41 protein-coding genes (1 of these 41 only partly in view) are annotated in these 50,746 nt (G+C 67.4%); 26 read left to right on the forward strand and 15 right to left on the reverse strand.

Annotation, left to right across the window (positions count from 1 at the left end):
* From IEW15_RS05540 to IEW15_RS05550, 3 genes are all read left to right on the forward strand, one after another.
* A protein-coding gene (locus IEW15_RS05540) for an HpcH/HpaI aldolase/citrate lyase family protein (RefSeq protein ID WP_188575764.1) crosses the window boundary here: on the forward strand, nt 1-652 show its 3' portion. 332 nt of this gene lie to the left of the window's left edge; 652 of the gene's 984 nt are visible here — the last part of the coding sequence; the start codon falls outside the window, past its left edge; the stop codon is at nt 650-652.
* Between the two features lie 195 nt (nt 653-847).
* Entirely contained in the window at nt 848-1,804 is a 957-nt protein-coding gene (locus IEW15_RS05545) for an acetyl-CoA carboxylase carboxyltransferase subunit alpha (protein WP_188575767.1), read from the forward strand.
* Nucleotides 1,801-2,619 carry a ChaN family lipoprotein gene (locus IEW15_RS05550; RefSeq protein WP_188575769.1) on the forward strand — a complete coding sequence of 273 codons (819 nt, stop codon included), beginning with the start codon at nt 1,801-1,803 and terminating at the stop codon, nt 2,617-2,619. The genes IEW15_RS05545 and IEW15_RS05550 overlap by 4 nt, the downstream gene beginning before the upstream one ends.
* A gap of 347 nt (nt 2,620-2,966) precedes the next feature.
* Here IEW15_RS05550 and secA read toward each other — a convergent pair whose 3' ends face one another.
* Nucleotides 2,967-5,645: a preprotein translocase subunit SecA gene (gene secA / locus IEW15_RS05555; protein WP_188575771.1), complete on the reverse strand. Its 2,679-nt coding sequence runs from the start codon at nt 5,643-5,645 to the stop codon at nt 2,967-2,969.
* Between the two features lie 410 nt (nt 5,646-6,055).
* On the opposite strand from secA, the gene IEW15_RS05560 reads away from it, so the two are divergent.
* The 3 genes from IEW15_RS05560 (at nt 6,056) to mutT (ending at nt 8,779) form a co-directional block, all read left to right on the forward strand.
* Nucleotides 6,056-6,946, forward strand: a complete 891-nt coding sequence (locus IEW15_RS05560) for a peptidylprolyl isomerase (protein WP_188575773.1) — start codon at nt 6,056-6,058, stop codon at nt 6,944-6,946.
* 128 nt (nt 6,947-7,074) lie between these two features.
* Nucleotides 7,075-8,313 carry a bifunctional glutamate N-acetyltransferase/amino-acid acetyltransferase ArgJ gene (gene argJ, locus IEW15_RS05565; protein WP_188575775.1) on the forward strand — a complete coding sequence of 413 codons (1,239 nt, stop codon included), beginning with the start codon at nt 7,075-7,077 and terminating at the stop codon, nt 8,311-8,313.
* Between the two features lie 7 nt (nt 8,314-8,320).
* The gene (mutT, locus tag IEW15_RS05570; RefSeq protein ID WP_229707849.1) at nt 8,321-8,779 is read left to right on the forward strand and encodes an 8-oxo-dGTP diphosphatase MutT; all 459 of its coding nucleotides are present in this window, start codon (nt 8,321-8,323) and stop codon (nt 8,777-8,779) included.
* Nucleotides 8,780-8,950: 171 nt separating this feature from the next.
* On the opposite strand, the gene IEW15_RS05575 is transcribed toward mutT, so the two are convergent.
* Both IEW15_RS05575 and IEW15_RS05580 read right to left on the reverse strand, forming a co-directional pair.
* Entirely contained in the window at nt 8,951-9,943 is a 993-nt protein-coding gene (locus tag IEW15_RS05575; RefSeq protein ID WP_188575777.1) for an aspartate-semialdehyde dehydrogenase, read from the reverse strand.
* 221 nt (nt 9,944-10,164) lie between these two features.
* Nucleotides 10,165-11,763 (reverse strand): gamma-glutamyltransferase family protein, encoded by a 1,599-nt coding sequence (locus IEW15_RS05580; protein WP_188575780.1) that lies wholly within the window; start codon nt 11,761-11,763, stop codon nt 10,165-10,167.
* A 201-nt stretch (nt 11,764-11,964) separates the two neighbouring features.
* Here IEW15_RS05580 and zapE point away from each other — a divergent pair, with 201 nt between their 5' ends.
* The 8 genes from zapE (at nt 11,965) to IEW15_RS05620 (ending at nt 24,282) form a co-directional block, all read left to right on the forward strand.
* Nucleotides 11,965-13,137 carry a cell division protein ZapE gene (gene zapE / locus IEW15_RS05585; protein WP_229707850.1) on the forward strand — a complete coding sequence of 391 codons (1,173 nt, stop codon included), beginning with the start codon at nt 11,965-11,967 and terminating at the stop codon, nt 13,135-13,137.
* Nucleotides 13,138-13,606: 469 nt separating this feature from the next.
* Complete coding sequence (mdh, locus tag IEW15_RS05590) at nt 13,607-14,551, forward strand: malate dehydrogenase (protein WP_188575782.1); 945 nt, start codon at nt 13,607-13,609, stop codon at nt 14,549-14,551.
* A 181-nt stretch (nt 14,552-14,732) separates the two neighbouring features.
* Nucleotides 14,733-15,902, forward strand: coding sequence for an ADP-forming succinate--CoA ligase subunit beta (sucC, locus tag IEW15_RS05595; protein ID WP_188575784.1), 1,170 nt, complete (start codon nt 14,733-14,735; stop codon nt 15,900-15,902).
* Between the two features lie 2 nt (nt 15,903-15,904).
* Nucleotides 15,905-16,780, forward strand: coding sequence for a succinate--CoA ligase subunit alpha (gene sucD, locus IEW15_RS05600; RefSeq protein ID WP_188575786.1), 876 nt, complete (start codon nt 15,905-15,907; stop codon nt 16,778-16,780).
* 68 nt (nt 16,781-16,848) lie between these two features.
* Nucleotides 16,849-19,746, forward strand: coding sequence for a 2-oxoglutarate dehydrogenase E1 component (locus tag IEW15_RS05605; RefSeq protein WP_188575788.1), 2,898 nt, complete (start codon nt 16,849-16,851; stop codon nt 19,744-19,746).
* Nucleotides 19,747-19,890: 144 nt separating this feature from the next.
* Complete coding sequence (gene odhB / locus IEW15_RS05610; protein WP_188575850.1) at nt 19,891-21,141, forward strand: 2-oxoglutarate dehydrogenase complex dihydrolipoyllysine-residue succinyltransferase; 1,251 nt, start codon at nt 19,891-19,893, stop codon at nt 21,139-21,141.
* Between the two features lie 41 nt (nt 21,142-21,182).
* Nucleotides 21,183-22,595, forward strand: coding sequence for a dihydrolipoyl dehydrogenase (gene lpdA, locus IEW15_RS05615; protein WP_188575790.1), 1,413 nt, complete (start codon nt 21,183-21,185; stop codon nt 22,593-22,595).
* Nucleotides 22,596-22,833: 238 nt separating this feature from the next.
* A complete protein-coding gene (locus IEW15_RS05620; RefSeq protein ID WP_188575792.1) occupies nt 22,834-24,282 on the forward strand; it encodes a hypothetical protein in 1,449 nt (482 codons plus the stop codon).
* 24 nt (nt 24,283-24,306) lie between these two features.
* Here IEW15_RS05620 and IEW15_RS05625 read toward each other — a convergent pair whose 3' ends face one another.
* Complete coding sequence (locus IEW15_RS05625; protein WP_188575852.1) at nt 24,307-24,933, reverse strand: TetR/AcrR family transcriptional regulator; 627 nt, start codon at nt 24,931-24,933, stop codon at nt 24,307-24,309.
* Nucleotides 24,934-25,018: 85 nt separating this feature from the next.
* On the opposite strand from IEW15_RS05625, the gene IEW15_RS05630 reads away from it, so the two are divergent.
* From IEW15_RS05630 to IEW15_RS05640, 3 genes are all read left to right on the forward strand, one after another.
* Complete coding sequence (locus IEW15_RS05630; protein WP_188575794.1) at nt 25,019-25,885, forward strand: aldo/keto reductase family oxidoreductase; 867 nt, start codon at nt 25,019-25,021, stop codon at nt 25,883-25,885.
* Nucleotides 25,886-26,157: 272 nt separating this feature from the next.
* The gene (locus IEW15_RS05635; protein WP_188575796.1) at nt 26,158-26,883 is read left to right on the forward strand and encodes a Crp/Fnr family transcriptional regulator; all 726 of its coding nucleotides are present in this window, start codon (nt 26,158-26,160) and stop codon (nt 26,881-26,883) included.
* Between the two features lie 133 nt (nt 26,884-27,016).
* Nucleotides 27,017-28,345, forward strand: coding sequence for a lipase family protein (locus IEW15_RS05640; protein ID WP_188575798.1), 1,329 nt, complete (start codon nt 27,017-27,019; stop codon nt 28,343-28,345).
* A 21-nt stretch (nt 28,346-28,366) separates the two neighbouring features.
* Here IEW15_RS05640 and IEW15_RS05645 read toward each other — a convergent pair whose 3' ends face one another.
* The 3 genes from IEW15_RS05645 to fsa form a co-directional block, all read right to left on the reverse strand.
* A complete protein-coding gene (locus tag IEW15_RS05645; protein WP_188575800.1) occupies nt 28,367-29,482 on the reverse strand; it encodes a tyrosine recombinase XerC in 1,116 nt (371 codons plus the stop codon).
* Complete coding sequence (locus IEW15_RS05650; protein WP_188575802.1) at nt 29,449-30,159, reverse strand: DUF484 family protein; 711 nt, start codon at nt 30,157-30,159, stop codon at nt 29,449-29,451. The genes IEW15_RS05645 and IEW15_RS05650 overlap by 34 nt, the downstream gene beginning before the upstream one ends.
* Before the next feature lie 146 nt (nt 30,160-30,305).
* Nucleotides 30,306-30,962 carry a fructose-6-phosphate aldolase gene (gene fsa / locus IEW15_RS05655; protein ID WP_188575804.1) on the reverse strand — a complete coding sequence of 219 codons (657 nt, stop codon included), beginning with the start codon at nt 30,960-30,962 and terminating at the stop codon, nt 30,306-30,308.
* Between the two features lie 282 nt (nt 30,963-31,244).
* On the opposite strand from fsa, the gene IEW15_RS05660 reads away from it, so the two are divergent.
* The 8 genes from IEW15_RS05660 to IEW15_RS05695 all read left to right on the forward strand — a co-directional run bounded on the left by IEW15_RS05660 (nt 31,245) and on the right by IEW15_RS05695 (nt 40,547).
* Nucleotides 31,245-33,536 carry a primosomal protein N' gene (locus tag IEW15_RS05660; protein ID WP_229707852.1) on the forward strand — a complete coding sequence of 764 codons (2,292 nt, stop codon included), beginning with the start codon at nt 31,245-31,247 and terminating at the stop codon, nt 33,534-33,536.
* A gap of 348 nt (nt 33,537-33,884) precedes the next feature.
* Nucleotides 33,885-34,445 (forward strand): F0F1 ATP synthase subunit delta, encoded by a 561-nt coding sequence (locus IEW15_RS05665; RefSeq protein ID WP_188575806.1) that lies wholly within the window; start codon nt 33,885-33,887, stop codon nt 34,443-34,445.
* Nucleotides 34,445-35,977 carry a F0F1 ATP synthase subunit alpha gene (gene atpA / locus IEW15_RS05670; protein ID WP_188575856.1) on the forward strand — a complete coding sequence of 511 codons (1,533 nt, stop codon included), beginning with the start codon at nt 34,445-34,447 and terminating at the stop codon, nt 35,975-35,977. The genes IEW15_RS05665 and atpA overlap by 1 nt, the downstream gene beginning before the upstream one ends.
* A 110-nt stretch (nt 35,978-36,087) precedes the next feature.
* A complete protein-coding gene (locus tag IEW15_RS05675; RefSeq protein WP_188575808.1) occupies nt 36,088-36,978 on the forward strand; it encodes a F0F1 ATP synthase subunit gamma in 891 nt (296 codons plus the stop codon).
* An 82-nt stretch (nt 36,979-37,060) separates the two neighbouring features.
* The gene (gene atpD, locus IEW15_RS05680) at nt 37,061-38,485 is read left to right on the forward strand and encodes a F0F1 ATP synthase subunit beta (RefSeq protein WP_188575810.1); all 1,425 of its coding nucleotides are present in this window, start codon (nt 37,061-37,063) and stop codon (nt 38,483-38,485) included.
* Nucleotides 38,486-38,561: 76 nt separating this feature from the next.
* Nucleotides 38,562-38,963 (forward strand): ATP synthase F1 subunit epsilon, encoded by a 402-nt coding sequence (atpC, locus tag IEW15_RS05685; RefSeq protein WP_188575812.1) that lies wholly within the window; start codon nt 38,562-38,564, stop codon nt 38,961-38,963.
* Between the two features lie 331 nt (nt 38,964-39,294).
* Nucleotides 39,295-40,110 (forward strand): ferritin-like domain-containing protein, encoded by an 816-nt coding sequence (locus IEW15_RS05690; protein WP_188575814.1) that lies wholly within the window; start codon nt 39,295-39,297, stop codon nt 40,108-40,110.
* 23 nt (nt 40,111-40,133) lie between these two features.
* On the forward strand, nt 40,134-40,547 hold the full coding sequence (locus IEW15_RS05695; protein ID WP_229707853.1) for a winged helix-turn-helix domain-containing protein: 414 nt from the start codon (nt 40,134-40,136) through the stop codon (nt 40,545-40,547).
* On the opposite strand, the gene modC is transcribed toward IEW15_RS05695, so the two are convergent.
* The 8 genes from modC to gpmI all read right to left on the reverse strand — a co-directional run bounded on the left by modC (nt 40,519) and on the right by gpmI (nt 49,791).
* Complete coding sequence (gene modC, locus IEW15_RS05700; protein WP_188575817.1) at nt 40,519-41,658, reverse strand: molybdenum ABC transporter ATP-binding protein; 1,140 nt, start codon at nt 41,656-41,658, stop codon at nt 40,519-40,521. The genes IEW15_RS05695 and modC overlap by 29 nt on opposite strands.
* Complete coding sequence (gene modB, locus IEW15_RS05705) at nt 41,655-42,407, reverse strand: molybdate ABC transporter permease subunit (protein WP_268237139.1); 753 nt, start codon at nt 42,405-42,407, stop codon at nt 41,655-41,657. Before modB ends, modC begins: the two co-directional genes overlap by 4 nt.
* Nucleotides 42,408-42,462: 55 nt before the next feature.
* Nucleotides 42,463-43,269, reverse strand: a complete 807-nt coding sequence (gene modA, locus IEW15_RS05710; RefSeq protein ID WP_188575819.1) for a molybdate ABC transporter substrate-binding protein — start codon at nt 43,267-43,269, stop codon at nt 42,463-42,465.
* 87 nt (nt 43,270-43,356) lie between these two features.
* Nucleotides 43,357-43,833 carry an RNA pyrophosphohydrolase gene (locus tag IEW15_RS05715; protein ID WP_188575821.1) on the reverse strand — a complete coding sequence of 159 codons (477 nt, stop codon included), beginning with the start codon at nt 43,831-43,833 and terminating at the stop codon, nt 43,357-43,359.
* 9 nt (nt 43,834-43,842) lie between these two features.
* Nucleotides 43,843-45,162: a divergent polysaccharide deacetylase family protein gene (locus IEW15_RS05720; protein ID WP_188575822.1), complete on the reverse strand. Its 1,320-nt coding sequence runs from the start codon at nt 45,160-45,162 to the stop codon at nt 43,843-43,845.
* Between the two features lie 24 nt (nt 45,163-45,186).
* Nucleotides 45,187-46,617, reverse strand: coding sequence for a S41 family peptidase (locus tag IEW15_RS05725; protein WP_188575824.1), 1,431 nt, complete (start codon nt 46,615-46,617; stop codon nt 45,187-45,189).
* Between the two features lie 170 nt (nt 46,618-46,787).
* The gene (locus IEW15_RS05730) at nt 46,788-48,206 is read right to left on the reverse strand and encodes a murein hydrolase activator EnvC family protein (RefSeq protein WP_188575826.1); all 1,419 of its coding nucleotides are present in this window, start codon (nt 48,204-48,206) and stop codon (nt 46,788-46,790) included.
* A 4-nt stretch (nt 48,207-48,210) separates the two neighbouring features.
* Nucleotides 48,211-49,791 carry a 2,3-bisphosphoglycerate-independent phosphoglycerate mutase gene (gene gpmI / locus IEW15_RS05735; protein ID WP_188575828.1) on the reverse strand — a complete coding sequence of 527 codons (1,581 nt, stop codon included), beginning with the start codon at nt 49,789-49,791 and terminating at the stop codon, nt 48,211-48,213.
* A gap of 287 nt (nt 49,792-50,078) precedes the next feature.
* On the opposite strand from gpmI, the gene IEW15_RS05740 reads away from it, so the two are divergent.
* Nucleotides 50,079-50,729, forward strand: coding sequence for a hypothetical protein (locus tag IEW15_RS05740; protein ID WP_188575830.1), 651 nt, complete (start codon nt 50,079-50,081; stop codon nt 50,727-50,729).
* The last annotated feature ends 17 nt before the right edge of the window (nt 50,730-50,746 follow it).

Genomic DNA, 50,746 nt, shown 5'->3' on the forward strand with positions numbered 1-50,746 from the left:
CACGCCCGGCGATGTCTATGCGCTGGACATGCTGGTGACCCAGATCGAGCAGGCCAAGGGCATCAAGCACCGCATCGGCTTCGAACTGATCATCGAGACCGCGCTTGGCATGGCGAATATCAACGAGATCGCCAAGGCCAGCCCGCGGCTGGAATCGCTGCATTTCGGCGTGGCCGATTATTCCGCCTCGACCCGCGCCCGCACCACCAATATCGGCGGCGCCAACGCCAATTACGGCGTGCTGACCGAGGCCAACGCCGATGGCGCGCGCGATTATCACTGGGGCGACCAGTGGCATTACGCCCTGTCGCGGATGGTGGTCGCGGCCCGTGCCAACGGCCTGCGCCCGATCGACGGCCCGTTCGGCGACTTCTCGGATGGCGACGGCTTCCGCGCCCAGGCGCACCGCTCGGCGGCGCTGGGCTGCGAGGGCAAATGGGCGATCCATCCCTCGCAGGTTGCCCTGGCCAACGAGGTCATGTCGCCGTCGGATGCCGATGTGAGCAAGGCCCGTCGGATCCTTGAGGCGATGGAACAGGCCCAGAAGGAAGGCAAGGGTGCCGTGACCATGGATGGCAAGCTGATCGACATCGCCTCGATCCGCCAGGCCGAGGGCATCGTCGCCAAGGCCGACCAGATCAGCCGCCGCTGATCGCGACCGGCGCGGTTTCGCGCGGATTGCGGCTTGAAGAATGGCGGTGCCGATGTGGCACCGCCGTTTTTTTTCGGCTAAGGTGCCGCCCAAGATCGGGAATATCCCTGTCTTTCGCAGGCGCGCCCTTGCCGTGTTCAACCGGAAGGGGCATGTCTGACGGCGGATGTCCCTGCCACCAGCCGAGAGCCCTCCATGAACCATTTCCTGGATTTCGAGAAGCCGATCGCTGAACTCGAAGGGAAGATCAAGGAACTTCGCCACCTGTCCGGCGAGACCGGGGTCAATATCGTCGAGGAAGTCGGCAAGCTTGAGACCAAGGTCGACCGGCTGCTGCGCCAGATCTATGCCAAGCTGACCGCCTGGCAGAAGACCCAGGTCGCCCGCCATCCCGAGCGCCCGCATCTGTCGCATTACCTGAGCCGGCTGGTGACCGATTTCACCCCGCTTGCCGGTGACCGCTGCTTTGGCGAGGACGAGGCGGTGATCGGTGGTCTGGGCCGGATCGGCGATCGCGCGGTGATGGTGATCGGCCAGGAAAAGGGCCATGACGTCGAAAGCCGGGTGCGGCACAATTTCGGCATGGCGCGGCCTGAAGGCTATCGCAAGGCCCAGCGGCTGATGCGCATGGCCGACCGTTTCGGCCTGCCGGTGGTGACCTTCGTCGATACCGCTGGTGCCTATCCGGGCGTGGGGGCCGAGGAACGCGGCCAGGCCGAGGCCATCGCCCGCTCGATCGAGGTCTGCCTCGACATCCGCGTGCCGCTGGTGACGGTGGTGATCGGCGAGGGCGGCAGCGGTGGCGCCATCGCGCTCGCCGCCGCCAACAAGGTGTTGATGCTTGAGCATTCGATCTATTCGGTGATCAGCCCTGAAGGCTGCGCCTCGATCCTGTGGCGGTCGGGCGAGAATGCCAAGGATGCCGCCGAGGCGCTGAAGCTGACCGCGCAGGACATGCTGAAGGTGCGGCTGATCGACCAGATCATCGAGGAACCGCTGGGCGGCGCCCATCGCTCTCCCGACGAGGCGGTGGCCAGTGTCGGCCGCGCGATCGAGGCGATGCTGAGCGAGCTTGAACCCAGGACCGGCGACGAGTTGCGCAATCTGCGCCGCGACAAGTTCATCGCCATGGGCCGCGATCTCGACGCGTGACAGCCTGCCCGGCCGGCACCTGGATCGATCCCGACGACAACATGGTCATCACCGAGGCGGCGCTGGTCGCGCGGCTTGGCGACGTGCGCGTGGTGCTGGCCGGTGAACGCCATGACGTGATGGCGATCCATCTGTGGCAGGCACATCTGGCGCGCCTGCTGCTGGCCGCCCGCGGCCGGATCGCGATCGGCTTCGAGATGTTTCCCCGTGACGTGCAGCCGGTGCTCGACGACTGGTGCGCCGGGCGCATCGTCGACGAAGCGGCGTTTCTCGACGCGGTCGGCTGGTCGCAGATCTGGGGCTTCGACCCGGCGCTGTATCTGCCGCTGATCCGGCTGGGCCGGCTGGATGGCGTCAGCCTGCTGGGGCTGAACTGCCGGCGCGATCTGGTGCGGCGGGTCGGCCGCGAGGGTTTCGATGCCGCAGCCGCCATGGCAGCCGAAGACGGCGTGTCGCGCCCGGCGCCAGCCAGTGCCGCCTATCGCCGCCAGCTCGCCGCGATGACCGGGCGGGCCATGGCCGATCCGGCGGTGGACCCCGAAAGTGCCCGACGCTTCGACCGCTTCGTCGCCGCCCAGCAGGTCTGGGACCGGGCCTTCGCCTGCAACATCGCCGGCGCGCTCGGCGCTCCGGGTGCGCCCCCTGTCGTGCTGGGCATCATCGGCCGCGGCCATATGTCGTTCGGCAACGGTACCCCGCACCAACTGGCTGACCTTGGCATCCATGACACGGCCGTGCTGCTGACCGCGTCTCTCGAAGATCGCGGAGCGCTAACATCCGGATCGGCCATGGCTGTCTGGCGATTCGATCACTGATCTGGTACCAGTTGGCCCGCCCCGGAATGTGGCGGGCAAATGACGCCATTTTGGATGAAGATATCGCAGATTTTTTAGGGAGAGCATCTCTGATGCGGTCGAACGAGGCGACACTGACTGGACATCTGGAAACCACGGCGACACGTGTTCCCGCGGCGAAAAATCTGTGGACGACGCCAGCCCTGGTGCTCGATGTCGCGCGGCACGTTACTGAATCCACCGTTGAGGGTTCGGGTCCAGATTACGGTACTTATTCCTGATCTCAGTCAAGCTTTGGTCTGATCTGACATGAAGGCGCCCGCGATACGACAAGTATTGCGGGCGCCTTCATGTCAGAGGCCTTACGGTCAGACCAGCCGGCCGTGGCAGTGCTTGAATTTCCTGCCCGATCCGCAGGGGCAGTTGCTGTTGCGGGGTGTGCGTTCCCAGCCTTCGGGCAGGGCCGATGGCGGCGCGTCCTCGCCCGGGGCATCGGTCATCGCGGCGGCGCCGGGCAGACTCTCGGTGGTGGGCTGCATCGGCCGTTCGGCCTCGGCAGGCTGCTGGGCGCTGGCGGCGCGGATTTCCAGATGCGACAACACCTGGGTCACCGTCTCGCGCATCCGGTCGAGCATGCCTTCGAACAGCGAGAAGGCCTCGCGCTTGTACTCGTTCAGCGGATCCTTCTGCGCATAGGCGCGCAGCACGATGCCCTGCCGGAGATAGTCGAGCTGAAGCAGATGCTCTTTCCAGTGATGGTCGATGATCTGCAGCAGCAGGCTCTTTTCCACCCGGTGCATGGTCTCGAGGCCATAGGACTCGACCTTGGTCGCCATCACGGCATCGGAGGCCTGGGTGATCCGCTCGCGCAGCGCCTCGGGGTCGATGCCTTCCTCGGCCGCCCAGTCCTTGATCGGCAGGTCGCAGGCCAGCACCTTCTGGCAGCGCTCGGTGAGTTCGGCCACCTTCCACTGCTCAGGATAGGACTTCTCGGGGGCTGCCTCGGCGACGATCTCGGCGATGACCTCGTGGCGCATCGACAGCACCGTGTCGTCGACGCGCTCGGCATTCATCATCTCGCGGCGCTGTTCATAGACGACCTTGCGCTGGTCGTTCATGACGTCGTCATAGCGCAGCAGATTCTTGCGGATGTCGAAGTTGCGCGCCTCGACCTTCTGCTGTGCCTTTTCGAGCGCCTTGTTGATCCAGGGATGGGTGATCGCCTCCCCCTCTTCCAGACCCAGACGCCGCAGCATGCCGTCGATGCGCTCGGACCCGAAGATCCGCATCAGGTCGTCTTCCAGCGACACGAAGAATTTCGACGCGCCGGGATCGCCCTGGCGGCCCGCACGGCCGCGCAGCTGATTGTCGATGCGCCGGCTTTCATGACGTTCCGAGCCGATGACGTAGAGGCCGCCGGCCGCCATCACCTGCGCGCGCGCCGCCTCGACCTCGGTTTCGATCTCCGCCGTCCGGCGGGCGCGCTCGGCCTCGTCGGTGATGTCGCCAAGCTCGGCCTCGACCCGCATCTGGACGTTGCCGCCCAGCTGGATATCGGTGCCGCGACCGGCCATGTTGGTGGCGATGGTCACGGCACCAGGCCGGCCGGCCTGGGCGATGATCTGGGCTTCCTGCTCGTGATAGCGGGCGTTCAGCACCTGATGCGGGACGCCACCCTCGGTGAACATCCGCGACAGAAGTTCCGATTTCTCGATCGAGACGGTGCCGATCAGGATCGGCTGGCCTTTGGCCGCCGCCTGCTTCACTTCGGTCACGATCGCCTGGATCTTCTCGCGCTCGGAGCGGTAGACCTCGTCATCGGCATCCTTGCGCTGCACGTCGCGATTGGTCGGGATCGCCACGACTTCCAGCTTGTAGATCTCGGCGAATTCGCCGGCCTCGGTCAAGGCGGTGCCGGTCATGCCCGACAGCTTGGGATAGAGGCGGAAATAGTTCTGGAAGGTGATCGAGGCCAGCGTCTGGTTCTCGTTCTGGATCGTCACCTCTTCCTTGGCTTCCAGCGCCTGGTGCAGCCCTTCGGAATAGCGGCGGCCTTCCATCATCCGGCCGGTGAACTCGTCGATGATGATGACCTTGTCATCCTTGACGATATAGTCCACGTCGCGGGTGAACAGCTTGTGGGCGCGCAGCGCCTGGTTCACGTGATGGACGATCGCGACATTCTCGATGTCATAGAGCCCGCCGGTGATCAGCCCGGCCTCGCCCAGCGCCGCCTCGATCCGTTCCTGGCCGACATCGGTCAGGATCACCGACCGCTGCTTCTCGTCCTTCTCGAAATCATCCGCCCCCAGATCGGGGATGAAGCGGTTGATCAGCCGGTACAGTTCGGAATTGTCTTCCGTGGGACCGGAAATGATCAGCGGCGTGCGGGCTTCATCGATCAGGATGCTGTCGACCTCGTCGACGATCGCGAAGTTGAATGGCCGCTGAACCATCTGGTCCAGCCCGTACTTCATGTTGTCGCGCAGATAGTCGAAGCCAAACTCGTTGTTGGTGCCATAGGTGATGTCGGCGCCATAAGCCAGCCTGCGGCTGTAATCGTCCATGCCGGGCAGGATGGCACCGACGGTCAGGCCCAGGAAACGGTGCACCCGCCCCATCCACTCCGAGTCGCGTCGCGCCAGATAGTCGTTGACGGTGACGACGTGGACGCCCTTGCCTTCCAGCGCGTTCAGATAGGCGGCCAGCGTCGAGACCAGGGTCTTGCCTTCACCGGTCTTCATCTCGGCGATGCGGCCCTGATGCAGCACCATGCCGCCGACCAGCTGGACATCGAAATGTCGCTGCCCCAGAACACGGCGCGCGGCCTCGCGCACGGTGGCGAAGGCATCGACCAGAAGGTCGTCGAGTGGCTCGCCCTTGGCAAGACGCCCGCGAAATTCGTCGGTGCGGGCACGGAGTCCGGCATCGTCGAGAGCCTGAACCTCGGGCTCCTTGGCGTTGATCGCCTGAACCGCCCGCTGGAGCGACTTCACCGTCCGATCGTTGGCGGTACCGAAAATCCGCCGGGCTAGAGCGCCGAACATGTAATCCCCTGACCTGGCTCCCGAGCACGCGATGCCGTCCGGTCCGGAGCTTTCGGTGGCGGACGGCGCCTGTACTCACGCGCGACAGATAACGGACAGGGCGCAGACCCTCGTCCGAGATCGTTCCTCAAATAAGCGGTCGGGGGTGCCCTGTCAATCACGCCGGCCACCTGTTCCGCACGGCGCGCCATATCGACATGCCGTCCATGTGGTCGCGGGCCGCGTGCCTGGGCCGCTCATCCGGTTTCCCGACCGACCGCATTGGTTTTCAACACTTGTGATCGCCGGCCGGCTGTGCATCATGAGCGTCCTGATCCGTCGGCCGCCTGTCAGCCGGCGGCAAATCCCGGCGGGCCGGCGACCTCTGCCCGATCCCGAGCCCTGACCGATCCCCAAGGGAGAAAGTCCGTATGCTCATGCGCAGCGCGCGTCGGCCGTTCGGTGCCGCCATCGCCGCCCTGCTCCTTGCCTCCACCGTGCCGTTCGCGGCCGTGCGGGCAGCCGAGGAGCCGAAGGCCGAAGATCCGGTCGTCGCCCGCGTCGACGGTTCCGACATCCGCCGCTCGGACGTGGTCGCCGCCTATGAAACTCTGCCCCCGCCCTATCGGTCGCTGCCCTTCGAGCAGCTGTATGACACGCTGCTCGACAACGTGATCAGCAGCCGGCTGATGGTCGAGGCCGCCCGCAAGCAGGGGCTGGAGTCTGAAGACGACGTGAAGCAGCGCATCCAGCGCGCCGCCGACCGCGTTCTGACCGAGGCCTATCTGACCCGGCTGATCGACAATGCCGTCACCGACGAGGCCCTGAAGGCCGCGTATGACGACTTCAAGACCAGCTTCACGCCCGAAGAGGAAGTCCGCGCCCGCCATATCCTGGTGGCGACCGAGGACGAGGCCAAGGCGGTCAAGGCCGAACTCGACAAGGGTGGCGATTTCGCCAAGATCGCGGCCGACAAGTCGACCGATCCCGGCGCCGCCAATGGCGGCGATCTGGGCTTCTTCACCGCCGACCGGATGGTGAAGCCGTTCGCCGATGCCGCCTTCGCGATGAAGCCGGGCGAGATTTCCGACCCGGTGCAGAGCCAGTTCGGCTGGCATGTCATCAAGCTGGAAGAGCGCCGCAAGCAGCCGGTTCCGTCCTTCGAGGACAAGAAGCAGGAGCTTGAGGTGCAGTTGCAGCGCGAGGCCGTCGACGACGCGCTGGAAGCGCTGAAGGCCGATGCCAAGGTGGAGCGTCTCACCGAGACGATGCCCGAAGCTCCGGCAGCCGAAGCTCCGGCAGCCGAGGCACCCAAGAGCTGACCCACCCGACCGGCCCGGCCTCTGGCGTTTCATCGCCGAAGGCCGGGCCGTTGATGTTCCAGGTCTGACCCGTACGGCGGGGGATGGTTCGCATCCTCCGCCGTCATCCCGTTCGGAGACATCGCCTGATGAGCGCTAAGACGTCGCCTCTGGCACCTGCATCCTTCCCTGATATGCCCCCGATCGCGGGTGTACGCCTCGCCACGGGCATGACCGGGCTGAGATACAAAGGCCGTGACGACCTGCTCTGGGCGGAGTTCGTGCCCGGCACCGTGGTTGCCGGTTGCTTCACCACCACCGCCACCCGGGCGGCGCCGGTGCGCTGGTGTGAAACCGCACTGGCCGGCGGCCGGGCGCGGGCACTGGTGGTGAATGCCGGCAATGCCAATGCCTTCACCGGCCCGACCGGGGCCCGTTCGGTGGCGGCCGAGGTGGATGCGGCGGCGGCGGTGCTGGATTGTGCGCGCGAAGAGGTGTTCGTCGCCTCGACCGGCGTGATCGGCGTGCCGATGGACCCCAGGCCGATTGCCGATCTGCTGCCACAATTGTCGGGACGGGCCGGTTGCGACAATGCTGCCTGGCAGGCTGCCGCGCGGTCGATCATGACCACCGATACCTTTCCCAAGGGATCGGTCGCAACCGCGACCGTCGATGGCCGCACGGTCACGGTCGCGGGCTTCGCCAAGGGATCGGGCATGATCGCGCCGAACATGGCGACCATGCTGGGCTTCGTGTTCACCGATGCGGCGATCGGCGCCACCCTGGCGCAGCGGCTGCTGGCGCGCGCGGTCGACCGCTCGTTCAATGCGATCACGGTTGATGGCGACACCTCGACCAATGACTGCGTGATGATGTTCGCGACCGGTGCCGCCGGCAACCGGGTGCTGGCCGAGGAAGACGCCGATGGTGCCGCCTTCGCCGCCGCCCTGGAAGCGGTGCTGTCGGATCTGGCCCGCCAGGTGGTGCGTGATGGCGAGGGGGCGACTAAATTCGTCACCCTGACCATCACCGGCGCCGAAAATGACGCGGCCGCCCGCCGCATCGGCCTGACTGTCGCCAATTCACCGCTGGTCAAGACCGCCATCGCCGGATCGGATGCCAATTGGGGCCGGATCGTGGCGGCGCTGGGCCGGTCGGGCGAGCGGGTGGCCGAAGACCGGCTGCGCATCCATATCGGCGGCGTGCTGGTGGCCGAGAACGGCGCCGTGCACCCTGATTACGACGAGAAGGTCCATGTCGCGGACTATATGAAGGGCGAAGAGATCGAGATTGCCGTCGATGTGGGCATCGGCGAGGGGGTGGCCACGGTGTGGACCTGCGACCTGACCCATGGCTATATCGAGATCAACGCCGATTACCGGAGCTGACACCGCCATGCCCGACGACGCCGAGCTGTATGGCTGCGCCGCCGCGGCCCCCTTGCCCGCCGGGCCGGCAAAGCTGCTGCTGGTGGTTGCCGTGGCGTTGCTGGATGTCGACAACCGGGTGCTGATCGCGAAGCGCCCGGAAGACAAGGCGATGGCGGGCTTGTGGGAATTCCCCGGCGGCAAGGTGGCGCCGGGGGAACGTCCTGAAGCGGCGCTGGTCCGCGAGCTTCACGAAGAGCTCGGCATCGACACCAGCGCCTCATGCCTGGCGCCGGCCACCTTCGCCAGCCACGCCTATCCCGATTTTCATCTGCTGATGCCCGTCTATGTCTGCCGGCAGTGGCGCGGCACCCCCACCCCGCGTGAGGGCCAGACACTGGCCTGGGTGCGGATTTCCAGGCTGCGCGACTATCCGATGCCGCCTGCCGACCTGCCGCTGATCGCCATGCTCAGGGATATGCTGTAGAGCGGCCCGCCTTTGGCGGCAATCTCGCGCTTGACCATCACGGATACCTCGACCATCACGGATACTCTGGCCTCTGGTTCAGACTATCGCCGTCGGCCTGCTCCAACATGAAAAACGCCGGCCTCCCGGAAATGGGGAGGCCGGCGTTCCCGTCAGAACGTCGTGGGTGGATCAGATCAGGATTTCGGCGATCTGCACCGTGTTGAGGGCGGCACCCTTCAAAAGCTGGTCGCCGCAGACGAAGAAATCGAGGCCGGTATCGCCGAAGACCAGGCTTTCACGGATGCGGCCGACCTCGACGTCATACTTGGTCGAGGCGGTCAGCGGCATCGGGTAGAGCTTCGCCGCCGGATCGTCGACAACCTGAACGCCGGCGGCCTCGGCCAGCACGGCGCGGGCGGCGGCGGGCGTGATCGGGCGCAGGGTCTCGATGGTCACCGCCTCGGCATGGGCGCGCATGGTCGGCACCCGCACCGCCGTGCAGGACAGCAGCACCTCGGGCGCCTCCATGATCTTGCGGGTTTCCCACAAGACCTTCATTTCCTCACGCGTGTAGCCGTTGTCCTGGAAGCTGTCGATATGCGGGATCAGGTTGAAGGCCAGCGGATGGGCGAATTTCGATGCCGTCACCGGCTGGCCGGCCAGGAACTCGCGCGCGCCCGCGGCAAGCTCGGTCATGCCTTCGGCGCCGGCGCCGCTGGCCGCCTGATAGGTGGAGACGATCGCGCGCTTCACACCGACTTCGGCATGCAGCGGCGCCAGCGCCATCAGCAGGATGGCGGTGGTGCAGTTGGGGTTCGCGATCAGGGTCTGGCCCAGCGCGCGGCGGCCGTTGATCTCAGGCACCACCAGCGGCACCGCGTCGTCGTAGCGGAAGGCCGAGGAATTATCGATCACGATCGCGCCGCCGGGGCTTGAGATCGCGTGCGCGAATTCCTTGGCGAAATCGCCCGACACCGCCAGGAACACGATGTCCATCGCCCGTGTGGCCTCGACCGAGAACGCCTCGATGGTCACCGGGCCGAAGGCGGTCTCGGTGGTTTTGCCGGCACTCCGCTCGGAGGCGAAGAGATGAAGCTCGGTCACGGGAAAGCGCCGGTCCTTGAGGACCTGGATCGTTTCCTGACCGACCGCGCCGGTGGCGCCGACGATACCGATCCGCATGGGATGTGTTCCTTGGGGTTTGAGCGTGTCGGGAATGACGCGCGGGGCTCTGGCCGTGTCTCAGAGATGATGCCGGCCTCGCGCATCTGCAAGCGGCGCGCACGCTAACAGCTTGGCCCCCCACGCGCAACGGCCGGCGGTATACCGGATGGCTCGGTTGAAAAGTTCTCGGGGCAGGGGCTTCTCGGGGCAGGGGCGGTGATCGTCGAAAACCCGGGGGCTCAGTATCCGAGGGCGCAGCCATCCTTGCGCGGATCGGAGCCGCCGATCAGCACGCCGCGCTCCCAGTCGATCACGATCGCCTGAGCGCCACCCAGCGGCTGGGCCGCGGCACGGACCCGGTTGCCGAGGCCGATCAACTGCGGCATCAGCGTGGGGGCCGCGCCGGTTTCCAGCTCCAGCACTCCACCCATGGCCTGACTGCGCGGCAGGTCGATCGCCGCCTGCGGATCGAGCCCGTGGTCGAGCATCCGGGCAAGCAGGGTGGCATGGCCGATGGCCTGATACTGACCGCCCATCACGCCGAAGCTCATCACCGGGCGCCGGCCATCGCCCATCATGCCGGCGACCAGGGTATGCGGCGGGCGACGTCCCGGCGTGTAGTGCCCGGGGGTTCCGGGGCGCAGACGGAAGCCGGTGCCGCGGCTGTTGAACAACACGCCTGAGCGTGGGCAGGTGATGCCGCTGCCGAAGGCCGAGAAGATCGAGTTGACCATCGACACCGCGGTCTGGTCGCGATCGACCACGGTCACGTAAACCGTGTCACCGCTGCCGCCGGGTGCGCGGGGGCTGGGCGCAACCCTGGCACCGGCGGCGATCCGCGGCGCCAGGCGACGGGCCTCGTCCATGATCCGGGCGCCGCCGCCATCCTCGTCGCCGAAGCGGTCCTCAGGGTCGGACAGATGCTGGTCGCGGAGCGCGATGGCGGCCTCGCTCGCCCGCGCGATCAGGTCGTGAAAGGCCGGGCCATCCGGATCGAGTGCCGCGACATCGACACCCTCGATCATCGCCAGGATCGCCAGCGCGATCAGCCCCTGACTGTTGGGCGGGGTCTCGAAGATATGACGGCCGCGATACTGCCCGGCGGCCGGGTCGGTATAGTGCCCGGCATGGCCGGCAAAATCGTCGAGACTGTGGCAGCCGCCCAGGCCGCGCAGGGTCTCGACCATGTCGTCCGCGATCCAGCCCTCATAGAATGCCGCCGGGCCATCCTTGGCGATGGCCGACAATGTGCGGCACATCTGGGTCTGCGCGATCCGGGCGCCGGCTTCGGGCGCGCGGGCACCGGCCAGGAAGCTCTGGGCGGTCACCTCGTTGCGCGACAACAGCTCGACATGGCAGGCCCAGTCGGCGGCCACCCGCGGCGCCACCGGCGCGCCGGCACGGGCAAGATCGATCGCCGGCGCCAGCACCCGGTCCAGCCCCAGCCGGCCGTGATCGGCCGACAACCGTGCCCAGGCTTCCACCGCCCCAGGCACGGTCACGGCCAGCGGATCGGTCTGGGGCACGGCGGTGGCGCCCTGGTCGAGCAGCCTGTCTATGCCCGGGCCACTGGCCGCCGCCGCCCGGCCGGTGCCGTTATAACAGAGCGGCCGGGCATCGCCGGCGCGCTGGATCAGTGCCCAGCAATCGCCGCCGACCCCGGTCATGTGGGGTTCAAGCAGCCCCAGCACCGCGACTGCTGCGATCGCCGCATCGACCGCATTGCCGCCGGCCTTCAACTTGTCGAGGGCAACCAGGGTCGCCAGCGGGTGCGAGGTCGCAGCCATGGCTTCGTTGGCATAGACGGCCGACCGTCCGGGCCGCTGGAAATCGCGCATCTGGGGGGCCTTTCCGCGAAGATCGCCTGAGATGCATGATCTTGGCACGAATGTGCGCAGGGCGCGAGGCCTGGCGCCGGATGCATGGCCGACCCGCAGGCTTGCGGGTTGTGCCATGGACCCGGATGGCCCATCTTGAGCCTGCCCCCGGCCGCCATCAGCCCCCGCCATTCAGTCTTATAGAACCAGAGCCCGACCACCTTGTCCGACCCGTCCAGAGAAGATCCGTCGAGCCAGTATGCCCGGATGGTGGCAGAGGGGCGCCTCACCGCCGATCCCGCCCAGGCGGCGGCCGTTGAGCGGCTGACCGTGCTGCTGCGCCGGATGGGCGCCGAGCCCGCGCCGCCGCCACCGGCGCCCGCGTCCCGCAAACGCGGCCTGCTTGGCCGGCTGTTCGGTGGGGCGGAGGCGGACGACGGCCCGCCGCCGATGCCGGCGGGGCCGCGCGGCCTGTATCTGTGGGGCGGTGTCGGGCGCGGCAAGTCGATGCTGATGGACATGGCCTTCCGTGCCGCACCGGTGGCGCCGAAGCGGCGGGTGCATTTCCATGCCTTCATGCTGGATATCCACGCCCGGCTGCATGCCTGGCGCACCACGGGCGACCAGGATCGCGAGCCCGATCCGTTGCCGCGGATCGCAGATGCGGTGGCCGCCGAAGCCCGGCTGCTGTGTTTCGACGAATTCCAGGTCCGCGATGTCGCCGACGCCATGATTCTGGGTCGGCTGTTCACCCATGTGCTGGCACGCGGGGTGTTCGTGATCGCGACATCGAACCGTCCGCCCGAGGATCTGTATCTCGACGGTCTGCAACGTGACCGGTTCCTGCCCTTCATCCGGCTGGTCCGCGACAGCCTGGAAGTGATGGAGCTTGTGGCCGACCGCGACTATCGTCTGGATCGACTGACGCTGATGCCGGTCTATCATGTGCCGGCCGACGCATCGGCGCGGCGGGCGCTGGACGAGGCCTTCAGCGATCTTGCCGGCGGGGCCGCGCCGGCACGCGCGGTGCTGGACGTGTCGGGGCGGCGGATCGAGGTGCCGATGGCGGCTGGCGGCGTGGCGCGGTTCGGCTTTGCCGATCTGTGCGCGAAACCGCTGGGTGCCGCCGACTACATCGAGATCGCCCGTCAGCACCACACCGTGATCATCGACGGGATTCCGGCGATGGGCCCGGAAAAGCGCGACCAGGCCGCACGTTTTGTCACGCTCGTCGACGAACTATATGAACACCGGGTGAAGCTGGTCTGCTCGGCGGCGGCGTGGCCCGACGATCTGTACCCGGCGGGTGACGGATCGTTCGAGTTTGCCCGCACCGCATCGAGGCTGGCCGAGATGCAGAGCAAGGAGTATCTGGCGCTGCCGCATCTGACCTGAACGCGGCTGGCGGCCCAAATGTGGCGGGCGGCATGGGCCGCGCGGCGGGGCGCCCAACCGGGGTTGCTTGCTTCGTGACCGGAAAGAGAGTAGTTACGGCGCGAGAATTTCCGAACGGAAACACCGGGTGGACCCGGCTTCACGTTCGAATGATTGCGAGGCAACAGGCCGCGACGCACCGGACGGTTTTTCCGGCGGCGGCGTGGCAGACCGGCCGGAACCGGCCCTTGAGCGTCGACCCCCGTCAGGGCGGGTCCGCGGGGTTCGGGTGACGGGCGGGGCGAGGTGACGGCTTTTACATCCGCACATCCGGGCCGGATCATGCCTGGATGTGCGTCGGCGGCGCGACCGGCGCGCGTGACCGTACCTGATCCGCATTCCGTCAGGGGCTTCGGCCGCTGAGGGATGGGGCAGGCCCGGCCCCGCCTGCCGGCCGACGCCAGACGCTGGACAGTCGCGAGGAAACCCGATGGCACGCAACAAGATCGCACTGGTGGGCGCCGGCAATATCGGCGGCACCCTGGCCCATCTGGCCGGGCTCAAGGAGCTTGGCGACGTCGTTCTGTTCGACGTGGTCGAAGGCATGCCCCAGGGCAAGGCGCTCGACATCGCCGAATCGTCGCCGGTCGACAGCTTCGACAGCCGCCTGACCGGTGCGAACGACTATGCGGCGCTCGCCGGCGCCGATGTCGTCATCGTTACCGCCGGCATCGCCCGCAAGCCGGGCATGAGCCGCGATGACCTGCTGGCCATCAACGCCAAGATCGTCGGCCAGGTCGCAGACGGCATCAAGACCCATTGCCCCGACGCCTTCGTGATCGTGATCACGAACCCGCTCGACGTGATGGTCGGCCTGATGCAGAAGTTCTCCGGCCTCAACCCGGCGAAGGTCGTCGGCATGGCCGGCGTGCTCGACAGCGCCCGCTTCCGCTATTTCATCGCCGAGGCGCTGAACGTGTCGGTCGAGGACGTGACCGCCTTCGTGCTGGGCGGCCATGGCGACACCATGGTGCCGCTGCCGCGCTATTCCACCGTCGGCGGCATTCCGCTGCCCGATCTGGTCAAGATGGGCTGGATGACCCAGGAGAAGCTGGACCAGATCATTCAGCGCACACGCGACGGCGGCGCCGAGATCGTCAGCCTGCTCAAGACCGGCTCGGCCTTCTATGCCCCCGCCGCCTCGGCGATCCAGATGGCGGAAGCCTATCTGAAGGATAAGAAGCGGGTCATGCCCTGTGCGGCGATGCTGACCGGCCAGTATGGCATCGACGGCCTCTATGTCGGCGTGCCGGTGGTGATCGGCGAGGGCGGCGTGGAGCGGATCGTCGAGATCGAGCTGAACGAGGAAGAGAAGGCCGCGTTCCTGCACTCGGTCGACGCGGTGAAGAAGCTCAACGAGGCGCTGTCGGTCTGATCGACGCAAGGCTCATGGTGGCCGTGTTGCAGCCCTGCCGGTTTCTGCCGGAAAAGGTGCGGCCCGCGGCCCCAAGCGCTTGACGTTGCGGGGGGCGGCGGTTGCGCACCTGCCTGCGGGTGCTATAAATGCAGGCGCCAGCGCCACCGCGGCTGATCGAGCGGTCTAGGGAAGAGGCTCAATGAATATCCACGAATACCAAGCGAAGGCCCTGCTCGCGAAATACGGGGTCGCGGTGCCCCGTGGCGGCGTTGCCTACACGCCGGAAGAGGCGGTCGACGTGGCCAAGAGCCTGGGCGGCCCGGTCTGGGTCGTGAAGGCGCAGATCCATGCCGGCGGCCGTGGCAAGGCCGGCGGCGTGAAGGTGGTGAAGTCGCTCGACGACGTGGCCGCCGCCGCCAAGGCGATGCTGGGCATGACGCTGGTGACCCACCAGACCGGCCCCGAGGGCAAGGAAGTCAAGCGGATCTATGTCGAGGAAGGCTGCGACATCCGTCACGAGCTGTATCTGGGCGTGGTGATCGACCGCGAGACCTCGTGCGTCACCTTCATGGCCTCGACCGAGGGCGGCATGGAGATCGAGGAGGTCGCCCATGCGACCCCTGAGAAGATCATCAAGGTTCCGGTCGACGTCATCACCGGCATGCAGCCCTTCCACGCCCGCAAGATCGCCTATGGCCTCGGCCTTGAAGGCAAGCAGGTGTCGGTGGCGACCAAGTTCATGCTGGCCATGTATCAGGCCGTGATCGGCACCGATGCGAGCATCGTCGAGATCAACCCGCTGGTCGTGACCGGCGCGGGCGACGTGATCGCGCTGGACGCCAAGATGAACTTCGACGACAACGCGCTGTTCCGTCACAAGGACATCGAGGATCTTCGCGACGAGAGTGAGGAAGATCCGTCGGAGCTGGAAGCCTCGCGCCACGCGCTGAACTATATCAAGCTGGATGGTAATATCGGCTGCATGGTCAATGGCGCGGGCCTGGCCATGGCGACCATGGACATCATCAAGCTGTATGGCGGCGAGCCGGCGAACTTCCTGGACGTCGGCGGCGGCGCCACGCGTGAGCGGGTGACGACGGCGTTCAAGCTGATCCTGTCGGATCCGAACGTCGAAGGCATTCTTGTTAACATCTTCGGCGGTATCATGCGTTGCGACGTGATCGCCGAGGGTGTGGTCGCCGCCGCGCGTGAGATCAGCCTTCAGGTTCCGCTGGTGGTTCGTCTCGAAGGCACCAATGTCGAGAAGGGCAAGGCGATCCTGGCCAATTCGGGCCTGCCGATCATGTCCGCCGACGACCTGGCGGATGCTGCCGAAAAGATCGTGAAAGCCGTGAAGGAGGCCGCCTGACCATGGCCGTTCTCGTCAATTCTGAGACCAAGGTCATCTGCCAGGGCTTCACCGGCCAGCAGGGGACTTTCCATTCCGAGCAGGCCATTGCCTATGGCACCCGCATGGTTGGCGGCGTGACCCCGGGCAAGGGCGGCACCACCCATCTGGATCTGCCGGTGTTCGACACCGTCGCCGATGCGGTGGAGCGGACCGGCGCCGACGCCTCGGTGATCTATGTGCCGCCGCCGTATGCGGCCGATGCGATCCTTGAGGCGATCGACGCCGAGGTCCGTCTGGTCGTTTGCATCACGGAAGGCATTCCGGTGCTGGACATGGTGCGGGTGAAGCGGGCGCTGGAGCGGTCGTCGACCCGGCTGATCGGCCCCAATTGCCCCGGCGTTATCACACCCGGCGAATGCAAGATCGGTATCATGCCGGGCCACATCCACCAGCGTGGCAAGATCGGGATCGTCTCCCGCTCGGGCACGTTGACTTATGAGGCCGTGGCGCAGACCACCGCGGCGGGCCTCGGTCAGTCGACCTGCATCGGCATCGGCGGCGATCCGATCAACGGCACGAACTTCATCGACGCGCTCGACCTGTTCCTGAAAGACCCCGAGACCGAGGCGATCATCATGATCGGCGAAATCGGCGGTTCCGAGGAAGAGGATGCCGCCGAGTTCCTGAAGCAGTCCAAGGTGAAGAAGCCGACCGTCGGTTTCATCGCCGGTCGGACCGCCCCTCCCGGCCGTCGTATGGGCCATGCCGGCGCCATCATCAGCGGCGGCAAGGGTGGTGCGGACGACAAGCTCGACGCGATGCGGTCCGCCGGCATCGTCGTTGCCCAATCGCCCGCGGCGCTTGGCAGCACCATGGTTCAGGTGCTCCGAGGCTGACGGATCTGTCACGAACCAGACCCAAACCTGGAGAGGGCGCCGCGTAAGCGGCGCTCCCAATGCTCAAGATGGCTGCGCAAAGCGAGCAACTTTCGTTCCTGTTCGGGAGCAACGGCGCCTTTATCGCCGATCTCTACGCGCGTTTCGTTCAGAACCCCTCGTCGGTCGATGAAAGCTGGCAGGGGTTCTTCGCCGATCTGGGCGACGAAGCCGCGTCCGTCCTCGCCGAAGTGCGGGGCGCCCCCTGGGCGCCCGGCATGGTGCCCGCGACGGCGACCAATGGCAGTGCCGAGACCCGGGGGTTCGTCGCACCCCTGGACGGCGCGACCGAACTGCGTGTCGGTCCGCTGAACGGCCAGGCCACCGAGATTTCGGGGGAACGTTCCGCGACGGTGGACAGCATCCGGCTGCTGATGCTGATCCGCGCCTATCGCGTGCGCGGCCATCTGGTGGCCAATCTGGACCCGCTGGGCCTGGAAGCGCCTACCGGCCATCCGGAACTGGACCCGGCCTCCTATGGCTTCAGCGATGCCGATCTGGACCGCACCTTCTATGTCGACGGCGTGCTGGGGCTGAGCAGCGCCACGCTGCGCGAGGTGCTGAACAAGCTGAACGCGACCTATTGCCGGACGGTCGGCGTCGAGTTCATGCATATTCAGTCGCCCGAACAGAAGGCATGGTTGCAGACCCGTATCGAGGCCGACCGCCCCGACCAGGCCTTCGACACCGAGACCCGCAAGCGGATCTTCGGCCAGGTCGTGATCGCCGAAGGCTTCGAGCGGTTCCTGAACATCAAATATACCGGCACCAAGCGTTTTTCGCTGGAAGGCGGCGAAGGCCTGATCCCGGCGCTGGAAGCGATCCTTGAGCGCGGGTCGGATCTGGGCTGCGAGGAAGTCGTCCTCGGCATGCCGCATCGCGGGCGTCTGAACGTGCTGACCGCGGTGATGGGCAAGTCGTTCACGGCGGTGTTCAACGAATTCAACGGCGGCTCGGCCACCCCTGAGGACGTTCAGGGCTCGGGCGACGTGAAGTATCATCTGGGCACGTCGGCCGACCGCACGCTGGCCAATGGCCGCACGGTGCATCTGTCGCTGACCGCCAATCCGTCGCATCTGGAAGCGGTGAACCCGGTCGTCGTCGGCAAGGCGCGCGCCAAGCAGATGCAGCGCGGCGATGCCGATCGCACCAAGGTGATGAGCATCCTGATGCATGGCGACGCGGCCTTCGCGGGCCAGGGCGTCGTGGCGGAATGCTTCGCGCTGTCGGAACTGAAGGGCTATCGCACCGGCGGCACGGTCCATGTGATCGTGAACAACCAGATCGGTTTCACCACCAGCCCGAAATACTCGCGCTCCTCGCCCTATCCGTCGGATGTGGCGAAGATGGTCGACGCGCCGGTGTTCCATGTGAATGGCGACGATCCGGAAGCGGTGGTCTATGTGTCGCGGCTGGCGGCTGAATTCCGCCAGACCTTCCACAAGGATGTCGTGCTCGATATCTTCTGCTATCGCCGCCACGGCCATAACGAGGCCGACGAGCCCTCGTTCACCCAGCCGCTGATGTATCGCAAGATCGCGCAGCACCCGACCCTGCTGCAGGTCTATGGCGACCGCATGGTCGGCGACGGCGTGATGACCCGTGACGAGGTCGATGGCGCGCTGAAGACTTTCCATCAGCAGCTTGAACAGGATCTGGAGCAGTCCAAGACCTATCGCCCCAACAAGGCCGACTGGTTCGAGGGCGTCTGGAAGGGCTATTCGCGCGCGCCGAACGACGACCGCCGCGGATCGACCGCGGTGTCGCTGGAACGGCTGCGCGAGATCGGCTTCAAGCTGACCGACAATCCGGAAACGGTGAACGTCCATCGCAAGATCCTGCGCCAGCTCGGCCAGAAGCGTGACGCGATCGAGAGCGGCGAGGGGATCGACTGGGCGCTGGGCGAATCGCTCGCCTTCGGCACCCTGCTGACCGAGGGCTATCCGGTGCGTCTGTCGGGCCAGGATGTCGGGCGCGGCACCTTCTCGCACCGCCATTCGGTGCTGATCGACCAGAAGACCGAAGACCGTTATATCCCGCTGAACAATCTGGGCGCCGCGGCGTCTTACGAGGTGGTCGACAGCCTGCTGTCGGAATATGCGGTGCTGGGCTTCGAATACGGCTATTCGATGGCCGAACCGAATGCCCTGGTGGTCTGGGAAGCGCAGTTCGGCGACTTCGTGAACGGCGCGCAGGTGATGATCGACCAGTTCATCTGCTCGGCGGAATCGAAGTGGCTGCGCATGTCGGGCCTGGTGATGCTGCTGCCGCATGGCTATGAGGGCCAGGGGCCGGAGCATTCCTCGGCGCGGCCTGAACGCTTCCTGCAGTTGTATGGCGAGGACAACATCCAGGTCGCCAACTGCACCACGCCGTCGAATTACTTCCACATCCTGCGTCGGCAGATCCACCGCAAGTTCCGCAAGCCGCTGATCATGATGACGCCGAAGTCGCTGCTGCGTCACAAGCTGGCGGTGTCGAAGCTGTCGGATATGGGCCCCGGCTCCAGCTTCCATCGGGTGCTGGGCGAAGTGGACCGGCTGCGTCATTCCGACAAGGTCCGTCGGGTGGTGCTGTGCACCGGCAAGCTCTATTACGACCTGCTGGAAGAGCGCCGCAACCGCGAGATCGACGATGTCGCGATCATCCGTGTGGAGCAGCTCGCCCCGTTCCCGGCAACCTCGATCGCCGAGGAACTGCGCCGCTATCCGAACGCGGATCTGGTCTGGGCACAGGAAGAGCCGAAGAATCAGGGCTACTGGTTCTTCATGAGCCCGCGTCTGGACGACCTGATCGACAGCATGGGTGCGGCCGGCAAGCGCGTGCGCTATGCCGGGCGGCCCGAGGCGGCGGCACCGGCCACCGGCTCGCACCACAAGCATGTTGCAGAGCAAAGGGCGCTGATCGACGACGCATTGGCAGGCTGATCGATGCAAGACCGGGCCGCATGACAGTCATGCGGCCCGGTTTGTGCGTTAATGCCTTGTCATCTGTGCGTGGATACGCCACCTAACCCCACGTGTGTAGCTTCCCGGCCACAAGGCCGGGACATGAACGAAATCGGGATCGTGATGAGCGTCGAGATCAAAGTTCCGAGCCTGGGCGAGTCGGTTACCGAAGCCACCATTGGCCAGTGGTTCAAGAAGGTCGGTGACCGCATCGAGGCCGACGAGCCGCTTGTGGAGCTGGAGACCGACAAGGTCACGCTCGAAGTCAATGCGCCGTCGGCCGGCGTGCTGACCGACATCATGGCCGAGGAAGGCGCGGACGTCGAAGTCGGCGCGCTGCTGGGCGTGATCGGCGAAGGTGAGGGCGCCGCCGCCAAGCCGGCCGAGGCCCCGAAGAAGGCCGAGGCCCCGAAGGCCGAAGCCCCGAAGGCCGAAGCCCCCAGGCCTGCTCCGGCAGCCGAGCCCGCGGCGGCCCAGGCTGAGAAGATCCTGTCGCCTGCCGCCCGCAAGGCCGCCGGTGATGCCGGCATCGATGCCGGGCAGGTCGAAGGCACCGGCCGTGACGGCCGGGTGATGAAGGATGATGTGCAGCGCGCTGCTGCGGCGAAGCCCGCGGCTGCTCCGGCACCGGCCGCGCCCAAGGCCTCGGCCCCGTCGGCACCCCAGCCGGCTGGTGAGCGCGAGACCCGCGTGCGCATGACCAAGCTGCGCCGCCGCATCGCCGAGCGCCTGAAGGATGCCCAGAACACCGCCGCGATCCTGACCACCTATAACGAGGTGGACATGACCCAGGTGATGGCGCTGCGCAGCCGCTATAAGGACGGGTTCGAGAAGAAGCACGGCGTGAAGCTGGGCTTCATGTCGTTCTTCGTGAAGGCGTCGATCGCGGCGCTGAAGGAATATCCGGCGGTCAACGCGCAGATCGACGGCGACGAGCTGGTCTACAAGAACCATTACGACGTCGGCGTGGCAGTGGGCACCGAACAGGGCCTGGTCGTGCCGGTGGTCCGCGATGCCGACCAGTTGTCCTTCGCCGGCGTGGAAGCCACCATCAACGCACTGGGCGTGAAGGCGCGCGATGGCAAGCTGACGATGGAAGAACTGACCGGCGGCACCTTCACCATCTCGAATGGTGGTGTCTATGGCTCGCTGATGTCGTCGCCGATCCTGAACCCGCCGCAGTCGGGCATTCTGGGCATGCACAAGATCCAGGACCGCCCGATGGCCGAGAAGGGCCAGGTGGTGATCCGTCCGATGATGTATCTGGCGCTGTCCTATGACCACCGGGTGATCGACGGCAAGGAAGCGGTCAGCTTCCTGGTGCGCGTGAAGGAGTGCATCGAGAACCCGGAGCGGCTGCTGTTCGATCTCTGATCGCCACAGCAATCCCCGCGACCGTATGAAGGATGCATGACATGAGCGACGCTCAGACCTATGACGTCGTCGTCATCGGCGGCGGCCCCGGTGGCTATATCGGCGCGATCCGCGCCGGCCAGCTTGGCCTGAAGGTGGCCTGCGTTGAAAAGCGTGGCGCCCTGGGCGGCACCTGCCTGAATGTCGGCTGCATTCCGTCGAAGGCCTTGTTGCAGTCGTCGGAACTCTATGTCGAAGCCAGCAAGGGCATGGCCGAGCACGGCGTCAAGGTCGGCGGGGTCGAACTTGACCTCGCCGCCATGATGGCGCGCAAGACCAAGGTCGTCACCCAGCTGACCGGCGGCATCGAGGGCCTGTTCAAGAAGAACAAGGTCGATTACGTGAAGGGCGCCGGCCGTCTGGTCGACGCCAACACGATCGAGGTGGCGCTGGCCGATGGCGGCACCACCACGCTGAAGACCCGCGAGGTGATCATCGCCACGGGATCGACCCATGTCGATCTGCCCGGCGTCGCCGTCGACGAGACGCGGATCGTCACCTCGACCGGCGCGCTGGAACTCGACAAGGTGCCGGGGCATCTGGTGGTGATCGGCGGCGGCGTCATCGGCCTGGAGCTTGGTTCGGTCTGGAGCCGTCTGGGCGCCAAGGTCACGGTCGTCGAGTATATGGACCGGATCACGCCCGAGATGGATGGCGAGGTCTCGAAGCAGTTGCAGCGGATTCTGGGCCGCCAGGGCCTGAAATTCCGGCTGTCGACCAAGGTCACGGCCGCGGATACCAGCGGCGACACGGTCAAGCTGACGGTTGAGCCGGCCAAGGGCGGCGAGGCCGAGACCATCGAGGCGGATGTGGTTCTGGTGTCGATCGGCCGCCGTCCCTATACCGAGGGGCTGGGCCTGGATGCGGTCGGCATCGCCACCGGCCCGCGCGGCCGGATCGAGGTCGACGACCATTTCCGCACCAATGTGCCCAACATCCGCGCCATCGGCGATGTGATCCACGGCCCGATGCTCGCCCACAAGGCCGAGGAAGAGGGCGTGATCGTCATGGAGATGATCGCCGGCCAGTCGGGTCATATCGACTATAACCTGATCCCCGGCGTGATCTACACCTGGCCGGAAGTGGCGAGTGTGGGGCGCACCGAGGAGCAGTTGAAGGCCGACGGCGTCGCCTATAAGCCCGGCAAGTTCCCGTTCTCGGCCAACAGCCGGGCGCGGGCGGTGGGCGATACCGACGGCTTCGTGAAGATCCTGGCCGATGCCGAGACCGACCGGATTCTGGGCGCCCATATCATCGGCCCCGATGCCGGCACGCTGATCGCCGAGCTGGTTCTGGCGATGGAGTTCAAGGCCAGCGCCGAGGACATCGCCCGCACCAGCCATGCCCATCCAACGCTTGAAGAAGCGGTGAAGGAAGCGGCACTGGCGGTGGATGGCCGCACGCTCAACATGTGACGCGGCCGGCCCCGGCGTTGGGGCCGCACCACGACACGACACATAAGGACACGCCCGGCAGCGGATCACCGCTGCCGGGCGTTTTCCGTTCAATGGCCGGGCTGACGGGTGGCGGCGCGGCGAAGCTCTTCTGATTTCACGTATAAGCGGGTATCGTCGCTGCCGGTTGCCACCCCGCCCGGCGCGGGGACGCGGCCGGGTGTAGAGATGATGTCTGGTGGAGGCAGGGGATAACAATATGCCAACCGGCCCCCGGAATGACGATGCGGCCCGTGGCCGCCGCCTGCTGGCGGCGGTGCTGACCGCGGCTGCCCTGATCATGGCACCGGCGGCAGGGGCGGCACCCACCGGTGCCGGTGACGGTGACGCGGGCGTGGTTGCCGCATCGCACGGCGCGCCGGCCCCGGATACGTCGCCAGAGTCGGATGTGCCATCAGAAGAGTCGGGCGTGCTGCCGGATGAGGACCTGCCGGCAGAGCTGGATGTCCCCGCCGAACTGGACACACCACCGGAAGCCGGCCGGTGGTCGCGGATCGCGCCCAAGAGCGGCCGGCTGATTTTCCGTGCGGCGCGCTATGGCGTCGACACGGCGCCGGACATTGCCCGCCATTACCTGCTGCCGGATGGCGAGGTGGCGGCGGAGGGCGCCTTCTGGGCGCCGTCGACCCAGGCCGAGCCCATGGCGGGCCTGTATCTGGGGGCGGTGGCGGCGGTGGAGGCGCGCGGGCCGACCCTGACCTTCGACCAGTTGTTCAGCTTCAAGGACGATCAGGGGTCGGTCGATCTGGCGGTGACGCCGCTGGCGGTGGTGCCGAGCCGGCTGGGCCCGCTGCCGGTGGACCGCTTCCGGGTGACCGAGCGCGATTGTATCGGCTTTCTGACGCCGATCGACCCGGCGGCGTTCGGCTATGCGGTGCCGGCTGCATCGGCGCGCCCCAGCCCCACACCTGCCGACAACTCCACACCTGCGGCTGGCCCATCCGGGACGACGCCGGTCCCCGATCCGTCCGGCGACCAGTTGCAGGTCGCGACCGCCATGGCGGCAGAGGCCGATGCCGGGGTGCCGCCGGCGGTGGCGGCCGGTTTCCACTGCCTTGAGCCGGGGCGGCGTTATGACGCCGATCTGGCGGCGGTGGTGGTGGGCTCGATCGGGGTTCTGGGCGAGGGGGCGCCGCCGCGCGCGCCGCTGGGTCGGCCGGTGCTGGTCGACATCGCCGTGCGGGCACTGCCGCAGATAACGGCTGGCGCCGCCGCCGGCGGTGCCGGCGACGATGCCCCACCCCCGGTGCAGGCACCGTTGGGTTTGTGGCGCGGGGTGGCCTATGTCACCGGCATCGGCATCGGCCTGCGTGCCGGGGCCGAGGGCCAGATGCTGATGCTGTTCGCCGGCCCCGATGCCGAGCGCGACGGACCGCGCCCGACCATCTGTCGTGGTAGCTGGCAGTTGGACAGCGTGGCCTATGAGCCGCCCCCGATCGGCCCGGAATGGGTGACCGACCCGCTGGACCCTATCCCGCTGGCCGGGAGCTGGAGCATGCTCTGCGATGGCCTGTTCGGCGATCTTCTGGGGCAGGTGGAGGGCCGGATGAACGGCCGGCTGCCCGACAGGCTGACGGTTACCGGGGCCAGCGCCGCCGGCAGCCGCGGTGTCGAGTTGATGCTTCCCGAATTCACGCCCGGCCCCTGAGATTGCGCCGGTTGCCGGCAATGCTCAAAGCTGGTGGGTCTTCAGATATGCTGTCAGAAGCCGGACAAGCTGGTCTTCCAGCCGGGTTTCGATATCCGCCGGAACATGCCCTTCCAGCAGGGCCCGGACCGGCCCAACCAGGGCGTTGAACGCGATCGTGCCGGTCAGGACCGGGTCGTCGAAGCCGGCGTCGGGGGCGCTGGCCAGCATCGCTGCGATCGCCGCCACCATGCGCGCCTGCATGGCCTTGGCCAGGGCGGGACCGCCGCGTTCGCGCGCCACCGCATACAGGGCCTTCGATTGCGCGGGGTCGCGCAGCTTCACGGCAAGAAAGGTGGTCACCAGGGCCGGGGCCATCTCGGCAACCGGTCTGCCGCGCTGGTCGCCACAGCATTGTTCGATGGTGCCGGCCACGTCGTCCAGATGCCGTTCCAGAACCGCTGACAACAGCGCGTCACGGTTCGGATAATACTGATACAGACTGCCGACTGACATGCCCGCGCGTTCGGCGATGCGGGTGGTGGTGCAGCGGCCCAGGCCCTCGCGGGTCAGAACCTGAATCGTGGCGGCATGCAGGGCCGCGATCGTTGCCGCCGATCGCGCCTGAACCGGGGTTTTTCTGGGGCTTAACGCTGCTGCGGTGGAGGCCATGGAAAGCGAATTCAAAAGCTGAAGGATCCTTCATATACTCGGCGGCGACCTGGAAGGCAAGACGTGGCAATGAAAGTGGATCTCTATGACCAGCCTTGACGATGCCGGCACATTCCTTCTTGGCGACCGCCGCGTGAAGCGGATCGGCTATGGCGCCATGCAATTGGCGGGCCCGGGCGTCTTCGGCCCTCCCAGAGACCGGGCGGCGGCACTGGCGGTGCTGCGCGAGGCCATCGAAGCGGGGGTCGATCATATCGACACCAGCGATTTCTATGGCCCCCATGTCACCAATCAGATCATCCGCGAGGCACTGCACCCGTATCCCCGCGATCTGACCATCGTGACCAAGATCGGGGCCCGACGCGGCGACGACGCCTCGTGGCAGCCGGATGTCTCGGCGGAAGCGCTGACCCGGGCGGTGCACGACAATCTCCGCAATCTGGGGCTGGATGTGCTGGATGTGGTCAATCTGCGGATCATGCTCGACGCGCATGGGCCGGCCGAGGGCTCGATCGAGGAACCACTGGCGGTTCTGGCCGGGCTGCAGCGCCAGGGGCTGGTGCGGGATATCGGTCTGAGCAACGTCACGGCCACGCAGGTGGCCGAAGCGCGCGAGATCGCGACCATCGTCTGCGTGCAGAACATGTACAACATCGCCCATCGCGGCGACGATGCCCTGATCGATCAGCTTGCCGGCGACGGTATCGCCTATGTGCCGTTCTTTCCGCTGGGCGGATTCTCGCCGCTGCAGTCATCGGTGCTGTCGGATGTGGCCGGCCAGCTCGGTGCCACGCCGATGCAGGTGGCGCTGGCCTGGCTGCTCCGCCGGTCGGCCAACGTCCTGCTGATTCCCGGCACCGCGTCGGTGGCGCATCTGCGTGAAAATCTGGCTGCCGCCGCGTTGGATCTGTCGGACGATATGCGTGCGGCGCTCGATCGGGTGGCCGGATAGACGCCGAGGGCGGTGGCTGAGACGCGAAACCGGCTCTGTCTCGCAGTTGCGGGCCGGAATGACGCGCTGCGGCGCATGTTTCTGCGTTGCCGCATGCGGCAGGTGGACAGGGGCCTGTCACCATGTTTAACGTGTCGGCGTATTCGCCGTCCCTGGCTGTGGTGATGTGGATGTGTCCGGCTTTTTAGCGGGCCGGTCTGGCTGCGGCGGCACGCCTTGTTGTCCATGACCTGTTCCGCCCCGTCGGACCGTTCGCGAGGAGCCTGTTGCCGATGAGTACGCTGGCTGCTGAGCTTGCCCGCATCGATCTGCTGTCGGATCTGCCGCGTACCGGCCTTGCCGCGGTGGCAGCGCAGGTGCGCACCGCGCGTCATGCTGCGGGCACCGTGGTGCTGGACGCCGATGACGGCACCAGCAATCGTGATGTTTTCCTGGTGCTCGACGGGGTGGTGGACATCATCAACTATGCCCTGACCGGCCGCGAGGTCTCGTTCGCGCGGATCGAGGCCGGAGGCTATTTCGGCGAGCTGTCGGCGATCGACGGCCTGCCGCGATCGGCCCGGGTGGTGGCGGCGACCGATTGTCGGCTGGCGGCCCTGTCGCCGCAGCTGTTCGACCGGCTGGTGACCGAACAGCCGACGGTGGCGCGCAAGGTGATGCTGCGCCTGACCCGGATCATCCGTGCCTGCGACGAACGGATCATGGATCTCAGCACCCTGCGGGCGGTGGAACGGGTGGCGGTGGAGATTCTGCGTCTGGCACGGCCGGTGGATGGCGGTGCCGCCATTCCCGGAAGCTGGGTGGTCGACCGGCTGCCGGCGCAGCGCGACATCGCCGCTCGGGTCGGCACCGCACGCGAAACCGTTGCCCGGGTGCTGTCGCAGCTTCAGGATGACGGCGTGGTGGAACGTCGCGGCCGCATGCTGGTGGTGCCCGATCGCATGCGCCTGCTGCGGGTTGCGGCCGGTGACCGGCCGGAAGCGCTGCTCGCCCGGTGATATGGCTGATACTGCCTCACATAGGCCAAAAATTGATCTGAACTGCAACTTACCGTCTATATTCGACGTGCTAGCATAACCTTGTTGCCACATGTCCCCGCGAAGCGGGACGGTTACGAGGGATGCGTCAAAGATGGCCTATGACATCAACCAGACCGTGTTCATGCTGAGCCTCGCGTCAAACGCTGTCGCCGGCATCAAGGCCACGACCTCCGGTTACGATACCGAACTTGTCGACTACATGGCCGCCGGGCTGAATGGCGGCACCTTGCAGGATCTGTCGTCCACCGGTGCCTTCGCCGCCTATCAGGGGCCGGCCTGGACCGGGTTCTTCGCGAAAACCAATGCCGAACTGGCGGGTGGCGACTGGCAGGTGGTGTGGGGGCCCTGCGTGTGGGTGGCGCCCCTGAAGGCCGGCGCGAAGCTGCTGTCGCTCTATGCGACCAATTCGATGTATGTCGCCTGGAGCCCCTCGCTCGCGACCTATGTTGTGGCGATCGCCGCCACCAATGCCGCCAATCTGATGGACTGGATCGACGAGGATTTCGACGTCTACGCCCATGATACCGCGACATGGCCGCCCCAGATCCCGTTCACGGTCAAGCGTCACGACGTGTTGCCGGCCACCACCCCGCAGATCTCGGCCGGCACCGCCACCGGCATCAGCGCCCTGCTGGGCATGACCGATCCGGTTCAAGGCAGCCTGAAATCCTTCCTGGCCTCGAAGGCCGATGGCGGGTCGACGCTGTGGTTCACCGGCCACAGCCTGGCAGGCGCCCTGTCGCCGACGCTTGCCTTCTATCTCTATCCCGATCCGACCAGCAGCGGCTGGGGGGCGATCAACCTGTTGCCCTCGGCCGGCGCCACGCCCGGCAATCAGGCCTGGCTGGATCTGTTCACCGCCGGCTATCCCGATGCCACCGACTACGTCAATCTGCACGACGTGGTGCCACGGGCCTGGAACATGCTGCCCAGCGTGATCGGCGACAAGGATGCCGCCGGCAACTATCCCAGCATCTTCGGCATGCTGGGATCGGGCACGATCAGTGTCGGCTATACCGTCTCCAGTCTGGTGCATTACATGGAGCGGCGGATCAAGGACATCACCTATGCCAACATCCCGCATCAGACCTTCGGCGCCGCCGATTTTTCAAGCAACTGGGGTCTGTTCACCTATACCGAGACCACCGATGCCCAGGGCTATACGCTGAAGACCGATCCGGTCTGGAACCCGTGGCCGGCCTTCACCGACGCCAATCCGGTGACCGCCCAGAACCCGCCGCAGCCGGGCAAGGCCACGGTGCTGGGCCAGATCGGCCGGCTGATCCTGGCCACCCATATCGACCAGTATTCGAATGAGCTGGGGGTCAGCGCGCCGCAGCTTCTGCCGGGCGTGCCGGCGGACTGGAAGCCGCATGATCCGGATATCGATACGGTTCTGGCACTGCTGCACGGCGATTGAAGCCGGGCTGTGGCCCGGCTGTCATGTCTGCGCCGATCCGCCGTCTGATTGCGGGCCCCCGTCTGATTGCGGGTCGTCGTCTGATTGCGGGTCGGGGCCATCCCCGCGCATCCGGGCGCGGGGATGGGCGGCGGTATAGGCGGCGATCATCCGTTCGGTGGCGACGGCGGTATAGCGCTGGGTGGTTGCCAGGCTTTCATGGCCCAGCAGATCCTGGATAACCCGCAGATCGGCGCCGCCATCCAGCAGATGGGTGGCGAAGCTGTGGCGCAGGGCATGGGGCGTGGCGCTGTCGTCCAGCCCCAGCGCTCGGCGGGCCGCGGCCATGTGGCGTTCGGCCACCGCCCGGTCCAGCCGGCCGCCGCGCAGGCCGGTGAAGATCGGCCGATCCGGCGTCTGAGGATGCGGACAGATGGCGCGATAGGCCTCCACCGCTTCGGTCACCGCCGCGATCAACGGCACGCGGCGTTGCTTGCCACCCTTGCCGCGCACGGTCAGTGCCGGCTGGCGGTCGCGCAGGCCCGGCCAGTCGCGGCCATCCAGGCCCAACGCCTCGCCGATGCGCAGCCCCGCCCCCCATAACAGGGCGAACAGCGCGCGTTCGCGGGCAGCGATCCAGGCGGGCCCTCCCTCGGCCGCCATCTCGGCGGCCAGCGCCGTCACCCGGCCGGCCTCGTCCGGCGTCATCGGCCGCGGTGCCGGGCGGGCATGTTTCGGGCTGCCGATGCCGGCCAGCCCCGGCGCTGGCAGACCATGCACCCGATCGATCCGGCGATAGAAACCGCGCACCACCGCCAGCGCGCGGGCGGTGGAGGCAGGCTTCAGCCCGGCTGAACGCCGGCTGGCCATCCAGGCGCGGAATCCTGAAATCTCGATCGCGGCCAGTGCCGGCAGATTGTCCAGTCCGCCGCTCCAGTCCTGGATGAAGGCCAGGAAGCCTTTGAGGTCGCGGTGATAGGCATCGATAGTGTTCGCCGCGGCGCGCCGTTCGGCCACCAGCCACCGATCCCAGTCGGCCACGGCGGCGGCGATGTCGGCGGGCAGGGTCAGGGCCGATGGCGCCGCGCCGTCGGCGCCGGCCACGGCATCGGTCGCGGCGCCGGTCAGCCGGCGGCGGGCCACAGCCGGGCCAGACATTGGGCGATCACCGCCGCCAGGAAATCCAGCAGATCGCTGGCCTGGCCGTCATGCCAGGTCGCTTCGCGGCTGTCGCCCAGCACCAGCAGCATCGGCGCCATGCCGGCACGCGGCTTCAGGCGCACGATCGCATCTGAGCGCACGGTCTCGGCACCGGTCCACAGCGGCGGGCGGTCGTCATCGGCGATGCGACCGCGCAGGCGAAGGTCGCGGCCGGCGCCGACCAGACGATCGACGCTGCCGCGCGGCAGGGCCAGCATGCCCGCCGGCAGGCCGGCCGGCTCGGCCTCGGTGGCAAGAAACGCCCGCTCGATGCCCAGAGCCTGCGGCAGGGCCTGAACCAGCAGATCGTTCAACCGGCCAAGGCTGCCGGCGCCGACCAGGGCAATCACCGAGGCCCGGACCCGGGTTTCGATGTCGGCATTGGCCTGAACCGTACCGATCAACCGCTTCTGGGTGCTGCGTATGTCGTCGACCGTGCGTGACAGCCGCTCGATCTGGAACCGTTGCATGTCGACAACGGCGTCGCCATGGCGGCGGCCCGGCAGGGTCAGCCCTTCGAGTGCGGCCGGATGGCGCTGGAAGAAATCCGGGTTGCGGGCGAGGTGTGCCAGCACGTCGGCGTCTTCGATCGGACGTCCGGTGGCGGGTGCGGCGGTATCGGAGCTGCTGGTCATCGCGGGGTGTCGGTCATCCTTGGAAGGCTCGGTCTCCGCACCGGCCCCTGTCGCCATCAGAGGGACGGCGCCATCAGAGGGACGGCGCCATCAGGGGGCCGCGCCATCAGGGAGCCGGTGCGGGGCGGGTTCGCATCGGGTGCGGGTCAGAGCACGGTCTGGCCGGTCTTCTCCCAATCGGCCATGAACGCGGCCAGACCCTTGTCGGTCAGCGGGTGCTGATACATCTGGCGCAGCACGCTCGGCGGCACGGTGACGACATCGGCGCCCATGCGGCCGGCCTCGACCACATGCAGCGGATGGCGCACCGACGCCACCAGAACCTCGGTCTGGAAGGTGGGGTAATTGTCGTAGATCTCGACGATCTGCTCGATCAGATCCATGCCGCGCGCGCCGATGTCGTCGAACCGGCCGACGAAGGGCGAGATGAAGCGGGCACCGGCCTTGGCGGCCAGGATCGCCTGTGCGGGCGAGAAGCACAGCGTGACATTGACCGGCGTGCCTTCGTCGGACAGTGCCTTGCAGGTCTTCAACCCATCGACGGTCAGCGGCACCTTGATGGTGACATTAGGGGCGATGCGCGCCAGATACCGGCCTTCGGCCAGCATCTTCTCGTGATCGAGCGCTGTCACCTCGGCCGAGACCGGGCCTGCGACGACGGCGCAGATCTCTTCGATCACCTCGACGAATTTGCGGCCGCTCTTGGCGATCAGCGACGGATTGGTGGTGACGCCGTCGACCAGACCGGTCGCGGCAAGCTCACGGATTTCGGCGATGTCGGCGGTATCGACGAAGAACTTCATGATGCGGGCCTCGGGAGACTTGTGATCGGCGGCTGGCCGCCGGGGCTGTGATCGGCGGCTGTCCGCCATGCAGGGCGGATATTGCGGGCGCTCAGGCGGCGACATGGGCCGGGGAGAGGGCGCTGATGGCGCCCGGCCCGGTCGCCGCCGGGGTCAGGGACCGCCGGCTGCCGGTGTGACGCGGAGTTTAACGAAACCCTTGCGCGGTCGCCAGTTGCATGATGGCATCCGCGCAAACCGGCCGGCCCGGTTGCCTGCTCATTTCCGACGGTTGCTTATGCGATGACCACCCAGGATACAAGCGCCAAGCCCGCATGCGACGCCGATGCGCGGCTCTTCAGGGCCGGTGACCGGGTGGCGGTGCTGCCGTTGCAGGCCATGGGCGGCCAGCCGGGGCGTGCGGGCGGGCGACTGGACCGGCTGGACTATCTGGTGCCGCCGGGGCTGGATCTGACCCCGGGCGCCGTGGTGCGGGTGCCGCTGGGGCCGCGCCAGATCACCGGCGTGGTCTGGGGGCCGGGAGAAGGCGATCTGGCCGCCACACGGCTGAAGCCGGTGACCGGGCGGCGCGATTGCCCGCCGGTGTCGGGGCCGCTGCGGCGGCTGGTGGATGCCGTGGCCAGCTATACCGTGTCGCCGCCGGCCGGCGTGCTGCGCATGGTGCTGCCGATCGACGAGGCGCTGGATCCGCCCCGGCCCGAGGCCGGGCTGGTGCTGACCGGGGCGGCGCCACAGGGCCGGCTGACCGCCCAGCGCCGGGCGGTGCTGGAGGTGATATCGGCCGGGGCCGCGGCCGGCGATACGCCGCCATCAGTGGCCGATGTCGCGCGTGCCGCCGATGTCTCGGATGGTGTGGTCCGCGGGCTGATCGAGGCCGGGGTTCTGGCCGTGGTCGAGCGGCCCGGCGGCCGGGGGGGCGATGAGGCGCCGGCGCCCGACCCGGAGCGTCCCGGCCCGGCGCTCGGCCCCGACCAGACTGCGGCGGCGGCGGCCCTGGTGGATGCGGTGGCGCAGGGTTTCTCGGTCGAGGTGCTGGACGGCGTGACCGGCTCGGGCAAGACCGAGGTCTATTTCGAGGCGATCGCGGCCGCCCTGCGCCGCGGCCGGCAGGCATTGGTGCTGGTGCCCGAAATCGCCCTGACCACCCAATGGCTTGAACGCTTTCGCGCCCGCTTCGGTGCGGCACCCTTGAGCTGGCATTCGGAACTGGGCCATGCCCATCGCCGCCGCGCCTGGCGGGCGGTGGCGGAAGGCCGGGTGCCGGTGGTGGTGGGCGCGCGCTCGGCGCTGTTCCTGCCCTTTGCCGATCTGGGGCTGATCGTGGTCGACGAAGAGCACGATGCCGCCTTCAAGCAGGAGGAGGGCGTGATCTATCATGCCCGCGACATGGCGGTGATGCGCGGTGCGCTGGAGGCGGTGCCGGTGGTGCTGGCCTCGGCGACGCCGGCGCTGGAAACCCTGGCCAATGTCGAACGCGGCCGCTATCACCGCCGCCGTCTGGCGGCGCGCCATGGCGCGGCGGTGATGCCGGCGGTGGAGGCGATCGACATGCGCGGTCAGCGGCTGCCGGCGGTGCGCTTCGTCTCGGAGCCTCTGAAACAGGCGATCGTCGATGCGGCGGCGCGCGGCGAACAGGCGATGCTGTTCATCAATCGGCGGGGTTATGCGCCGCTGACCCTGTGCCGGGCCTGCGGCCATCGCATGCGCTGCCCGTCCTGCGATGCCTGGCTGGTGGAACACCGCCTGCGGGCGGGCGGGCCGCGCCTGATCTGCCATCATTGCGGCCATGACGAGAAACTGCCCGATGCCTGCCCGGATTGCGGCGCCGAGGACAAGTTCGCGCCCTGCGGCCCCGGTGTCGAGCGGCTGGCCGAAGAGGTGGCGGGCCTGCTGCCAGATCTGCGGGTGGCCGTGATGACCAGCGACACCATTGCCGGGCCCGAGGCGGCGGCGGAGCTGATCGGGCGGATGGAGGCAGGCGCGGTGGACGTGCTGATCGGCACCCAGATGATGGCCAAGGGCTATCATTTCCCGAAGCTGACCGTGGTGGGGGTGGTGGATGCCGATCTGGGGCTGGCGGGCGGCGATCTGCGTGCGGCGGAGCGGACCTATCAGCTCCTGGCCCAGGTGGCCGGCCGCGCCGGGCGCGCCGAGCGGCCCGGGCGGGTGCTGCTTCAGACTTATGACCCCGGCCATCCGGTGATCCGGGCGCTGATCGCCGGCGACCGGGATGGCTTTCTTGAGGCGGAGGCCGATGCGCGGCGCCAGGCCGGTGCCCCCCCCTATGGCCGCTGGGCGGCGGTGATCGTCTCGGCACCAGATGTCGGCGATGCCCGCGCCACCGCCGATCTGTTCGCCCGCGCGCTCCGCCGGACGCTGCCCCCCGGCGCCCGGCTGCTGGGCCCGGCGCCGGCCCCGATCGGCCTGCTGCGCGGCCGCCACCGGCTGCGGCTGCTGGCGATGGCTGATCGGGCGGCGGATCTGCCGCTGGCGATGGCGCGGGCGCGGGAACTGGTGCCGGTCAGGGGCGCCATCCGCGTGCAGATCGATGTGGACCCGCAGAGCTTTCTGTGAGGCGGCCGCAACGTTCGATGACCGGCAGGTGGTCAGGCTTTCGGTGACCGGACATCGGCCCTGATGCACGACAGAACATCGATCATCGCGGTGCCGTCGCCGCGTGCGGCCCGAGGCGGGGGCGATGTGCGGATGCGGCCGTCGGGCACAACGGCGACAGAACGGCGATTTTCGCTGTCGCGACGCGGGTTGCGCCTCCCCGGTGCTTGTGCTAGGTATCGCCTGCCCTTGGCGTGACGGCTCTCAACAGAGGACGTCCGCCATGGCCTTGGTCCTGCTGACGTGTTCTTTGCGTGACCGCAGGGCCTCGTCGGTTTTTTTCCCACGACAGGCTTCAGGACGGTCCCAGTGGCAGGTGCGCAAGCGGATGCGACCGGACTGGCGGGGCGTTATGCGACCGCCTTGTTCGATTTGGCGCAGGAGCGTGAAGCGCTCGATGCGGTGACCGGCGATCTCGCCCGATTCAGGCAGCTGCTGGACGAGAGCGCGGAGTTCTCTCGCCTGGTGCGCAGCCCGATCGTGTCGCGAGACGACCAGGTCAAGGCGGTGACGGCGATCGCCGATACACTCGGCGTAAGCGAACTCACCCGGAATTTTGTCGGTTATGTGGCGAGCCAGCGGCGGCTGTTCTCCCTCGCGGCCATGATCCGTGCCTTCGAGGCGCTGGTCGCCCGGGCGCGCGGTGAAGTGATCGCCGAGGTCAGCTCGGCTCATGCCCTGACCGACGAGCAGAAAGGCGCGCTCGAAACCGCGCTCAAGCAGGCGGTGGGCGGTGCGGTTGCGATCCGCACGACCGTGGATCCGTCACTCATTGGCGGGCTGGTCGTGCGTGTCGGCTCACGCATGATCGACGGATCGATCCGCACCAAGCTGCACAGTCTGAAACTCGCCATGAAAGGGGTTGGATGATGGACATCCGCGCCGCTGAAATTTCGGCGATCATCAAGGAGCAGATCGCCAGCTTCGGCACCGAGGCCGAGGTTGCCGAGGTCGGGCGGGTGCTGTCCGTCGGTGACGGTATCGCGCGCGTCTACGGCCTCGACCAGGTCCAGGCTGGCGAGATGGTCGAATTCGCCGATGGCACCAAGGGTATGGCGCTGAACCTCGAAGCCGACAATGTCGGTATCGTGATTTTCGGCGAAGACCGTGCCATCAGCGAAGGCTCGCTGGTCAAGCGCACCAAGTCGATCGTGGACGTGCCGGTGGGCCGTGGCCTGCTGGGCCGCGTCATCGACGCGCTGGGCAATCCGCTTGACGGCAAGGGTCCGATCGCCTCGACCGAGCGCTCGCTGGTCGAAAGCAAGGCCCCGGGCATCATCCCGCGCCAGTCGGTGTCGGAGCCGATGCAGACCGGCCTGAAGGCGATCGACGCCCTGGTGCCGGTCGGCCGTGGTCAGCGCGAGCTGATCATCGGTGACCGCCAGACCGGCAAGACCGCCGTCGCCATCGACACCATCCTGAACCAGAAGGCGGCTCACGCCGGTTCGGATGACTCGAAGAAGCTGTTCTGCATCTATGTCGCGATCGGCCAGAAGCGGTCGACTGTGGCGCAGATCGTGAAGACGCTCGAAGACAACGGCGCGATGGAATACACCGTCGTCGTGGCCGCGACCGCGTCGGAGCCCGCTCCGCTGCAGTTCCTGGCGCCCTATTCGGGTTGCGCGATCGGCGAGTACTTCCGCGACAACGGCATGCATGCGCTGATCATCTATGACGATCTGTCGAAGCAGGCCGTGGCCTATCGCCAGATGTCGCTGCTGCTCCGTCGTCCTCCGGGACGTGAAGCCTATCCGGGCGACGTGTTCTATCTTCACAGCCGCCTGCTTGAGCGCGCCGCGAAGATGAGCAAGGAGCGCGGCTCGGGCTCGCTGACCGCCCTGCCGGTGATCGAGACCCAGGCGGGCGACGTGTCGGCCTATATTCCGACCAACGTGATTTCGATCACCGACGGTCAGATCTTCCTTGAGACGGGCCTGTTCTATCGCGGCATCCGTCCTGCCATCAATGTCGGTCTGTCGGTGTCCCGCGTGGGTTCTGCCGCTCAGACCAAGGCGATGAAGCAGGTTGCGGGCCGCATCAAGCTCGACCTCGCGCAGTTCCGCGAGATGGAGGCCTTCGCTCAGTTCGGTTCCGACCTCGACGCCTCGACCCAGAAGCTTCTGGCCCGCGGCGCGCGTCTGACCGAGCTGCTGAAGCAGCCCCAGTTCTCGCCGCTGAAGATGGAAGAGCAGGTCTGCGTGATCTTCGCCGGCGTGCGCGGCTATCTCGATGCGATCCCGGTCAATTCGATCGGCAAGTTCGAGGCGGCGCTGCTGGGCGATCTGCGCGGCGAGAACAAGGCGATCCTCGATGCCATCGCGACCGAGGGCAAGCTCTCGGACGAGACGGAAGCGAAGCTCGTCACTGTCGTCGGGCGTGTCGCCAAGACCTTCGCCGCCTGATCCGGCGGATGCCTCAGGGGCGCCGCCCGTATCGCCGGATACACTCCGGATGATGCGGGCGGCGTCGTCCGGCACGCACAAGCCGATCGGGTCGATCAAGGGTCAGCCGAATGCCTAACCTGAAAAATCTCAAAGTCCGCATCGCCAGCGTCAAGGCGACGCAGAAGATCACCAAGGCCATGCAGATGGTCGCGGCGTCGAAGCTGCGTCGTGCGACCGAGCAGGTCGAGGCCTCGCGTCCCTATGCCGAGCGCATGGACCGGGTGCTGCGCTCGCTCGCGTCACGCGTGATCGTGATCGACACGACGCCGAAGCTGCTGGCGGGCACCGGTCGCGATGACGTTCATCTGCTGATCGTCGCCACCGCCGATCGCGGGTTGTGCGGTGGTTTCAACACCAGCATCGTGCGCGCCGCCAAGCGCCAGATCCAGGTTCTGGTCGCCCAGGGCAAGACGGTGAAGGTGCTGTGCGTGGGCCGCAAGGGCCGCGACCAGTTGCGCCGCGAATACGGCCATCTGATCGTCGAGACCATCGAGGGCCTGGGCCGCAAGCGTCTGGCGTTCTCGGAAGCCCAGCAGGTGGGCGACCGGGTGATCGCGATGTACGAGGCCGGCGAATTCGACGTCGCCACCATGGTCTACAGCCAGTTCAAGTCGGCGATCACCCAGATCGTGACCTTGCAGCAGCTGGTGCCGTTCGCGGCGCCCGACGCGGCGAACGATCAGGGCGAGGTCACGGGCGGCGGTGCCGTCTATGACTACGAGCCTGAGGAGGAGGCGATCCTCGCCGACCTTCTGCCGCGCAACATCTCGATCCAGATCTTCAAGGGTCTGCTTGAGAACGCGGCCAGCGAGCAGGGCGCGCGGATGACGGCGATGGATAACGCCACCCGCAACGCCGGCGACATGATCGGCAAGCTGACGCTGGAATACAACCGCACGCGTCAGGCGGTCATCACGCGCGAGCTGATCGAAATCATTTCCGGCGCCGAGGCGCTGTAACGACGGTCCCGGGGGCGCGGTCTTGCCAGACTGCCCGGTGGCCCGCCCGCAGGTTTTAGAGAGTTCCGACGGGAGCGACAGCATGAAGAACAAGGTCGGCAAGATTACCCAGGTCATCGGTGCCGTTGTCGACGTGCAGTTCGACGGCGACCTGCCGGCGATCCAGAACGCGCTTACCACCGACAACAACGGCAACAAGCTGGTTCTGGAAGTGGCGCAGCATCTGGGTGAAAACCAGGTCCGCACCATCGCCATGGACGGCACGGAAGGCCTGATCCGCGGCCAGGACGTGGTCGACACCGGCGCCGCGATCAGCGTGCCGGTGGGCCCCGCGACGCTCGGCCGCATCCTGAACGTCATCGGCGAGCCGATCGACGAGAAGGGCCCGGTCGACGCCACCCACACCGCGCCTATCCACGCCGAGGCCCCGAGCTTCGCCGAGCAGTCGACCGAGGCCGAGATCCTGATCACCGGCATCAAGGTCATCGACCTGCTGGCGCCGTATGCCAAGGGCGGCAAGATCGGTCTGTTCGGCGGTGCCGGCGTCGGCAAGACGGTGTTGATCATGGAGCTGATCAACAACGTCGCCAAGGCGCATGGTGGTGTGTCGGTGTTCGCCGGTGTCGGCGAGCGCACCCGCGAGGGTAACGACCTCTATCACGAGATGATCGACTCAGGGGTCATCAAGCCGGACGATCTGGGGGCCTCGAAGGTCGCCCTGGTCTATGGTCAGATGAACGAGCCCCCGGGAGCCCGTGCCCGCGTGGCGCTGACCGGTCTCACCCTCGCGGAATACTTCCGCGATGAGGAAGGCCAGGACGTGCTGTTCTTCGTCGACAACATCTTCCGTTTCACCCAGGCGGGTTCGGAAGTGTCGGCGCTGCTGGGCCGTATTCCGTCGGCCGTGGGTTATCAGCCGACGCTGGCGACCGAAATGGGTCGTCTGCAGGAGCGGATCACCTCGACCCGCAAGGGCTCGATCACCTCGGTGCAGGCAATTTACGTGCCGGCCGACGACCTGACCGACCCGGCGCCGGCGGCCTCGTTCGCCCATCTGGACGCGACCACCGTGCTGTCGCGCCAGATCGCCGAGCTTGGCATCTATCCGGCGGTGGATCCGCTCGACTCGACCTCGCGCATGCTCGACCCGCGCATCGTCGGTGACGAGCACTACCGCATCGCCCGTGAGGTGCAGCGCGTTCTGCAGACCTATAAGTCGCTGCAGGACATCATCGCCATTCTGGGCATGGACGAGCTGTCGGAAGAGGACAAGCTGGTGGTTGCGCGCGCGCGCAAGATGCAGCGTTTCCTCTCGCAGCCCTTCCACGTCGCCGAAGTCTTCACCGGTTTCCCCGGCAAGCTCGTGTCGCTCGAAGAGACGATCCGCGGCTTCAAGGAAATCATCGAGGGCAAGCACGACGATATGCCCGAGGCGGCGTTCTACATGGTTGGCTCGATCGACGAAGCGATCGAGAAGGCCCGTGAGATGGCGAAGGCCGCGGCCTGAGGCCGTGGATTTCACCACATCTTGCGGCCTGCGATCCACAAGGCCTGCCATCCACGAGAAAGAAGGGCGCTGACCGATGTCGGACAAGGTCAGGTTCGAGCTGGTTTCGCCGGAGCGTCTGCTTCTGGCCCGGGACGTCGACATGGTCGTCGTCCCGGGGTCGGAAGGACATTTCGGTGTCCTGCCCGGCCACGCACCCCTGATCGCCACCATGAGCCCGGGGGTGATCGAGGTCTATGAGGGTCAGACGGTCGCCGATCGTCTGTTCGTCGCCGGTGGCATGGTCGAGGTCACCGAGGTGAGCTGCATCGTGCTCGCCGAGGATGCCCTCAACCTCAAGGATGTCAGCCGCGCCGACGCCGAGGCCCGCGCCAAATCGGCCCGCGAGGATTTCTCGCTGGCCCGTGACGACGCCGAGCGCGCGACAGCCGAGCGCAAGGTTCTGGAAGCCGAGGCTCTGATTCAGGCGGTTGCCTGATCGGATCCGGGGCAGCGCGCCGGTCCCCGATCGTGGGGAGGCCGGGCAGTGCCGCCCCGAACCAGACAAGAACTGCCACATGCCGCATCGGTTCCCGAGGCGGCATGTGATCAAGGAGCGGCCGCCCGCAGGGGTTGGTCGCTCTTTTTTTGTCACCCGCAACAACCGCCGCATCACCGAGAATGGGATTAGATGATGTGGCCTTGAACGCCGGCCCATGTTCACCAATTGTTAAGAACGCGCCGGCAGCGCTCCGCATGCGACCGACCGGGAAGGGCCGAAGGCCGCTTTTCCCGGCCCACCGTCAACCGGACTGACGCGGGTATCCCCAATGAAACACTGGACGATCGAGGATATCGCCTGGGACCACTTCGATCCGTCGAAGGTCGATCCCGAAATTCTGAAGGCCGTGAAGGCAGCGGCTCTGGTCGAGCATAACGGCTATGATTACGCCGCCTATCTGTGCAGCGTCTTCGCCGACGACCCCGCGTTCTGCGAGGCGGCGAAGGACTGGGCGGAGGAAGAGGTGCAGCACGGCCGCGCCCTGCGGCGCTGGGCGGAACATGCCGATCCATCCTTCGATTTCGACACCGCCTTCGCCCGCTTCACCCGGGAGGTGACCCTGCCGCTGGATGCCAAACAGTCGGTGCGCGGGTCGCGCTCGGGCGAGTTGGTGGCACGCTGTATCGTCGAGGTCGGCACCTCGTCCTTCTATGGCGCGATGGCGGCGGCAACCGAGGAACCGGTGCTGAAGTCGATCGCGATGCGTATCCGCGCCGACGAATTGCGGCACTACAAGCTGTTCCTCAACCATCTGAACCGGTATCTGGAGCGTGAGCAACTGGGCCCGACCCGGCGGCTGATGATTGCGCTCAGCCGCATCCGCGAGACCGAGGATGACGAGCTGGCCTATGCCTTTCACTGTGCCAACCAGCTGCCCGAGCCATACGACCGCAATGGCTGCATCGCCGCCTACAGCAAGCGCGCCTATGGCATGTACAAGCGCCCGCATGTGGAGCGCGCGGTGATGATGACCTGCAAGGCCGCCGGCATCGACCCGCAGAGCCGGGTGGCGCGGCTGTTGAGCGATGCGTCGTGGTGGCTGATGCGCCGCAAGGTCGGCTGGCTGGAACGCCGGGCCGCCTGATCCTGATGGCCAGGCCGCCGCTCGTGCCAGCCCAACCCCCCGCCACCCGGCCGACACTGTCGCTGCGCATCGACCTGTCCGGCGGCCGGCGGTTCGGGCCGGGCAAGGCGGCATTGCTGCGCCATGTGGCGGCGGAAGGCTCGATTGCCGCGGCCGGCCGGGAGATGGGCATGTCCTATGCCCGCGCCTGGCGGCTGATCGAGGCGATGAACGGCGACTTTGCCGAAAGGCTGGTCACCCGCCAGACCGGCGGCAGCGGCGGCGGCGGTGCCGTGCTGACGGAGGCGGGCCTGAAGGTGCTGGCCGCCTATGATGCCGCGCTGGCGGCTGCGTCCGCCGCTGCGGCCGATGCGGCGGCCATGATCGCCGATCTGGCGGGACCGGCCGTCGAGGCTCCGGACACAGCGGTTATACCGGCCCCAGAGCGAGACTCTTGATCAGGGCCAGCACCGGCAGCCCGGGCTGAAGCCCCAGATCGCGGGCCGCGGCCGGCGTGATCCGCGCCAGCAGCACATCATCACGGCGCCCGTCCTCCGCTCCCGCCAGATCCAGTGTCACCGCCACCAGACCGTCGGCTTCCGTGACCACCGACCGCACCAGACAGGGCAGGCGGTTGCGGATGCTGACCCCGGCCCGGTCGAGTGCCGCCGCATCCAGCGCCAGGGCCACGTCACGCGCGGCGATTCTGAGCCGCACGGCCGTGCCAGGGGCCGGCGGCGCGCCACCGGCTGCCAGGTGCAGCGTCGGATCTTCACCACCATGCATGGTCTGGGGGCGTAACGGCAGCAGTCCGTCGCTGTCAGGTGGGCCCGCGACCACCAGATGCAGCATGCCACCACGTGCAGCCTCGCCGGCAATCGCCGCCAGCATCGGATGGCTGGCCACCCGGGCGATCGGGCCGCTGGCCAGGGCATGGCCATGGTCCATCAGCACCAGATGGCCCGCCAGCCGCATCACCTCGTCGAGCGCGTGGCTGACATAGAGGATCGGCACCCCGCCTTCGCGGGTCAGACGGTCGAGGAAGGGCAGGATCTCGTCCTTGCGCGCACCGTCGAGCGCCGCCAGCGGTTCGTCCAGCAACAGCAGCCGCGGGCTGGCCAGCAGCGCACGCCCCAGCGCGACACGCTGGGCCTCTCCGCCCGACAAGGTCCGTGGCCGCCGCGCCAGCAAGGGCTCCAGCCCCAGCAGATCGACCACCGCGTCGAACCGGCCGGGTTCCGGACGGGCGGGGCCGTGGCGGCGGGGATAATCCAGATTGCCGTGCACGGTGAGGTGGGGAAACAGCCGCGCGTCCTGGAACACCACCGCGATCCGGCGGCGATGGGCGGCGACACACAGACGCTGATCACTGTCGACCACCGGCTCGCCATTGATGGCGATGTAGCCGATATCCGGGGTGATCAACCCGGACAGGATGGCGAGAAGAGTGGATTTGCCGGCGCCGGATCGGCCGAAGACAGCGGTAACCCCGCGTGACGGTAAGGTCAGCGACACATCCAGGGCAAACTCGTCGGACACCTGATGATGCAGTCGGATGTCGATCGTCATGCCAGCCGCCGTGGTCTGGAGGGGGGCACGGCACTCAGCCCCAGCCGGCGACGCATCGACTGGGTGACGGTCTCGGCCAGCACCAGCGCCCCGATCGCGATCACGACCCCGACCATCGCCAGCCGCAGGGCCGGACCATCGCCCCCCGGCGCCGACAGCAGCGTTTGTACGGCCAGCGACAGGGTCCGGGTCTCGCCTGGAATGTTGGAGACGAAGGTTACGGTGGCGCCGAACTCACCCAGGCATTTGGCGAAGCCCAGAATGGTGCCGGCCAGGATGCCGGGCAGGGCCAGCGGCAGGGTGATGGTCAGGAAGGCGCGCAAGGGAGCCACGCCCAGGCCTGCGGCCGCCTGGTTGAGCCGTGGATCGGCGGCTTCGAAGGCCAGCCGGATCGGCCGCACCACCAGCGGCAGCGCCATCACCGCCGCCGCCAGCGCGGCTCCCGTCCAGCGAAAGGCGAAGACCAGCCCGAAGAGCTGGTCGAGCAGGCTGCCGATAGCACCTTTGCGCCCGAAGGCCAGCAACAGCAGATAGCCGGTCACCACCGGCGGCATCACCAGCGGCAGATGCACGATCACATCCAGCACGATCCGTGCCCGCGACCGCCAGCGCGCCAGCACCCAGCCGGCGACAATCGCCAGCGGCAGCAATCCCGCCAGCGCGGTTGCGGCAACCTGAAGGCTGAGGCCGATGGCATCGCGCTCCGCGGCACCCAGCCAGCCCAGGCCCAGCCAGCTCAAATCAGTCAACAGTGGCGCGGTCCTCGGCTGGGTATGGCGTCGTGGGCGGCCGCGGGCATGGGGATCAGCGGTCGATTGGCTCAAGCCCGTGGCGACGCAGGATCTTAGCGCCCTCAGGCCCGGTCAGATAGTCGAGAAACGCCGTGGCATCGGCGGAGACGTCGGCGCCGCCGGCTGTGATCAACGCCGCCGGATAGCGGACCGGCGCATGCAGCCGTTCAGGCAGCACCGCCAGCACGGCGACCCCCGGCTCGGCCGCGGCGTCCGAGGCATAGACGATGCCGGCCGGGGCCTCGCCCCGCGCGACCAGCGCCAGTGCCACGCGGACATTCTCGACGGGGGCGGTGCGCGGTTCAACCCTTTGCCAGATGCCAAGGCTGGTCAGCGCGTCACGGGCATACTGGCCGGCCGGCACGCTTGCCGGATCGCCGATCGCCAGCCGGCCATCGGCGCCCAGCAGCCGGTCGATCATGGCGATGATCGCCGCATCGCCGTCATCACCATCAACAGAGGTGGTGGCGCCAGAGGTGGTGGCGGCGGATCCGGCCGGCACCACCAGAACGATACGATTGGCGGCATAGGGCCGGGTTTCCGCAACCAGCCCGGCTTTTTCCACCTCGGCCACCCATTTCGGATGGGCCGAGATGAACAGCGTTGCGGGGGCACCGGCAATGATCTGGCGGGCCAGGGTGCCGGAGCCGGCCAGCGACACCTTGGGCGCGGTGCCCCCCGCCCTGGTGAAGCCGTCACTCGCGTCCGCCATCACCTCGGCGAGACTGGCGGCGGCGAAGACCAGCAATGGCCGGTCGGCGGCGGCCGAGGGTTGAAGGTGCAGCAGCAGAACGACAAGGCCGGCGAACAGCGCTTTCATGGGCACCCTCGTTATATCCATGTAGATATAACGGTGAACGCAAACCACCCCGCCGTCAACCGCGGTATCGCCCGGTCGTGGCCGCGATCAGGGCAGCAGGTGACTGAAGGCGGTCAGCACCTGACGATAGAGGTCACGCTTGAACGGCACGATCATCGAGGGCAGGTCGCGGGCCGGCAGCCAGCGCCAGCGATTGAATTCCGGATGAGCGGTCTGAAGGTTGATCTCGTCGTCCCCGCCCAGAAACTCCATCGCGAACCATTTCTGGCGCTGGCCGCGATAGCGCCCGCCCCAGACCTTGCCAATCAACGCGTCCGGCAGGTCATAGGTCAGCCAGTCAGGGGTTTCGGCCAGGATGCGGGCATTGTTGGTGCCGATCTCCTCGGCCATCTCGCGCATGGCCGTCACCTCGGGCGTCTCGCCCGGATCGATGCCGCCCTGGGGCATCTGCCAGGCCTCGGCGGTGGTGTCGATCCGCTGGCCCACGAAGACCTCGCGGGCCGGGTTGAGCAGCATCACGCCCACACAGGGGCGATAGGGCAGATCGGCGGGGTTCGCGGCCATGGATCTCGCTCAGTGTTGGGTGCCGGGGCTGTGGCCGGCGGCGGTGCCGTCGGACGCAGGCGGTGGGCCGGCCGGTGTCTGGGAAGCCGGTGTCTGGGTGGGGGCCGTCTGGGCGGGTGCCGTCTGGCCGGGAGGAGGCGGCACGGCGCCGCCATCGGGCGCCAGGCCCGGTGCATCGGCAAGGGCTGTTGCCGGTGCGAAGGCGAAGCCGCGGGCTTCGACCGTGGCGATCCAGTTGGCGATGCGCTCCAGCGTCACCGGCCAGGCTTCCGCCACCGCCAGCGCCTTGCCGTCGCGCCGCGCCAGCGCCTCCAGCGCGTTCAGCCGCTGGTCGATCGCCTGCGGGGTCGCCACGGCATCCACCGTGAACCGTGCCAGCGCCCGCGGCACACCGATCTCGCGAGCCAGCGCCACGCCGATATCGGTCGCCTCGTTCTCCTGCGCGACGATCATGATGCCGCGTTCCTGCATTTCATCCAGAACCGGCCGCAGATGCTGGGGCGAACGCAGGAAACGTTCGCCCATCAATGGCTTGACGCCGACATAGCCGGTGGCCCGGCTGAGCGTCCAGTGCAGCCGTTCGCGGTTGCGGTCGGGCTCCAGCGTGGTCAGAAGCGCGGCGGGGCCGGCATCGTTGCGCGGATAGCCATCGGGCTCCATCGGCAGTTCCAGCATCACCTCGTGGCCCGCCATCCGCGCCCGCTCGATCCAGCGCCTCAGTTCCGGCGCATAGGGCGAGAAGGCGAGGGTGACGGCACCGGGCAGGTCGATCGCGGCCTGGGTGGTTGCCTCCGAGAAGCCCAGCCCGCCCACCACCAGTGCCAGCCGGGGCCGGGCGTCGCTGCGGTCGAAGGGGCGGGCATAGACCTGCCATGGCGCACGGCCGTCGCTGGCCACCACTGGCAACGGCCCCTGGTCGCTTTCCTGGCTGAGACCGGGGGCGGGGTTTGCCGACATCACCACCGGCGTGTCCGGGCCGGTCGGTGGTGGCGGCGCGGCCGGGGCCGGCGGAGCCGCCTGCGCCGCCGCGCGGGCTTCTTCCAGCGCCGCACGCGCACGGGCCTCGTCGGCGCTTTCAGTGATGGTGGCGGTGCGGCGCTCGGCGTCCTGGAACACCGGCATCGGCATCACCACCTGGGCCTGCGCCATATCGTCAGCGGCCGTGTCTGGGGCGTCGCCCAGCGACGCTGCAAGCGCGATCAGCGCCGCCGCCGCCAGCCCTGCCAGCGCCAGAAGGCCGGTGATCGTCCAGATCGTCCGCGATCCCGACACGGCCGGAGCCGCCCCGCGGGGCGGGTCATCGGTCCTGCGGATGCGCAATGCCGCCATGATCGCCTGTCCCGCCCCCGGCCGTCAGCGGTTCAGGGCAAGAGAACTGCCCGGTCGGCTGAACAGTGCCACGCCACGTAGCAGTTCCAGCGCCCGCTGCAACTGATAGTCTTCCTGGCTGCCCGGCGTCGGCGCCGTGCCGATCGCCGCCGGCGGAATGCCGCCATCCGGCGCCGGATCGGTCCCCGGCTGTCCTGCGCCCGGCTGATCCGCGCCCGGTTGGCCCGCCTCCGGCGCCGCGCCGACCGGCCCGTCGGGCTTCGCCTCGGCCGGCACCGCATCGGCCGGACTGGCACCAGCGTCCTGGTCGTTTTCCAGATGACCGCGCAGATCGGCCTCGCTGCGCGGCTTCACCACCGCACCGGAGGGAGAGATGACCGCCTGTTCCACCAGGATGTCGGGCTCGATGCCCTTGGCCTGGATGGAGCGTCCCGACGGCGTGTAATAGCGCGAGGTGGTCAGCCGCATGGCGCCATGCCCCGGCAGCGGGATCAGCGTCTGCACCGAGCCCTTGCCGAAGGATTTGGTGCCGAGCACCACGGCGCGGCCGTGATCCTGCAAGGCGCCGGCGACGATTTCCGACGCCGAGGCAGAGCCGCCATTGATCAGCACCACCATCGGCATGCCGTCGACGACGTCGCCGCCGCGCGCCTGGAAACGCTGCACGGCATTCTGGTCGCGGCCGCGGGTGGAGACGATCTCGCCGCGTTCGAGGAACGAGTCCGAGACGGCGACCGCCTGATCGAGCAGACCGCCCGGATTGTTGCGCAGATCAAGCACCAGCCCGGTCATCGGGCCGCCGATCTCGCGCCGGAGCTTCTCGATCCCGTCTTCCAGCTGTTCGTCGGTGCGCTCGTTGAAGCTGCGCAGACGGACATAACCGATCGAGCCTTTGGGCTCCACCCTGACCGCGTCGACCGGGATCACCGCGCGGGTGATGGTGACGTCGAACTCCTTGGCCACGCCCTCGCGCCGCAAGGTGACCACGATGGTGCTGCCGGCGGGGCCGCGCATGCGTTCCACCGCATCGGCCAGCGTCAGGCCCTGAACCTGCTCGCCATCGATTGCCACGATCAGGTCGTTCGGCTGCACGCCGGCCTTGTCGGCCGGGCTGCCGTCGATCGGCGAGATCACCCGCACCAGCCCCAGCTGAGTGTCCATGGTGACCTCGATCCCCAACCCGCCGAATTCACCGCGGGTCTGGACCTGCATGTCACGATATGCCTTGCCATCGAGATAGCTGGAATGCGGATCCAGTGATTGAAGCATGCCGTTGATGGCGGCTTCAATCAGCTTCGCATCGTCGACCGGCTCGACATAGTCGCGGCGGATGCGTTCGAACACCTCACCGAACAGGTTGAGCTGGTTATAGCTGTCCCGGTTGGCGGCGCTGCCCACCAGGGGCAGGGAGAGGACCACGAGGCTGACCAGCCCCGTGACGAATCCGCGTCGCATCTTCGTCTCGACCTTTCCTGTCGACCGTCTGCCGCCTGCCGGCTGTCCGGCGGTGCCCTTCGCGGCCCTGTTCTGTATGGCCATGTGCTGCCCGGCCATATGTTGCCCGGCGTTGCCCCGCCCGGCTGTGTGCTGTGGTCGCCGCGTGTGTGTCTCAGCCGCCATGGCGGTCAGCCTCCATTGGCGCGTGCAAGCAGCGGGGCCGGATCGACCGGATCTCCGCCGCGGCGAACCTCTAGATAGAGATAGGCTGTTCCCCCCCCGTCGGCCATGGCGCCAACCGGATCGCCGGCGGTGACGCGATCGCCGACACGGGCGTCCAGCCGGCCGAAGCCGGCGAGAAGGGTATGATATCCGTCGCCGTGTTCCACGATCAAGAGCAGCCCATAATGCCGGAACGGACCGGCAAAGGCCACGCGTCCGGCAAAGGGGGTGAGAACAGTGGCGCCGGCGGGGGTTTCATAGGTGATGCCGGAGCGTTCCACACCCTCGCGCGGTTCGCCGAACCGGGCGATGATCCGGCCCGAAACCGGCAGACGCCGCACCATGCCGGCCCCCGGGGCCGGCGGCGGCAGCGCCGCCACCTGCCGCTCCACCGGCGCGCCGGCGACCCGCGGCATCAGCGGATCGCGCGGTGGCGGCCCGGTATCGGGGGCGGATGGCGCCGGGGGTGGTGGTGGAGGCGGGGCCGTGCGCGCCACCTGCACCGGCACCGGCGCCGGGGGCGGTGGAGGGGGAGGTGGCGGCGGCGGCGGTTTGGGTTTGGCCCGTGGCACCACCGCCGCGCGTTCCTCGGGCGTTGCGGGCTTCACCACCGGCGCCCGCGCCACCCGGTCGGCCTCCAGGGCGACCAGCAGATCGCGGATACCGTTGGCACGCTCGGCCAGATCGCGGGCGCGGGCAGCTTCCTGCGTGGCCTCGCTGTCGAGCGAGCTGGCGCGGGTCTGGCGGTCCTCGATCAATTGCGCCAGACGCAGGCGCTCGCCTTCCAGCATGGTGCGGGTGGCGTCGATCCGGCCGCGCTGACGCTCGGCCTGGGCGCGGGCCTTTGCCAGTTCCTCAAGCGCCTGGCGCAGCGCCATGGCCTCGGCCTCGATCACCGGCAGTGTGGCGCCCATCAGGATGCCGGCATGGATCGGCGCCGTGGCCGGGCCGTCGCGGGCGATCATCGCCTCGGGCGGCTGGCGGCGCAGGCGGATCAGAGCCTCGGTCAGCCGGCCCAGATGCTCGCGCTCCATGGCGAGGGCGGTTTCCTGCGCCGAGATTTCGGATTCGAAGCGGGCGAGCGCATCGCGCTGTTCGGCCAGAGCCGCTTCCTGGCGCTGCACTGCGGCGGCGGCTTCCCGCGCCTGCAGACCCAGCGCTTCGGCTTCGGCGCGGGCATCGGCGGCGCGGCGTTCCAGTTCGGCACGGCGCGCGCGGGCCTCGTCGCGGGCGCGTTCGGTTGCCTGCAGATCCCGGCCGCTGGGCGGATCGTCGGCGGCCTGGGCGCGCGGCATCACCGCCAGACCCACGGTGCCACCGCCGATCAGGACAGACAGGCCGAGTGCCACCGCGGCCGAGCGGCGGCGGTGGCGGCACCCGGTCATCGGCTCAGGCGCCGGCGGCACGGCGGGCGGCTGGCGCCGCCTTGATCAGAACCTGGCCGGTCATCTCGGCCGGCCGCTCCAGCCCCATCAGGGTCAGCACGGTGGGTGCCAGGTCGGCGAGCCGGCCATCGCTGAGTGCGACATTGGCCGGTGCGCCGCCGCCGGCCAGCACCAGCGGGACGACATTGGTGGTATGGGCCGTGTGCGGGCCGTTGGTCAGGGGATCGAACATCTGCTCGGCATTGCCGTGATCGGCGGTGATCAGCATGCAGCCGCCCACCGCGTCCAGCGCCTCGACCACCCGGCCCAGGCAGGCATCCACCGCCTCCGCCGCCTTGATCGCGGCGGACAGGATGCCGCTATGCCCGACCATGTCGCCATTGGCATAATTCACGATGATCAGGTCGAAGCCGCCCGAGCGGATCGCCGCCACCAGCTTGTCGGTCAGCTCCGGCGCCGACATCTCAGGCTGAAGGTCGTAGGTGGCGACCTTGGGGCTGGGCACCAGGATGCGCTCCTCGCCCGGATACATCTGCTCCTCGCCGCCATTCATGAAGAAGGTGACATGGGCGTATTTCTCGGTCTCGGCCATGCGCAGCTGCCGGCGGCCGGCCTTCGAGACCACCTCGCCCAGAATATTGGCGAGCTTTGTGGGCGGGAACAGCGCCGGGATCATCGGCGCCAGCACCGATGAATATTCGACCATGCCCAGCACGGCCGCGAAACGCGGCGGCGCGCCACGCTCGAAACCATCGAAGGCCGGATCGATCAGCGCATGCAGGATCTCGCGCGCGCGGTCGGCGCGGAAATTCGCCATCAGCAGCCCGTCGCCATCCCTGACGCCGGCGTAACCGCCGATCGCCGCCGGATCGACGAACTCGTCGGTCACGTCGGCCGCATGGGCGGCGGCGATCGCCTCGGCGGCGGTGGCGAAGCGGTTGCCCTCGCCCTTGACGATCACGTCATAGGCGCGCACCACCCGTTTCCAGCGCTTGTCGCGATCCATGCCCCAATAGCGGCCGCCAATGGTGGCGATAGCGATGTCACCACCGCCGGCCACGGCGTCCTGAAGCCGGCTGATGAAGCCGGGCGCGCTCTTCGGCGGGGTGTCGCGGCCGTCGAGCAGCGCATGGATGCGCACCGGCACGCCGGCACCGGCAATGATCCGCGCCATGCCGGCGATATGGTCCTGATGGCTGTGCACGCCGCCATCCGAGATCAGGCCCAGGATATGCGCCGTGCCGCCCGAAGCCTTCAAGCCATCGATGAAGCGGGTCATCTCAGGGTTCGCGGCCAGGCTGCCATCGGCGAGCGCCGTGTCGATCTTCGGCAGCTCCTGCATCACCACCCGGCCGGCACCGATGTTCAGATGCCCGACTTCCGAATTGCCCATCTGGCCCGCCGGCAGGCCCACGGCCTCGGCCGATGTGTTCAGGAACGCCATCGGCTGCTCGGCGGTCAACCTGTCCCAGTTGGGTGTATCGGCCAGGGTGATGGCGTTGTCCGCTGCAGGTCCACGCCATCCCCATCCGTCCAGAATGCACAGAACGACGGGGCGCGGCGGCTGCGTGTGGGCGGTGGTCATTGGGCTCGTGTCCTCGGGATCGGCGCAGGCGGTCTTGAACGGTCCTGCTTCTATCAGGTTTTCCCTTGTGCATATAGGGGCTCGGATCCGGAGCGCATAGCTGCTGACGGCAATCTGCCGTTCCTGGGCGGAACTGCCCGGGTGTCGCCGTTGGCTTTGGATTCCCAAAGCCCGGTTTGTCCACAATCAAAGATTGATATATTTCCAAATAATACGTATTAAAATTACATGTGAGGTACCTTAACGGGATCAGATCACATGTAGATCATCCCATGACGACAAGGAACATGACGACGATGAGTTGGGGAACAATCAAGGTCCGTAACGCCTGCCCATTCTCGGTGACGTTCTATGCCTTGGCCGGGCCGGTGATTGAACTGCCGCCGAACACCACCCGCTCCGCGAAAGCCTGCCTGATCTGGTTCTCAACCCGGGTGAAAGGCGGTGGCGACACCATCAATCAGACGATCTTTGAGCGTCTGGCAGAGGATTATCGGGAAGAACTTGCGGAATTCGGCACCGACGCCGACTCGTGGGAGGATGGAGGCACGGGGGCGGCACTCGGCTCGGCCCTGGGCATGGCGGTCGGAAGCCTCTCCGCCGTGTTCAAGGTCAAGAATACCAATGATGACGGGACGCTGTATTTTGGTGCGAAGAAGGAGGGGGTGTATGGCAATTCGGATCTCGTGGTTTATGGAACCCTCGATCCGGCATGCCGGCTTCCCCAGGACCCGCAGCGCAAATGGTGGTGGCTCCACCTGGAATCCGATCATGGCCAGCAGACGCCACCTGAAGACACGGAACCCTTCTATGTGAAGCCCGACCTGTCGAAATACGAAGACATGATGTTCTTCCGCATTCGGAACGTTGCCAAGAGCCTGTTGCAGAATGGGCTCCAACCCTGTCGATGTCCGCTTGCCCCCGCGCTGCGGGGCTGATTCCCTCGGGTGATGTG

The sequence above is a fragment of the Tistrella bauzanensis genome (assembly GCF_014636235.1).
Taxonomy (GTDB): Bacteria; Pseudomonadota; Alphaproteobacteria; order Tistrellales; family Tistrellaceae; genus Tistrella; species Tistrella bauzanensis.

Coding starts and splice junctions, on each gene's coding strand:
- IEW15_RS05545 (WP_188575767.1), top strand. CDS start 848: ATGAACCATTTCCTGGATTTCGAGAAGCCGATCGCTGAACTCGAAGGG.
- secA (WP_188575771.1), bottom strand. CDS start 5,645: ATGTTCGGCGCTCTAGCCCGGCGGATTTTCGGTACCGCCAACGATCGG.
- IEW15_RS05560 (WP_188575773.1), top strand. CDS start 6,056: ATGCTCATGCGCAGCGCGCGTCGGCCGTTCGGTGCCGCCATCGCCGCC.
- argJ (WP_188575775.1), top strand. CDS start 7,075: ATGAGCGCTAAGACGTCGCCTCTGGCACCTGCATCCTTCCCTGATATG.
- mutT (WP_229707849.1), top strand. CDS start 8,321: ATGCCCGACGACGCCGAGCTGTATGGCTGCGCCGCCGCGGCCCCCTTG.
- IEW15_RS05575 (WP_188575777.1), bottom strand. CDS start 9,943: ATGCGGATCGGTATCGTCGGCGCCACCGGCGCGGTCGGTCAGGAAACG.
- IEW15_RS05580 (WP_188575780.1), bottom strand. CDS start 11,763: ATGCGCGATTTCCAGCGGCCCGGACGGTCGGCCGTCTATGCCAACGAA.
- mdh (WP_188575782.1), top strand. CDS start 13,607: ATGGCACGCAACAAGATCGCACTGGTGGGCGCCGGCAATATCGGCGGC.
- sucC (WP_188575784.1), top strand. CDS start 14,733: ATGAATATCCACGAATACCAAGCGAAGGCCCTGCTCGCGAAATACGGG.
- sucD (WP_188575786.1), top strand. CDS start 15,905: ATGGCCGTTCTCGTCAATTCTGAGACCAAGGTCATCTGCCAGGGCTTC.
- IEW15_RS05605 (WP_188575788.1), top strand. CDS start 16,849: ATGGCTGCGCAAAGCGAGCAACTTTCGTTCCTGTTCGGGAGCAACGGC.
- odhB (WP_188575850.1), top strand. CDS start 19,891: ATGAGCGTCGAGATCAAAGTTCCGAGCCTGGGCGAGTCGGTTACCGAA.
- lpdA (WP_188575790.1), top strand. CDS start 21,183: ATGAGCGACGCTCAGACCTATGACGTCGTCGTCATCGGCGGCGGCCCC.
- IEW15_RS05620 (WP_188575792.1), top strand. CDS start 22,834: ATGCCAACCGGCCCCCGGAATGACGATGCGGCCCGTGGCCGCCGCCTG.
- IEW15_RS05625 (WP_188575852.1), bottom strand. CDS start 24,933: ATGGCCTCCACCGCAGCAGCGTTAAGCCCCAGAAAAACCCCGGTTCAG.
- IEW15_RS05630 (WP_188575794.1), top strand. CDS start 25,019: ATGACCAGCCTTGACGATGCCGGCACATTCCTTCTTGGCGACCGCCGC.
- IEW15_RS05635 (WP_188575796.1), top strand. CDS start 26,158: ATGAGTACGCTGGCTGCTGAGCTTGCCCGCATCGATCTGCTGTCGGAT.
- IEW15_RS05640 (WP_188575798.1), top strand. CDS start 27,017: ATGGCCTATGACATCAACCAGACCGTGTTCATGCTGAGCCTCGCGTCA.
- IEW15_RS05645 (WP_188575800.1), bottom strand. CDS start 29,482: ATGTCTGGCCCGGCTGTGGCCCGCCGCCGGCTGACCGGCGCCGCGACC.
- IEW15_RS05650 (WP_188575802.1), bottom strand. CDS start 30,159: ATGACCAGCAGCTCCGATACCGCCGCACCCGCCACCGGACGTCCGATC.
- fsa (WP_188575804.1), bottom strand. CDS start 30,962: ATGAAGTTCTTCGTCGATACCGCCGACATCGCCGAAATCCGTGAGCTT.
- IEW15_RS05660 (WP_229707852.1), top strand. CDS start 31,245: ATGACCACCCAGGATACAAGCGCCAAGCCCGCATGCGACGCCGATGCG.
- atpA (WP_188575856.1), top strand. CDS start 34,445: ATGGACATCCGCGCCGCTGAAATTTCGGCGATCATCAAGGAGCAGATC.
- IEW15_RS05675 (WP_188575808.1), top strand. CDS start 36,088: ATGCCTAACCTGAAAAATCTCAAAGTCCGCATCGCCAGCGTCAAGGCG.
- atpD (WP_188575810.1), top strand. CDS start 37,061: ATGAAGAACAAGGTCGGCAAGATTACCCAGGTCATCGGTGCCGTTGTC.
- atpC (WP_188575812.1), top strand. CDS start 38,562: ATGTCGGACAAGGTCAGGTTCGAGCTGGTTTCGCCGGAGCGTCTGCTT.
- IEW15_RS05690 (WP_188575814.1), top strand. CDS start 39,295: ATGAAACACTGGACGATCGAGGATATCGCCTGGGACCACTTCGATCCG.
- modC (WP_188575817.1), bottom strand. CDS start 41,658: ATGACGATCGACATCCGACTGCATCATCAGGTGTCCGACGAGTTTGCC.
- modA (WP_188575819.1), bottom strand. CDS start 43,269: ATGAAAGCGCTGTTCGCCGGCCTTGTCGTTCTGCTGCTGCACCTTCAA.
- IEW15_RS05715 (WP_188575821.1), bottom strand. CDS start 43,833: ATGGCCGCGAACCCCGCCGATCTGCCCTATCGCCCCTGTGTGGGCGTG.
- IEW15_RS05720 (WP_188575822.1), bottom strand. CDS start 45,162: ATGGCGGCATTGCGCATCCGCAGGACCGATGACCCGCCCCGCGGGGCG.
- IEW15_RS05725 (WP_188575824.1), bottom strand. CDS start 46,617: ATGCGACGCGGATTCGTCACGGGGCTGGTCAGCCTCGTGGTCCTCTCC.
- IEW15_RS05730 (WP_188575826.1), bottom strand. CDS start 48,206: ATGACCGGGTGCCGCCACCGCCGCCGCTCGGCCGCGGTGGCACTCGGC.
- gpmI (WP_188575828.1), bottom strand. CDS start 49,791: ATGACCACCGCCCACACGCAGCCGCCGCGCCCCGTCGTTCTGTGCATT.
- IEW15_RS05740 (WP_188575830.1), top strand. CDS start 50,079: ATGACGACGATGAGTTGGGGAACAATCAAGGTCCGTAACGCCTGCCCA.